The organism is Pseudoclavibacter sp. Marseille-Q434 (assembly GCF_050315415.1).
GTDB lineage: Bacteria > Actinomycetota > Actinomycetes > Actinomycetales > Microbacteriaceae > Pseudoclavibacter.
Genome location: NZ_JBNPQH010000003.1, coordinates 227,889 through 285,559, shown reverse-complemented (window position 1 = coordinate 285,559; position 57,671 = coordinate 227,889). Strand labels below are relative to the sequence as shown.

Here is a 57,671-nt window from a genome sequence, read left to right as displayed (position 1 = left end):
GGGAACTTCTTCCGCGGAGCTCAGCTCGCCAACGCCGGCATGGACCGCGCACGAGCCGACTACATGGGCATGCTCGGCACCGTCATGAACGCCCTCGCGCTGCAGGACTTCATCGAGCAGGCAGGAACCCCGGCCCGCGTCCAGTCGGCGATCGAGATGCGCCAGGTCGCAGAACCGTACATCCCGCTGCGCTCGAAGCGCCACATGGAGAAGGGTCGCGTCGTCATCTTCGGTGCGGGTGCGGGCCTCCCGTACTTCTCCACCGACACGGTTGCCGCTCAGCGCGCCCTGGAGGTCGGCGCAGACGTGGTGCTGGTTGCGAAGAACGGCGTCGACGGCGTCTACACCGCCGACCCGCGACGCGACGAGACCGCGGAGCTCCTCCACTCGGTCACCTACCAGGATGCGCTCCAGCGCGGCCTCAAGGTCGTCGACTCCACGGCCTTCAGCCTCTGCATGGACAACGGCATGGACATGCGAGTGTTCGGCATGAGCCCCGAGGGCAACATCGCCCGCGCGATCCTGGGCGAAGACATCGGAACGCTCGTCACGTCGAGCCTCGACTAGCCGCCGCCCGCCAGACACCGTCACCCCGCGACAATTTCGTCAGCGCGCCGCGCCCTCGCGCGTAGCGTGCGCATCCCGCCACCTCGGTAGGATGATGCAGAACGCCCTGGAAAGGACACCCCGTGATCAACGACGTGCTCACCGAGACCAAAGACAAGATGGCGAAGGCTGTCGACCACGCGAAGGAAGACTTCTCCACGGTGCGGACGGGGCGTGCGAACCCGCAGCTCTTCACGAAGATCCCCGTCGACTACTACGGAACGGCCACGCCGCTCGAGCAGCTCGCGTCCATCGCGGTGCCCGAGGCCCGTGTGCTGGTCATCACGCCCTACGACAAGTCGGCGCTGAAGGAGATCGAGAAGGCGATCGTCTCCCGCCCGAACCTCGGCGTGACGCCGAGCAACGACGGCAACCTCATCCGCGTCGTCATGCCGGAGCTCACGGCGGACCGTCGCAAGGAGTACGTGAAGCTGGTGCAGACCAAGGCGGAGGAAGCTCGCGTCGCTGTCCGCAACATCCGTCGCAAGGCGAAGACCGACCTCGAAGCTCTCAAGGATGAGGTCGGCGAAGACGACATCACTCGCGGCGAGAAGGAACTCGAGACGTTCACGAAGGCGCACATCGACCGCATCGACGAGGCTTCCAAGCACAAGGAAGCCGAGCTCCTCGAGGTCTAATCACTCGTGTCGACGACTGGGAGTGACGGGGTGGACCCCGGCGAACGTCCGGACCCGGAGGTCCGGGACTCGGCGACGGAGCCCGAAGCGCATGACACGTCAAGCGCCTTCGGTCCGGCGGCCGGTGAGGGCAACGCGGAGCCCGTCGTCGGGGACCCGATGGCATCTCGTGAGCTCCCCACCCTCTCTGACGGCGAGCTGGCCCCGCCGCTGGCGCCGCTCCGCTCCCAGTCTCGGCTCGGTGACACCGGCGCGAACATCCTCCACGACCTGGAGTCGAGGGCCCAGAACGCGCGCACGCAGGTGCGAGAGCAACGCGACAAGCTGCGCGCGCGCAATGACGCGATCAACGCCCGCAGCGGGCGCAACCTGGCCTTCGCCGTGCTGTTCGGGGTGGTGCTCGGCGCGCTGCTGCTGTCGAGCCTGATCTTCATCAAAGAGCTCTTCATCCCGTTCGCGATCGCCATGGTCGTCTTCGCGACGATCGAGCTGGCGAGCGCGATGCGCGGAGCAGGACGTGACGTGCCGCGCATCCCGCTCGTGGCCGCGGCGGTCGCCATCATCCCCGCCGCCTACTTCCTCGAGGTCGTCGGGCAATGGATCGCGCTGCTGGTCGGCGTGTTCGTCGTCACCGTGTGGCGGCTCGTCGAAGCCTCCGTCTCCAAGGACCGCCCGCCCCGGAAAGCGGTCTGGGCTGATTTCCTCGCCGCGGCGCTGATCCTCATCTACGTCTCGTACCTGGGCTCGTTCACGGTGCTCCTGACAGCTCAGGAAGACGGCCAATGGTGGGTGCTCGGCTTCCTCATCATCGTCGTGGCGGTCGACGTCGGCGCGTACGTCTTCGGGCTCAACTTCGGCAAGCACAAGCTCGCGCCGAAGATCAGCCCCGGGAAGACCTGGGAGGGCTTCGCGGGTGCGGCGCTGACGTCCGTGGTCGTCGGCATCCTCGTGAGCCTGTTCCTCCTCGACCAGCAATGGTGGTTCGGCCTCATCATGGGCCCGCTGCTGCTGATCACCGCGACCGCCGGAGATCTCACGGAGTCGATGATCAAGCGCGACCTGAAGATCAAGGACATGAGCTCCTGGCTGCCGGGTCACGGTGGGTTCTTCGACCGCATCGACTCGATCCTGCCGTCGGGTGCCATGGCGTTCGCCCTCTATTTCTGGAGCGCCGACTCGACGCTCTGGTAGTGCCCCGCCGGGGAGCCTGCGCCATGTTCGCTCACGATGCGGCAGAATGGTCGGCGTGAGCAGCACTTCATTCCCTCTGGCACCTCGTGGCACCCTCGGCTACGACGCCGAAGAGGTCGACCGTGCATTCCGCGTCGCTCGGCAGCGCTACGACAACTTCGACAACGGCACGCAGGGCAAACGCCTGTCCACGAGCAGCATCCGCCACACGGCGTTCACGATGCGCAAGGGCGGGTATTCCGCTCCGCACGTGGATGCGGCGCTCGAGCGCCTCGAAGACGCGGTCGCCATTCGCGAGCGTGATGAGCACATCGAGCGTGTCGGCCGCGAGGTCTTCCTCCGCGAGACCAAGACGACGGCCCGCGCGGTGCTGGCGCGACTCCGCCGTGAGGATGGTGAGCGCTTCGATCGCGTCTCCGTTCTGCAGCGTGGGTACGACGTCAAGGAGGTCGACGAGTTCTCTGGTCGGCTCGCCGACTTCCTGCGTGGCGGCACGGCGATGTCGCTGCGCGAGGTCAGGGGAGTGGCGTTCACTCCGAAGCGCCACGGCTACAAGGAGACGCAGGTCGACCTCCTCATCGACGCCGTCATCGACGTCATGCTGGCGATTCGTTAGGACCCCCTCGCACCTCCAGTTGGCCTGAGCGTTGTCAAATCGTGACCTTCCCGTTACGATTGCCGGGTCCCCTTGACCCGTCGGATGGAGCTCCATGCCGGAAGCCACTGCAACGCGCGGAGAGCGTGCGCGCCAGCGCCGTCAGCAACGCGCGAAGCGCCGCGCCGCGATCTTCGGGTCCGCGGCCCTCGGCGTCGTCGCAGTAGGGGCCATCGCGGTGACGACGCTCACGGGCGCCGGTGCCACCGCCTCGGCGGATGCCTCCATCGGCCCGAACCTGCAGGAGCTCTCGCAGGAGCAGGCCCAGGCGTACGCGGTCCTGGCTGTCTCAGGCGAGACGTCCCAGGGGGCCACCATCGACGACCGGGGCTCGGGAGTCAGCATCGACGTCGTGCCGACGGATCCCGCGTCGCTCAAGAAGATCACCGAGGAGATGGTCAAGTCCCAGTACGGCTGGGGCCCCGACCAGATGTCCTGCCTCGACAAGCTCTGGATGAAGGAATCCGGCTGGAACTACCTGGCCGAGAACGCCGAATCCGGTGCCTACGGCATCCCACAGTCCTGGCCCGCTGAGAAGCTCGCCACCATGGGTGCCGACTGGAAGACGAACCCGATCACGCAGATCAAGTGGGGGATCGACTACATCGACCGAGCGTGGGGCACCCCCTGCGCAGCCTGGAACCAGCACAACGGCTCCTACTGAGTCCTGGGGCGCCGCTCGGCTTGGCCGGAGGACCGCCGCAGTTGAAGACCGCGCACACGCGAACCACCTGGGAGTACCCGCATGACCACGACAGATATCCGCACCGGCTCAACCCGGGCCTCTCGACCCGCCGGTCTCCGCCGTCGCATCGGCGCTCGTGTTGTCGTGCCGACCCTGGCTGGGCTCGCGATCGCGGCCCTCGCCGTGACCGCGACGGTGCAGCTTGGCGCTCAGAACGATGGCGAGAGCGGGGTGCTCTCCGTTGCATCCGTCGACGAGCTCACCGTGGCGGGCGCACAGGGGTACGCCGTGAGTCTTGTCTCCGCAGTCGATGAGGCGAAGGCCTCCGAGGCCCGCACAAGCGACATCGCGAGCATCGTCGTGACCACGCCGACACCGACCCCCACGCCGGAGCCAGAACCGGAGCCAGCTCCTGCACCCAAGGCGCCGTCGCCGAACACCAGCTCGTCTGGCGGCAGCTCGTACGAAGAGGCGAACGTCTCTTCCGACCCGAGCGTGGATGCGACGCTTGCCCGCATCGCCCAGTGCGAGTCCGGCGGCAACCCGGCCGCGGTGAACCCAGCCGGCTACTACGGTCTCTACCAGTTCTCGATCCCGACCTGGCAGTCCGTTGGCGGGACAGGCCTCCCATCTGAGGCCTCCGTCGAAGAGCAGACGATGCGCGCGAAGATGCTGCAGGCCAAGGCCGGCTGGGGTCAGTGGAGCTGCTACTAGGCCGTTCTCAGGCATCCCAAGGCTGCTGCCTTGGTGCATCTCGGGCGAGAGCGACCGGGCGGTTGCCGTCGCTTTCGTTGCCATTCCGTAACCATTCCGTTATCCTCGGTGAGTCCCTAGTTCCAACCCCGGGAGATCAATGACCACGTTGCAGCGAACCGGCTCGACGCGAGCAGCGCGTCCGACAGCCGCACGACGCTCACGGGCGAAGATCATCGTCCCCATCGCAGCCAGCACCGCAGTTGGCGCGCTGGCGCTCACCGCCGTCCTGCAGGCTGGCGTCGCCGGAGGCGCGTCACCGGCGCTGGCGATCGCGCCGAGCGTCGCGGATCTCACCGCGGCGGGTGCCCAGGGGTATCAGGTCAGCCTCGTCTCCGCAGTCGAGGCTCAGGACGAAGAAGCAGTTGCTGACGAGGGCGCCGCAGCCTCGAGCGCTGAACCGCGCAGGAACGACCTGGCCGGCATCGTCGTGACCACGCCGACGCCGACTCCGACTCCCACCCCGACGCCAACGGAAGAGGAGTCCAGCTCCTCGTCGTCGTCATCCTCCTCCTCCTCGTCTTCGTACAGCAGCCCCGACTACGTGGCACCGGATCCCGGCACTTCGAAGGCCGTCGCCGCCGACATCGTCGCGTCGATGGGCTGGGGCACCGGCGAGTTCGCGTGCCTCGAGAAGCTGTGGCAGCGCGAGTCCGGCTGGAACGCCGCCGCCGAGAACCCGTCATCCGGCGCCTACGGCATCCCGCAGTCACTGCCTGGCAGCAAGATGGCCACCCACGGATCCGACTGGCGCACCAACCCCGCGACGCAGATCCGCTGGGGCATCGACTACATCAAGGGCCGCTACGGCACCCCGTGCGGCGCCTGGGCGCATTCGGAAGCCAACAACTGGTACTGAGACGCCCGGCGCCCCGAGCGCACGACAGACGACGCCGCGTGACCTCCGGGTCACGCGGCGTTGTCTGTCGGTCCAGTGCGGGCAGACTTCCTAGAATGGTCGGCATGCCCCGCTCGAACCGCTCCCGCCGCCAAGGCGGGGAATCCTCGTCCCGAGCGAGGGGCGGCCGGGCGGCGAAGCGCCAGCAGGCTGCCGCGGATCGAGCCACAGGAGCAGCCGACGAGCTCGAGCACCTGCGCGACGGGTGGCGGCGAACCGAGGTGCGTCGGGGTGTCCCGTACACCGTGCAGCCGATCTCCGCGGTGCGAGCCGTCAAGGACTACGTCTGCCCCGGATGCCCGAATCCTGTCGAGGCCGGCGTCGCGCACGTCGTCGTCTGGCGCGCCGAGGGCATCCTGGGCGACGAGCATGCGCTGGCGGCCCGGCGGCACTGGCACAACCACTGTTGGAGGATGGCGTGACTGAAGCACCGAAGACCCCTATGGAAGCCACGACGGTCGAGATCAAGAGCGGCACGGAGCTTCCCGCACGCCGCGAGGAGATCGAGCTGCGCACGAGCGACGGCCTCACGCTGGTCGGCGAGCTGGCACTGCCGCTCGACCGGGAGCCCGTCGCCACGCTGGTCACCTTGCATCCGCTGCCCACCGCCGGCGGGTTCATGGACTCGCACGTGCTCCGCAAGGCGTCCCTTCGACTCCCCGCCCAGGCCGACCTCGCCGTGCTCCGCTTCAACACGCGCGGCACCACGTCGCCTCGCGGCACGAGCGACGGGAAGTTCGGCGATGGCGAGACGGAGCGTGCTGACGTGGAGGCGGCGATGGCGTTCGTCCGCGAGCGTGGGCTGCCGAACCCGTGGCTCGTCGGCTGGTCCTTCGGCACCGAGCTGGCGCTCAAGCACGGGCACGAGCACCCCGATGTCCAAGGACTCATCCTGCTCTCCCCGCCCCTGCGCCGCACGAGCCAGGACGAGCTGGACCGCTGGGCGGATGCGACCATCCCAGTCGTGCTCGTCGTCCCAGAACATGACGACTTCCTCAAACCAGATGAGGCGGCGGAGCGCATTGCGCACCTTCCCAACTTGGAGCTGGTGCCCGTCGACGAGGGTCGGCACCTCTGGGTGGGGGAGAAGCAGACGAAGCGCGTGCTGACGGAGATCGTGCGGCGCACGAACCCTGCTGCCCTTCCGCTCAGCTCGTCGTGGACGCCCGGCGAGTGATGCGCGTCACGATGCGGTGCATGAAGCCGAGCTTGACCTCGGTTGGAGCGTTCAGCACGAACGGGTACAGGTCGTTCTGACCCATCGCCCGGCTGAAGCGGTTGAGCAGGAGCGACACCTCGTGCCAGTCGGCGAGCACCCGCTCGATGGGCTCCTCCGTGTAGTCGATGAGGGGCGTCGTCGACGGCTGCAGGTGCACGTTCGACGCGGCCGCCGTCCACAGCGAGCCGAGGATGTGCAGGTAGTGCGCGAAGGTCTCCGCGAAGTCCTCCCAGGGGTGCATCGTCGCGTACTCGGAGATGTACGAGGCCGACCAGCCCTCTGGGGCTCCCAACCGGTAGTGGCGGTCGAGCGCCTCACGGTAGCTCGCTCGCTCGTCGCCGAACAGCTCGCGGCACTCGGACAGCAGCACCTCGTCGTCGAGCAGGATCGACTGGTAGTAGTGCCCGATCTCATGCCGGAAGTGGCCCAGCAGCGTCCGGTATGGCTCACCGAGACGCACGCGGAGTGCCTCACGGTGCGCATCCAGCGTCTCGGCCAGGTCGATCGTGATGATGCCGTTCGCGTGCCCGATCGTGACGCGCTGACCTGAGCTCCGGCTCGAGAGCAGGTCGAAGCCGAGGCCGCCGTCGTGGTCCGCGTAGCTCTCGATGGGCAGCCGGAGGTGCAGGCACTGCGCGAGCAGTCGCCGCCGGTCCGCATCCGCTTCGGCAAGCTTCTCGAGCGCAAGCGTGTCGTCGAATGCGGGGCGCTTGCGCACGAGGCGGCACGACAGGCACGACGACGTGGCGATGCCGTCTTCCACGAGCCAGTTGCACTTCCAGTCCCGGTTGCCGCAGGACCGCCAGAGCCTGCCGTCGACGAGCACGGCACCGCCACTCACGTCGACGAAGGCCTGGGTCTCGTCGTGGAACGCGAGCGGCGTCGCGCAGGCGGCGCACGCGAGCGACTCGAGCATCACGAGCGACGCGCAACGGGGGCACTTGATGCTCAGCACGCCTCGAATCATAGGGCCACGAGGAGCCGTTGCCGCGACGAGCTCTCGAACTCGCCGACGGAGCTATCGCTCGTTCTGCGCGGGGATCCAGACCTGTTTGACGATGAGGAGGATCGCGGCGGCGATGGGGATGGCCACGAGGGCGCCGAGGAGGCCGAGGAGTGTGCCGCCCGTGAGCGCGGCGATGACCACGATCGCGCCGGGGACCTGCACGGCTGAGCTCATGATGCGCGGGCTGATGAGGTAGGCCTCGACCTGCATGTAGACGACGTAGTAGATGGCCGCCATCCACCAGACGCTGCTGTCGACCGGCAGGAGCGCCAACTGGAGCAGCACGATGATGATCGACGCCGAGAGCGTGCCGACGAGCGGGATGAGGGAGCCGAGGAACGCGATGACCGCGAACACGGCGGGCATCGAAGCGCCGATGATCGACAGGAACGTGAAGGAGAGGATGCCGTTCGCGAGGCCCAGCGCCAGCTGACCGAGCACGAACTTTCCGACGGACGCGGTGATCTGCTCGGTCAGCTCGGCCGTGCGTGCTCGGCGGGAGGCGGGAAGCAGCTGGTAGAAGCCGCGCTTGATGCTGTTCATGCTCGAGACGAAGTAGAGCATGAGGATGAAGACGATGAGCACGCCGAAGAAGGCGTTCACGATCCCGAAGCCGACCTCGAGCACGCCGCCGCCGATGGTGGCGAGGTTGTTGCGCAGCCATTCGAGCGCGTCGGTGACGAACTCCTGCGCCTGCAGGTCAGGGAAGCGCTCGTCGACCCACTCGATGACGTTGGAGCCGGCGAGGTCGTTCACGATGGACGAGTAGCGGACCGAGAGCTGCTCGACCTGCGTCGAGATGCTCGGTATGAGTGCCCAGACGACCAGCCCCAGTGCGATCGCGGCGCCGCCGAGGGATGAGATGATCGCGGCCCATCTCGGCCACCGGTGGCGCTCGAGGAAGGCGATGATCGGCTCGAAGCCGAGCGCGAGGAACAGCGCGGCACCGATGTACGTGAGGATCGTGCTCAGTGAGGCGATCATCCCGCCGAGTACCAGCGCTACGAGGACGCCGATCGTGGCGATGAAGCCGAGCCTGAACGGATTCTCGATGCGCATGCGGTGTTCCCCCTGATCGGATCCCGGCCGGAGACCGGGATCCGATTCTAGACGCGCGGTGCCGCCTCAGTTCGCGCCGCGCGGGTCAGCGCTGGCGGGGTGCGCCACGCTTCTGGCCGGCGTTCTGTCCACGGTTCTGGCCGCCGGACTGGGCGGCAACCGGGGCCTCTTGCTTGGTGGGCTCGTCCGTCGACGCATCGGCTTCGTTCGGCTCCGACTCCGACTGCGCTCCGCCGCTGGACAGGGCGAACGCGTGAGCCTCCGCACCGGCTGCGTCTTCACTCGAGGCCGGGGCTTCATCCGCCGACTCTGACGGGCGCTTCGTGATCTGCTCGTCCGCCTCCGGCAGGCTGAAATCGGTGCGAGAGAACGCCCGCTTGAGCTGATCCAGGTAGCTCTGCACCTGGTCGCGCTCCTCGCGGAGCTCGGAGAGGCGCTGCTCGGCATTGTCGAGCAGGCTCTTCGTGTGCTGCTCCACCTCGGTGTTGCGCTCGCGAGCCTGCTTGTTGCTGGTCTCGAGGAGATCGGCTGCCTTGCGTTCTGCCTGGTCCTGCGTCTCCTGCGCTCGGCGGCGTGCATCGGCCATGATCTTGCCCGCCTCGCGTCGGACCTGCTCGCTGCGCTGATTCAGATCGGCGAGCTGCTCGGTGGCATCGTCGATGAGCTTCTTCGCGGCCGCCTCCGCCTTCCGGCCAGCTGCGACGAGCTGCTGCTCGAACGCGTTGCGGCGCTTGGAGAGCTCGACATCGAGCTCCGTGCGCTTCGCGTTGAGCTCCCGCACCGAGCCCTCGCGGAGTGCATCGATCTCACCCTTCGCGAGTTGCCGCGCGGCTTCCTGCTCGTGCTCCATCTGTGTGCGCCGAGCGGCGGCCTCGCGCTCGAAGTCGGCTCGCACCTTGTCCATCTCGCGCTGGCGCTCGGAGAGTCGAGCCGCGGACTCGGCGATCTCGTTCTCGACAGCCTGGCGCTTGGTCGCGAGCTCCTCCTCGACGGACGCGCGCAGCGCGCTGATCTCGAGGTCGGTGGAGTGCCGCAGCTCACGGAGCTCGGTCGTGACCTGGTCCTTGACGGTCTCGATCTCACGCTCCTGGTTGGTGCGGGTGAGGTCGGCCTCCTGCTTGGCGTTCTCGAGAAGGCTGTCAGCTTCCGAGCGAGAGTCGCTCAAGACGCGAGACGCCCGCACATCGGCCTCCCGTGTGACGCGCTCTGCGTAGTCGTTCGCCTCCTGGTGGATGCGCGCAGCGTTTCGGTGGGCCTCGCTCAGGATCTTGTCCGCTTCGCGCTGGGCTTCGGCGGTGAGCTTCTGGGCCTGCTGCTCGGCCGTCGCGAGCGTGCCGGCGAGCTTCGTGCCGAGCCCGGAGTAGGTGGGGTTGCCGACCTCGTTGAGCTCCGTCTCGAGCTGCTTGATCCGGGTGCGCATGGCCGCGATCTCGCGACTCGCGCCGGAATCCTGGTTCCCGGCCTGGGCGAGCTGGGTGCGCAGCGACCTGATGACCTCGTCGACCTCTTCGCGGTTGTAACCGCGCATCGCTGTATTGAAGTTGATGTCGTCGAATGCCAAGAACGCCTCCGCGTGAGTCAGGTTGCGAGTGCGCGACCACCGCGTGCGCACATCGTGAAGTCTAGACGGCGGGTGGGAGACGCAGCCTGATGAGGCACAGAATGGCGGTGGGAACCCGCATGAAAAGTTCGGGGTTCGCTCTCCGCGAGACCCGACTTTGGCCCTTTTCCCGGCCGACACCGGCGTATTCCAGGGGAAGCGCGGGCATGGTGCGTTAGATTGAGGGGTCGAGAGTCGCCATGAACCTCATGGACGACGACGGCACCCTCGCGAGAGGAGCACGTCGAGCGCACAAACGATGCACGGCGCAATCACTCGAGAAGGAGTCACTCAGTGAGATTCATCCTAGCCGCGATCGCATTCCTCGGAAGTGCGGCGCTGCTCGTCGTCGGCTGGCTGCAGGTCACGGAAGCGAGGGCTGCCGACTCGGTCGTGGCGACCGGAACGGTGTCCCAGGAGTCGCCGTTGCTCGTCATCCCGAGCGACACGCTCATCGAGCACGCCGGGACGCAGTCCATCACGATCAGCGGAGACGGACCCATCCGCGTCGCGATCGGTCGTCAGGCTGACATCGCTGGCTGGGTCGGCACGACCCAGCACGAGATCGTCACGCTCGACGACACGAGCGGCGCGCTGGTCTTCACCCCGGGCGAGGCATCGGCTGACGAGACGACGGCACCGAACATCCTCGGCAATGACCTGTGGTTCCAGGAGTACGAGGGTGATGGTGAACTCAAGCTGGAGCAGACCCTGCCGGTCGGCTTCGCGCTCCTCGTCCAGTCCGACGGCGAGTCGCCCGCGCCGAGCCAGGTGTCCATCTCCTGGCCGCTCGACGGCCGCGCGCCCATGGCCGGTCCGCTCCTGCTCGGCGGTGGGATGCTCCTGCTGATCTCCCTCGGTCTCCTGCTCTGGGCGTTGTTGAGCATGCGCCGCCGCTCCAAGCCCCAGCGCCAGACTCACGACGTGCTCGAACCGGAGGCCTCGACGGATGCTCCCGCGGTTGGGGAGGCCGCCACGACACCGGCGTTCGCGTTCGGGCGTTCGGCTCCCAGCGCCGACGACGGACTCGATGCCGTGGATGTGGACCCGGTCGAGCAATCGCAGGGCGTGGTCGCGGCCTCGGTCAGGCTCTCCGAGGGCACCCAGCCGGAGCCCGCGGACGTGAACTCCCGTGCAGGCGCACCAGACGAGCAGCCTGTCCACGCATGGGCCCCTCCCGCGGCTGCGGATGAGCACTCGCGGCAGACAGACGCACCGGCCTTCCCCTCGTTCCGGGCTCCGAGCGCAGAAGCGCCCGTTCCTGCCTCCGCACCTGCGGCCGAGGGAACGCCAGCGGCCGTCGACGACCCGTTCAGCTGGAGCGCCCCATCCACGTCCTCCGAACCTGAAGCTGAAACTGTCGACGCAGCTCCGCTCGCCCAGCCCGACGCTCACGCCGAACCGGCACCCGCGGCTGCGCCGACGGACGAGGACCGACCCGAGCCCTCCACGAAGGATGACGGGGACGAGCGCGACGACGACTCCTCGGATGCCGGAGAGCCGCCATCGGGTGACGCGTCCGGGCCGAGCCCTGAGGCCCCTGCAGCTGGCACGCCGGCCGCAGAGCCCCAGCAGTGGCGCCGGCCCCGCGGGCGGGACCGCAGCCAGGCCCCGAAGCGCCTCTTCAGGCTCATCCCGGTGCTGCTCGTCGGGTCGATCGCACTCACCGGATGCTCGGCCGACTTCTGGCCGGAGCAGTTCGGCGGATCCACGAGCGCACCGACGACTCCGACCCCGACCTCATCCATCGACCAGGCGCTGCTCACCGAGGGCGAAGCCCTCCCGGCCGTCAACTCGCAGCAGCTCGCCGAGATTCTCGACGATGCTGCGCGCCTCGCCCAGGAGGGCGACGCTGCGAACAACCCGGACGGGCTGAAGCCGCGCTTCACGCAGGCCGCCTACCAGGAGCGAGCAGCCGAGTACCAGGCGAAGGCGGCCGACAACGCCCTCCCTGGGCCCGTCGCGTTCCCCACGGGCGAGGTCGTCTACGCCGTCCCGCAGGCGTCAGACTCGTGGCCGAAGTCGATCTTCGTGGTTCGCGAAGCCGGGGGAGAGACCCCGACGGCACCGTTCGGGATCATGCTGACGCAGTCGAGCGCCCGCGACACCTACAAGGTCGCCTCCATCGTGCAGCTCACCCCCGATGTCACGCTCCCGGAAGCCGCTCCGGCCGAGATCGGCGCCCCAGGCATCGACGGACTCGAGCAGCCGCTCGTCATCGCACCGGAAGAGCTCGCCGGTGCCTACGCGGACGTCATCAGCAACGGCGACGGCTCGCAGTTCGCCGCGTTGTTCTCTCCCGACGGCGACTCGCTGCGCACGCAGATCTCCGAGGCTCGGGCGGCGGTCTCCGGCGAGATCGACGCGAACGCCGCACGCATCGAGTTCCAGACGCGGCAGACCGACGACCCGCCCTTCGGCGTGCAGACGCTCGACGGCGGAGCGATCGTCGCCGTCTCGATCGAGGAGGTCGAGAAGCTGAGCGCGCGTACCCAGCTCGCGACCCTCAGCGTGCAGGGGCGCACCGCGGCCCTCGCAGGCGCCAGCTCGTCGTCGCTGGGATTCGAGACCCTCTACACGAACCAGCTCATGTTCTACGTGCCGTCTGAAGCGACAGGCGGCGCAATCCAATTGCTCGGCTTCGCCAACACCATGACCGGCGCACGCCAGCTCAACGCGAACGAGGTTACCTATGGCTGAAACCCCACCGCTCAACCCAGCAAGTCTCTACGGAGCAGTCGATCTCTCCTCGCTCGTGCAGCGCGCGAGCACCCCGGCCGGCCAGGCCCCGCAAACCCCGGCAGGCGGGGCACCAGGCCAGGCCGCCGCACCCGCCGCCGGAGAGCCCGTTGCGACCCTGCCGGATGTCGTGGTCGACGCCGACGAGCAGACGCTCGAGCAGTTCATGCAGCTCTCGCAGTTCCTGCCCGTCATCGTCGAGATGCACGCGGCCTGGTCCAGCGATGCGCAGGCGCTCTCGCCGGTGCTCGCCAACATCGTCCGCGGGGCAGAAGGTCGGGTCGTGCTCGTGCGCGTCGACCTGGATGCTCACCCGCAGCTCGGTCAGCAGCCGCAGGTCATCGCCATCATCGGCGGTCGCCCGCTGCAGCTGTTCTCCGGCAACCCGCCTGAGGAGCAGATCACCCAGATCGTCGGCGAGATCCTGCAGGTCGCAGCCCAGCAGGGCCTGACCGGCCATGTCGCCGTGGATGGGACGCCCCAGGACGACGCGGAGGCGCAGGAGCCTGCCGCCCCGCCGCTGCCGCCGCTGCACGCGGAGGCCTTCGAAGCGCTCGAGCGCGGAGACTACGCGGCCGCGGTTGACGCCTACGAGCGCGCACTCGCTGAGCGCCCCGCCGACGACGAGGCTCGAGCGGGTCTCGCGCAGGTCCAGCTCCTCGTGCGCCTCCAGGGCAAGACCCTCGAGGAGATCCGGCAGCGCGCGGCAGCCGCGCCGGACGAGCTCGACGCGCAGCTGGACGTCGCCGACCTCGACCTGTCCGGTGGCCACATCGACGACGCGTTCGATCGCCTCCTCACGCTGTTCCCGAAGCTCGGCGCCGAGGGCAAGACGGCCGTTCGCGAGCGCCTCCTCGACCTGTTCCTGGTCGTCGGTGTCGCCGACCCGCGCGTCGGCGCGGCACGTGCAAGGCTCACGAACCTGCTGTTCTGACGTCGCGGTGCGACGACGACGAGGCCCGGATGCGATCAGATCGCATCCGGGCCTCGTCGTTGCTGCGTGCGGGCCGATCAGCCCTCGTACTTGAACCAGACCGCGGCGAGCGGCGGCACGGTGACGGCCGCCGACTGCGCGAACCCGTGCGACGGGGTCTCCTCGGTCGTGACGGAGCCGTAGTTGCCTGCACCCGATCCCGCGTAGGTCTCGGCGTCGGTGTTGAGCACCTCGGACCAGCGGCCGGCGTGCGGCAGGCCGAGACGGTAGCCGCTGATGACCTGGTTGGAGAAGTTGAAGACCATCGCGACGTCGGGGGTGCCATCGTGGCCACGGCGAGCGAATGCGAGCACGCTGTTGGCCGCGTCGTCACCGCTCAACCACACCATCCCGGAAGGGTCGTCGTCGCGCTGCCACAGCGCGCCTTCGTTCTTCGCGAGCCGGTTGAGGTCGCCCACGAGCCGCTGCACGCCTGCGTGGCCCGGGTTGTCGAGCTGCCACCAGTCGAGGCCGCGGGACTCGCTCCACTCCGTCTGCTGCGCGAACTCCTGGCCCATGAAGAGGAGCTGCTTGCCCGGATGTCCCCACTGGTAGGCGAGGAAGAGCCGCGTGCCCGCGAGCTTCTGCCATTCGTCACCCGGCATCTTGGAGTACAGGGAGCCCTTGCCGTGGACGACCTCGTCGTGGCTGATGGGGAGCAGGAACCGCTCGCTCCAGGCGTACACGAACGAGAAGGTCAGGTCGCCCTGATGGTGCGAGCGGTAGATCGGGTCGCGCTCCACGTAGCGGAGGCTGTCGTTCATCCAGCCCATGTTCCACTTGAGCCCGAAGCCCAGGCCGCCCCACTCGGTCGGCTTGGTCACCCCGGCCCAGCTCGTCGACTCCTCCGCGATCATCGCGATGCCCGGGTACAGCTTGTAGGCGGTGGCGTTGACCTCCTGGAGGAAGGCGATGGCCTCGAGGTTCTCGCGTCCGCCGTGGATGTTCGGCACCCACTCCTCGCGCGAGTAGTCGAGGTACAGGATCGAGGCCACGGCGTCGACCCGGAGACCGTCGATGTGGAACTCCTCGAGCCAGTAGAGCGCGTTGGCGACGAGGAAGTTGCGCACCTGGGAGTCGCCGAAGTTGAACACCTTGGTGCCCCAGTCCAGCTGCTCGCCCAGGCGCGGGTCGGCGTGCTCGTAGAGCGCCTGCCCGTCGAACTCCGCGAGGCCGAAGCTGTCCTTGGGGAAGTGCCCGGGCACCCAGTCCATGATGACGCCGTAGCCGGCCTGGTGCAGCCGGTCGATGAGGTACCGCAGGTCGTCTGGCGAGCCGAGGCGCGACGTGGGCGCGTAGTAGCCGGTGACCTGGTAGCCCCACGAGCCGCCGAAGGGGTGCTCGGCGAGCGGCATGAACTCGACGTGCGTGAACTCGAGGCCATCGAGGTACTCGACGAGCTGGTCGGCGAGCTCCCGGTACCCGAGGCCCGGCCGCCAGGACATCGCGTGGAGCTCATACGTGGTCATGGGACCCGTGTGCGGGTCCTTCTGCGCCCGCGCGCTCATCCAGTCGTCGTCGCCCCACTCGTACGTGCTGGGGGTCGCGATGACGGATGCGGTCTGCGGTGGCTGCTCGGCGTGCAGCGCGAGCGGGTCTGCTTTCTCCACCCATTCGCCCGACGCGGTGCGGATCTGGAACTTGTAGGTCTCGTGCGGCGAGACGCCCGGCACGAAGAGCTCCCAGATGCCGAGGGCATCGAGGCGTCGCATCGCGTGCGCTCGGCCGTCCCAGCCGTTGAAGGAGCCGATGACCCGGACTGCCTGGGCGTGCGGTGCCCACACGACGAACGAGGTGCCAGACACCGGTGCGTGGGTGCCCCAGTGCTCGCGGTGGTGGGCACCGAACACGTGCCAGAGCCGCTCGTGGCGGCCCTCGCCGAAGAGGAACTGGTCGACCTCACCGACGACGGGGAGGAACCGGTACGGGTCGTCGACCGTGTGGGGGACGCCGTCCGTGTAGACCGTCTCGAGCTGATAGTCGTCGAGGCCGTGCTCGTGTGCGCCCTGCCAGATGCCGTGGGCGAGGTGGCGCAGCTCGACCCGTTCGCCGCTCGAGGTGAGGATCGCTGTCACACGATCGGCGAGGGGGCGTCGCGCGCGGATGACCGTGCGCCCGTCTCCCTGCAGATGCTGCCCGAGGATCGCGTGTGGTCCCGAGTGCGTGCCGTCGGCGACTGCGCGCAGCTCACCATCGGGAATGCTGGTCGTCACTGGGGCCGCTGGCTGGAGTTCGTCGGTCATGGTGTTTCCGTTCTCGAGATCGTTCGGCCGCGCCTCGCGGCGCGGCCGAACGACGGGTCAGAGTGCCGAGTGCCTGACGCGCAGGATGTGCGCGGGGAGGGTGGAGGGGTCGAGGCGCACGTAGTTCGCGCCGCCCCAGATCCACTCGTGCCCGCTGAGGAGGTCTTCCACGCCGAATTCCGTGTCGGCGGCGAAGCCGAACTTGGTCTGGTCGATGTAGACCGTCGCCTCCTCGATGCCGGAGTGATTGAGGTTCACCGCGACGATGACCGTGTTGGAGACGCCGTCTGGGGAGTACTCGGCCGGCAGGTGCTTGGAGAAGACGAGCACGTTCTCGTTGTCGCTGAACTGCACTTCGAAGTTTCGCAGCTGCTGCAGTGCCGGGTTGGCGCGCCGCAGCTCGTTGAGCTTCGTCAGGAGCGGGGCGAGCGAGTAGCCGCTCGCCTCCTGGGCGGCCCAGTCGCGCTGCTTGTACTCGTACTTCTCGTTGTCGATGTTCTCTTCCGAGCCCGGACGTGCCACGTTCTCGGCGAGCTCGAACCCGGCGTAGACGCCCCACAGCGGCGAGGAGGTGGCGGCGACGATGGCGCGGATCTTGGCTGCGTTCCGCCCACCCTGCTGCAGGTACTCGGTGAGGATGTCCGGAGTGTTGACGAAGAAGTTCGGGCGAAGGAAGTCGCTCGACTCCTTCGAGACCTCGGTGAGGTACTCCTCGAGTTCCTGCTTCGTGTTGCGCCAGGTGAAGTAGGTGTAAGACTGCTGGAATCCGGCCTTCGCGAGCGCGTGCATGATGGCGGGGCGGGTGAATGCCTCGGCCAGGAAGATGACCTCCGGGTGCTTGGCGTTCACCTCGTGGATGAGCCACTCCCAGAACTGCAGCGGCTTCGTGTGCGGGTTGTCGACGCGGAAGATCTTGACCCCGAGCTCGATCCAGTACTCGACCGTCTCGAGGACCTCGGCGTAGAGTCCGTTGCGGTCTCCGTCGAAGTTGATCGGGTAGATGTCCTGGTACTTCTTGGGTGGGTTCTCTGCGTAGGCGATGCTGCCGTCCGGCAGCTGCGTGAACCAGTCCGGGTGCTCGGCGACCCAGGGGTGGTCAGGCGTGGCCTGCAGCGCGAGGTCGAGGGCGAGCTCCATGCCGTTCTTCTCGATCTCGCTGACGAAGTAGCGGAAGTCCTCGACCGTGCCGAGGTCGGGGTGGATGTCGCGGTGCCCGCCCTCTGCGGCACCGATGGCCCACGGCGAGCCGGGGTCGCCGGGTTCTGTCGTGAGCGAGTTGTTGGGGCCCTTGCGATTGGTGCGGCCGATCGGGTGGATCGGGGGCACGTAGAGCACATCGAAGTTCATGGCCGCGACTGCGGGGACCCGCTCGGCTGCGGTTCGGAAGGTGCCGGAGGTCCAGCTGCCGTCCGCCGCCTGCGTCGCCCCTTCCGAGCGCGGGAAGAACTCGTACCAGGCCGCGTTCCCGGCGAGGGCGCGGTCGACCTGGATGCTGCGCTTGGCGGAGCTCGTCACGAGGGAGCGCACGGGGTGCGCCTCGATGACCTCGAGCACGTCGTCGGCGAGGAGGGACGCGAGACGGAAGGACGCGGAACGCGACGTGAAGCGCGACGCGGTCGCCGCATCCCGCAGCACGGCGCTCTGATGGCTGGTGAGCTCGGGGTTGGTGGCAGCGCGGTCGACGACCTGCGCACCGAGCTCGAGCATCACATCGACGTCGATGCCGGCTGGGATCTTGATCTCCGCGTTGTGCTGCCAGGTCGCGAAGTCGTCGTTCCAGGCCTCGATCCACCACTCGTGGGTGCCCGCCACCGTGACCTGGGCCTCGGCAAGCCAGGAGTCGGTGCCCTTGGGGCCAGGCTGCATGCGGATGCGCTCCGGCTGTGCGCCAGGTGCGGTCAGCACGAGCTCGACGCCGATGATGTCGTGCCCCTCGCGGAAGGAGACGCAGGAGAACGGGACGACGTCTCCGACGTATCCCTTCGTGGGGAAGAGGTTGTCGACGAGCTGCGGCTGCAGGTCAAGGATCGGGATGCGCCCGATCGCTGGCACGTACCCGGAGCCGGGGAACTGGTCGCCCGTCGACGGGAGCGCCGTCGCGACGGCGGCTGCGGCCGCGGGCTTCGCCGCCGACGCCTTCGGCTTGCGCGCGCGCGTCACCTTGGCTGGAGCCTGCACGACCGGCGCTTGCTGGCTGGTCGCCGGGGCTGACTCGCTCGTCGCCGGTGTCGCCTCTGGAGCCGGAGCTGCCTTCGGCGAGGCGCTCACTCGCTTGGCGGTCGCCCGACGCGGGCGGCTCGGTGGAATCTGGTCTTCTGACGCTGGTGTCGTTGCCACAACCGAACGCTACCAACACCCACCCTCAACGGGGCTGTCCGCGTGTCACGGAATGTGAACGACGTCCCGCACGGTGTCCGATCAGATGTGGTGGTGCGCGTGCTCCACATCCACCGCGTACACCTGCACCGAGGGCCCCGCGAGGCCGGTGAGCTGTCCTGGTACGAGCACGCGGCTCGAGCTGAGCGCCTCATCTGGGTGCTCGTGCGTCGAATCCCAGAGCAGATGGTAGCCCGTGACCTGGTCGACGGCGGGTGCCCGCAGCGCCGCGTCGTCCTCGCTGCCGTGGATGACGAGGAGAAGCCGGTCGACGAGCATCCGCTCGCCGTCGACGAGCACCGCGTCACCCGTGAAGTCGGCGTCTGCCTCGGGGATGTAGGCGTCGAGCAGCACTTGCAGGGTGCGGCCGCCGGGTCCCTGCCAGGAGCCGTCGCCCATGGGGTTGCCGAGCGCGTCGAACCACCGTCGCCTCGTCCCGTGCTCGCTCAGCGCGTGCCCGTGGTTGAAGCTGCTCGGGCGCAGCACCTGGTGCTTCCCCCGCAGCTCGATGAGTCGTCTCGTGTGCGCGAGCTGAGCGAGCTGGATCTCGCTGAGGTCCCAGGAGAACCAGGTGAGCGGCGAGTCCTGGTTGTAGGGATTGTTGTTCCCCTTCTGCGACCTCGCGACCTCGTCGCCGGCCGTGAGCATGGGGACACCCGCGCTCAAGAGGACCGTGCTCAGGAGGTTGCGCATCGAGCGGCGGCGCAGCGTCTCGATGCTGCTGCTGTCGCTCGGCCCCTCCACTCCGAAGTTCCACGAGCGGTTGTCGCCGGTGCCGTCGCGACCGAGTTCCGCGTTCTGCAGGTTGTGCTTGACGTTGTAGGAGACGAGATCACGCAGGGTGAAGCCGTCGTGCGCGGTGACGAAGTTCACCGAGGCCAGCGGCCCCCGCTCGTCGCTGAACATGTTGGACGAGCCGGCGAGCGACGTGCTGAAGGCGCCCGCACCCTCGGGATGGACGCCGGAGCTGCGCGCCTCGGCGATGTCGCGCACCCAGAATGAGCGGGCGTGGTCGCGGAAGCTGTCGTTCCACTCCGACCAGTCCTCCGGGAAGTTGCCCGTCTGCCAGCCGCCCATGCCGACGTCCCACGGCTCGGCGATGAGCTTGGTGTCCGAGAGGCGCTCGTCGCTGACGATGGCTTCGAGCAGCGGGTGGTGGCGTTCGAAGGCGTGGTGCGCGTTGCGTCCGAGCGTCGCCGCGAGGTCGAAGCGGAAGCCGTCGATGCGGAACTCCTCGACCCAGTAGCGGAGCGAGTCGATGATGAGCTCGCGCACGATGGCCTCGGACGTGTCGAGGGAGTTGCCGCATCCGGTCTGGTCGACGGGGTTGCCGTGCATGTCGTGACGGTAGTAGGTGGCGTTGTCGAGGCCCCGGAACATGGATGTCTCGTCGCCGCGGCCGCCTTCGGACGTGTGGTTGTAGACGACGTCGAGGTAGACCTCGATGCCGGCGGCGTGCAAGTGCTTGACCATGCCCTTGAACTCGCGGGCGATGGCGTGCGGGCCGGCGGCGCGGGCGCCTGGGGAGGCGTAGTCGGCGTGCGGGGCGAAGAAGCCGAGCGTGTTGTAGCCCCAGTAGTTCGCCATCCCCTGGCGTCGCAGGAACGACTCGGAGGCGAACGCGTGGACGGGCAGCAGCTCGACGGCCGTGATGCCGACGGACTGCAGGTAGGCGATCGTGTCCTCGTGCGCGAGGCCAGCGTAGCTGCCGCGGAGGTGCTCCGGCATGTGCGGGGCGAGCTGCGTGAACCCCTTGACGTGCGCCTCGTAGACGACGACGTCGCGCAGCGGCAGCAGGGGCGCGCGCACGGTTCCCCAGTCGAACGGCTCCGACTCGACGACCTGCGCCGTCCAGATGGGCACGGCGACGGTGCCGACATTCGAGACCTGCCTGGCGTACGGCTCGACGAGCAGCCGGTGCTTGTCGAAGGCGCTGGTGCCGGTCGTCGGCCCGTCTGCGCGCACCGCGTAGCGCTGGCCGTTCACGAGCTCGGCGCACTCGGCCTGCCAGATGCCTCCCGGCATGCTGGCCATGTCGACGGTTCGTGTGACGGTGCCGTCGGCATCGATGAGGCAGAGGGTCATCGCGGATGCGTGCGCCGAGAACACGCGGAGGCGCGCGATCCCCTGATGGTGGGTGACGCCGAGGTCGGAGCGGGTCTGTGAGTCGAGCATGAGGCCTAAACTGTTCGAATTGAATGGTCGGCGCCGCATGGCGGCTGCACGGACCGTGTGCGTGCGCGCTCTGGTGCGCACGGATCGCGCAAGTCTATGTCGAGAGTGCCCGTATCCAGGGCAGGGCGGGGAGTGTAATGGCCGTTTACCTCGACCATGCCGCGACGACCCCGATGGTGCGCGAGGCGCGGGAAGCGCTCCTTGCCGGCTTGGACCTGACGGGGAATCCGTCGTCGATTCATGGCCACGGGCAGGCCGCCAAGCGGCTGCTCGAAGGGGCGCGGGAGCGCGTTGCCGCGGCGCTCGGAGCCGACCCGATCGAGGTGGTCCTGACGTCTGGTGGCACCGAGGCCATCAACCTCGGCGTCAAGGGCCTGTACTGGGCGAGGCGGCAGCAGGACGCGGCTCGTGTCCGAGTCCTGGCACCTCGAGGCGAGCACCACGCGACCGTCGACGCCGTCGAATGGCTCGCCGCCCATGAGGGGGCGGTGGTCGACTGGCTGCCGGTCGACGAGGCCGGCGTCGTCGACCTCGAGGTCGCCGAGCAGCGGATGCGGGAGCACGCGAACGAGGTGGCGCTCATCACGGTCATCCTCGCCAACAACGAGGTCGGCTCCGTGCAGCCGGTCCGCTCGCTCGCCGCGCTGGCGGCCGAGCACGGGATCCCAGTGCACGTCGACGCCGTCGCCGCCTTCGGGCACATCCCGGTCTCGCTGCGGGATCTCGACGTCGCCGCGCTCAGCGTCTCGGCGCACAAGATCGGCGGGCCGGTGGCCATGGGCGCGCTTGCGCTCGCGCGCGCCCACACCGTCGAGGCGCTCATCCACGGGGGCGGGCAGCAGCGGGGCGTGCGCTCTGGCACCCAGGACGTGCCCGCCGCGCTCGCGTTCGCAGCTGCGACGGATGCGGCGATGTCGCGAATGGACACGGAGGGCGCCCGCCTGGACGCCCTCGCGCGCCGTCTGGCGGACGGCCTCGCCAGGATCCCGGGAGCCGAGCTGCGCGGCGCCGCGCTCGACGGCGTGCTCCACGACGCGGGCGACGAGGTGCGGGCACGGGTGCCTGGCAACGTGCACGTCACGTTCGACGGCTGCCAGGGTGACTCCCTCCTCTTCCTCCTCGACATGGCCGGGTTCTCCGTCTCCACCGGCTCTGCCTGCCAGGCGGGCATCGCCGAGCCATCCCATGTCCTGCTCGGCATGGGTCTGGACGAGCGAACGGCGCTGAGCGCACTGCGCTTCACCCTGGGCGCGTCGACCGGCGACGATGACATCGCCTCGCTCCTCGACGTCCTCCCGAGGATCGTGGAGCAGGCGCGCACGGCTGGGTTCTCCGACCGGAGCGTGTAGCGTCCTGGCGCGGTGTGCGCCTGCAGCGCATCCGCCCCGACACGTGTCGAAGTGTCGGCGGATGCGCCTACGCTGACGCCATGACGATGCGAGGTGCAGGAGGCGGACCGCCCGCCGGGGGCCGTGTTCGGGACGAGTCGGTGATCCGTGCCGCGAACGAGCAGGCCCCGCAGATCGACGACCTCTGGCAGCGCGTGCTTCGCCTGTTCGCGCCCTACCGAGGGAAGATCGCGATCGCGCTCGTGCTGGTGCTCATCACCGCGGCTATCTCGGTGCTGCCCCCGCTGCTGACCGAGCAGGCGTTCGACGTCGGCCTCTTCCCGCCGGGCGGCACCGGGCCGAACATCGGCGAGCTGTGGAAGATCGTCGGTCTCATGGCGGTGCTCTGGGTCGCCTCGAGCGCGCTCGGGGTCGTGCAGACCTACTTCACCGCCAGTGTCGGCAACTCCGTCATGGGCGACCTGCGAGTGCGCCTCTTCGATCACCTGCAGCGCATGGAGCTCGCGTTCTTCACGCGCACGAAGACCGGGGTCATCCAGTCCCGCCTCCAGAACGACGTCGGCGGAGTGGCGTCGACGCTGCAGTCGATGATCACGAGTGTCGTCGGCAACATCGTGACCGTCCTCGCGGCGGTCGTCGCCATGGCGCTGCTCTCCTGGCAGCTGACCATCATCGCGTTCGTCCTCATGCCAGCCCTCGTCTGGGCGCAGCGAAGGGTCGGCCAGGTGCGCGCCCGCATCGCGACGAAGACGCAGGAGTCGCTCTCCGAGATGACCGCGATCACGCAGGAATCGCTGAGCGTCTCCGGCATCCTGCTCGCGAAGTCGTTCGGACGCGAGGAGGCGGAAGGACAGCGGTACCGCGCGGAGAACGTCCGGCAGATCGGGCTGCAGGTGAAGCAGACGATGAGCGGGCAGACGTTCTTCGCCTTCGTGTCCATCGTGTTCTCCCTCGTGCCCGCGGCTGTCTACATCGTCGGCGCGTATCTCATCACCGGCGGCGTCGATCTCACGGCGGGCGCGATCGTTGCGTTCACGACGGTGCAGACCAGGCTCACGATGCCGCTCATCGGGCTCATGCGCATCGGCCTCGAGGTGCAGACGTCGAAGGCCCTGTTCGCGCGCATCTTCGAGTATCTCGACATGAGACCTGCCATCACGCCGTCGCCGTCGCCCGTCGCGCTCGACGAGTCGAAGCTCGGCGAGGTCGAGTTCGAGCACGTCTCGTTCCGGTACCCGGACGCGGAGGTCGACTCGGCCCCCACGCTCGACGACGTGACCTTCACGGTTCGCCAGGGGGAGTTCGTCGCGTTCGTCGGGCCGAGCGGCGCAGGGAAGACGACCATCGGCTACCTCGTGCCCCGGCTCTACGAGGTCTCGTCCGGCGCCGTGCGCTTCGCGGGCACCGACGTGCGCGACCTCGACCACGACGCGCTCATCGCGAACACGGGCATCGTGAGCCAGGAGAGCTACCTGTTCCACGCATCCATCGCCGAGAACCTGCGCTTCGCGAAGCCGGACGCCACCCAGGCCGAGATTGAGGAAGCCTGCAGGCAGGCCAACATCCACGAGACGATCTCGAAGTTCCCCGACGGCTACGAGACCCTCGTGGGGGAGCGAGGCTACCGACTCTCCGGTGGTGAGAAGCAGCGCGTGGCCATCGCCAGGGTCCTGCTCAAGGACCCTGCGGTGCTGGTCCTCGACGAGGCGACGAGCGCGCTCGACACACGGTCTGAGCGGTTCGTGCAGCGTGCCCTGGACGAGGCCTCACGGGGCCGCACGGTCCTGGCCATCGCGCACCGCCTCTCGACGGTCAAGGACGCCGACCTCATCTGCGTCATCGACGAAGGCCGCATCGTCGAGCGCGGGAACCACGCCGAGCTCATGGCGAGGGGAGGCCTCTACGCGGCGCTCCACGAGGAACAGCGAACCGATGTCCAGCCTGAGCTCGAGACCTGAGTCGCGCTGACGCGGCGGCGCTCGTCTAGCGAGCCAGCTGGATCTCGTCCTCGATCTTCCATGTGCCGGCGAGCGCCGGGGCGAGCGGGATGACGCCGAGCGTGAGCACGGCCAGGAGCCCCAGCGAGATCGACCAGTTGCCGGTTGCCGTCGCGAGCACTCCGACCGTGAGCGGGGCGAGCGCCGCGAGGGCGTACCCGACGAGCTGGACGAACCCGCTGAGGATCGCCGAGCCCCGTTGGCCAGCCGCACGGAGGCCGATGAGCGTGAGGCAGATCGGGAAGATGAGCTGCCCGAACCCGATGAGCACGACCCAGAGGACGGGGGCCGCGGTCGGGGCGAAGATGAGGCCTGAGTAGCCGAACGCGAAGCCGGCAGCCGAGGTGATGAGCGGCCACGTCGTCCCGAGGTGCTTGATGACGAGCGGTGTGGCGAGGGAGAGCGGGATGCCCATGGCGGCGAACAGCGAGAGGTAGCCGGCCGCCGCGACAGTGTCGGCGCCTGCCCGCTCCTGCAGGATCGTGGGCAGCCACCCGAAGCAGCAGTAGGCGTTCATCGATGAGATGGCGAAGGTCGTCGCGAGCGCCCAGGCTCGCTTCGAGCGCCAGATGGACCTGGCGGGCTTGGCGCGCGTGCCGTCGGGCAGCGTCACGGCCCCGGTCGTGGGGGCGACGTGGCCGCGGGCCGCGCGAACCTGTGCGCGCACGAGGAGCACGACCCACGGCACGGCGGCGGAAGCCGCGACGATGGCCCACATGGACAGCGAGGTCCGCCATCCGCTGGCCAGGGCGACGGGGGCCGCGACGAGGGGCGGCAGCATCGTGCCGAGCGCCACGACGATCGCGTAGGTCGAGGTCATGACTGGGATGCGGGACCGGAAGTAGGTGACGACCACCGGTGGCAGGAGGATGTTGCCGATTCCCATGCCGAGCAGGGCGATGCCGCTGCCGCCGAGCAGCGTCGGCAGGTTCGGAGCGGCTCCGCGGAGGAGGTGCCCGGCGATGATCGCGGCGAGCGCGATGACGATGAGCAGCTCGAGGCGGACCCGTCTCAGGAGCCACGGAGTGATGAGGCCCGCGATCGCGAAGGCGACCGGGGGCAGCATCGTCAGCACGCCGGTGGTCGCCCCCTCGAGTGGGAGGTCGACCGAGATGAGGTCGAAGATCGATGAGGCGTTGGTGACGGCCGTCCGCAGGTTCAGAGCGAGGAGGACAAGTGCGAGGACGGCGATGGCCGTCCAGATCCACGGTGACCGGGCGCTTTCCGAAGGGTGCTGGGAGGGGAGAGATGACACGAGGTGCAACTGTACTCAGCAGGCCCCCAGGAATCTTGCACTTGTGAAAGTTTGCACTCATGCATATTGTTGAGGGGTGTCGAACCCTGCTCTCTCCCTCCGCGAACGCAACCGCATCGACTGCTGGCATGCCATCCACGACGCCGCCGCCGACCTGACGATCGAGCGCGGCCTCGACGAGACGACGATCGACGCCATCAGCGAGCGCGCAGGCGTCTCGCGCAGGACCTTCTTCAACTACTTCCCGAGCAAAGAGGACGCGGTGCTCGGCATGCAGGCGCCCACACTCCCAGAAGGCGCACTCGACGACTTCCGGGAAGGCGAGAGCGATTCCTTCGGCCGCACCATGCGACTCATGCTCGCCGTCCTCGACTCCGCGATTCCCGACCACGACGACTTCCCCCGCCGACGCACGCTCGCCGACCAGCACCCCGTGCTCGAGGAGCGGCTCAGGCGCCACATCAGCGCGGCAGAGGACATCGTCCTCTCGATCCTGACCGAGCAGGGCGGCGACAGTTCCACGGAGTCCCTCCCGGACGGCATCGAGTCCGCGAAGGCACTCCTCTCGCTCGCCGCGACCATCCTGCGCTTCACGAGCAGGAACGACCCCCAAGGCGTCCTGGCCGACCGGGAAGCCGCCATCAACCACTCCATCGACATCTTCCGGAAAGCGATCTCAGAAGCCCTATGACGACTCCCCCCAGCATCGATTCGCAGGTTCGCGTCGACGCCGCCCCCGGCGCAGAAGCCCGAACCAGCGCCGAGGCGCGGCCTGCCACGACGGGGGCGGGCGCAGCCGGTGCGCACCGACGCAGCATCGTGCCGCTCTTCCTGGGGCTCATGGTCACGATGCTCATGGCGTCGCTCAACAACACGGTGCTCTCGAGCGCCATGCCGACCATCGTCGGCGAGCTGCACGGTGTCGAGCACATGAGCTGGGTCGTGACCTCCTTCATCCTGGCCTCGACGGTCATGATGCCGGTCTACGGGAACCTCTCCGACCTCTTCGGCCGCAAGCCGCTGCTGCTCATCGCGATCGGCCTCTTCATCGCGGGTTCCGTGCTGGGCGGCCTTGCCCCCTCCATCGAGCTGCTCATCGGCGCGCGCATCGTGCAGGGACTCGGTGGCGGCGGCCTCATGATCCTCTCTCAGGCGGCCATCGCGGACGTCGTCCCGGCTCGTGAACGCGGCAAGTACATGGGCGTCATGGGCGCGGTCTTCGCATTCTCGTCCGTCGCAGGCCCGCTGCTCGGCGGCTGGTTCACCGAGGGCCCTGGATGGCGCTGGGTGTTCTGGATCAACCTGCCCCTCGGCGCGCTCGCGCTCCTCGCGACCATCTTCCTGCTCAGGCTGCCGAAGCGCCCCGCCCAGGAGCGCACGCGCATCGACGTCGGCGGCATGGCGCTCATCTCACTCGCGACGACCGCGCTTGTCCTCGTCGGCACGTGGGGTGGGTCGCAGTACGAGTGGACCTCGCCGACGATCCTGCTGCTCGCCGCGCTCGCGGTGGTCTCCGCTGCCGGCTTCGTCTTCGTCGAGCGCAGCGCCGCGAACCCGATCATGCCGCTCGGCATGTTCAAGGACCGCAACTTCATCCTGACCACGATCGCCAGCCTCGCAACCGGCGTCATCATGTTCGGCACGCTCGGCTACATGCCCACGTACCTGCAGATGGTGACGGGCTCCGGTCCGACCGTGTCCGGTCTGCTCATGACTCCCATGATGGGCGCGTTGCTCATCACCTCCATCCTGAGCGGGCAGTACGTGTCGCGCACAGGTCGGTACAAGTGGGTGCCGATCGCGGGCGCCGCCGTGCTCGGCGTGGGCCTCGTCGTGCTGTCGTTCGTCACCGTCGACAGCCCCGTGTGGATGATCTGCGTCGCTCTCGGCATCATGGGCGTCGGTCTGGGCGGCAGCATGCAGCTGCTCACCCTCATCGTGCAGAACTCGTTCCCGGCGAGGATCGTGGGAACAGCGACCGCCGCCAACAACTACTTCCGGCAGGTCGGCGCGACCCTGGGCTCCGCGGTCGTCGGCTCCGTCTTCGCCGCTCGCCTGACGCAGATGGTGGCGGACCGGCTGCCAGCCGGTGCCGCGCCCGAAGACGGCGCGAGCTCGTTCACGCCCGCTGCGATCGCCCAGCTGCCCGACCAGCTGCGCGCCATCATCGTGGGCTCGTACAACGAGGCGCTCATCCCGATCTTCCTCGCGCTCGTGCCGCTGACGGTCATCTCCATCGTCGCCCTGTCGTTCCTCAAGGAGAAGCCACTGGCGACTGGCAAGGAGCCGGCGGCGACCACCTCGGCGACGCACGTCGGCTGAATCGGCTCCGGGGCCGGGCTCTCGGTGCCTTATTAGATGCAGAGCTCCGGCCCGAGGTCGATCGTCTGCCCGTCCGCCGTCATCGTCGCGAGCCCGCACCAGCGCTCGCTGGTCTGCGGGCTGATGCCGAGCGTCGTGTACACGGACTGCACGTCGTAGGCCGAGACCGACTGGCCGCGCTCAGAGTCGCGGTCGACGGCGGGGTACACCGACATCGTGAGCTCGTTTCCCGCCGCCGCTCCGTCGTACCTCGTGACCCGGCCCCAGACGGCCTTGCAGCTCGTCGAGTACATCAGCTGCACCTGCGTCTCGCGCTCCCGCATCTCGCTGGCTGCGACCACCGCGTCGTCACGGCAGACCGTCTGCATGGGGTCCAGTCCGTCGGAGATCCCGGCGTACGGGTCATCCGCAGTCTGCAGCTGGCCGACGCCGAACCAGATCCCGCTTGTCACGGCTGCGGACATGAGAGCGGCGGCTGCTGCCGTGGTCAGCAGTCTGCGCTTCGTGATGGGAGGCGGCAGGGGCACCGGCGCCTCAGGACCAGGCGACGGTGCGTCCGCGCTCCCCTCCGTGGTGTCTGGCCTCACGAGCGTGGGTCCGCCCGCCGTCTGCTCGGGGGCCACGGGCACGACCTGGACGCTCGGCGGGGAGACGAGCTCGCTGCGACGCTCGAGCCAGGGGGCCGGATCGGCGCCCAGTGCCGTGACCAGACGCTCCACGGTCTTCGCCGTCGGCAGTCGCTGACCGCCAAGGGCGTCTCCGACCACGCTCTTCGAGATCCCGGCCGTCTCCGCGAGCCGCATGATGGTGGGCCTGCCGGCCTCTTCGCGAAGCGATTGGAGATCGGACGCGAACCGGGCGGGGGAATCTCGGATGTCGCTCACGCGCTGCCTCCCTCGTGAGCATCTTCGCTCGTCGGCGATGGACATGGTCAAATTACCAGAGCCACGCATCTCCCCAGAGGGGTTGTCGGAGGCCCGACGTACACTTATCCGGTGAAAGTTCTAGCCGCCATGAGCGGCGGGGTCGATTCCGCCGTCGCAGCAGCCCGAGCCGTCGAGGCAGGGCACGAAGTGATCGGCGTGCACCTCGCGCTCTCCCGAATGCCCGGCACCCTCCGCACAGGTTCGCGCGGGTGCTGCACCATCGAGGACTCGATGGATGCGCGCCGCGCCGCCGACCTCCTCGGCATCCCGTTCTACGTCTGGGACTTCTCCGAGCGGTTCAAGCTCGACGTGGTCGACGACTTCATCGCCGAGTACAGCGCGGGTCGCACGCCGAACCCCTGCATGCGCTGCAACGAGAAGATCAAGTTCGCGGCCCTGCTCGAGAAGGCCATCGACCTCGGGTTCGACGCCGTCTGCACGGGCCACTACGCGACGCTGGAGACGGGGCCGGACGGGCTGGTCGAGCTGCACCGGGCGAGCGCCTGGGCCAAGGACCAGTCGTACGTGCTCGGCGTGCTCACGCAGCAGCAGCTGGAGCACTGCTACTTCCCGCTCGGAGACACCCCGTCGAAGGACCTGATCCGAGCCGAAGCGGCCGAGCGCGGCATCAGCGTCGCGCAGAAGCCCGACTCGCACGACATCTGCTTCATCCCGGATGGCGACACCAGGGGATGGCTCGGCGATCGCATCGGCACCGCGACTGGCCAGGTGGTCGACAGTGCAGGCACGACGCTCGGCGAGCACGACGGTGCGACGGCCTACACGGTCGGTCAGCGCAAGGGGCTCCGCCTCGGCGTGCCAGCTCCCGACGGCAAGCCTCGGTTCGTGCTCGAGATCCGTCCGAAGACCAACGAGGTCGTTGTCGGGCCGAAGGAAGCGCTGAGGATCGCCGAGATCGCGGGCCAGCGTATGAGCTGGACGGGGGCCGCGAAGTCGGAGACCGACGGCGAGTTCCGCTGCGACGTGCAGATCCGTGCACACGCCGACCCGGTGCCCGCAACCGCGCGGATTCACGCCAGCGCTGAGAGTACCCGCGACGACGCGACCATCCCTGGCGTCGAGTGGAGTGTCAGCGTGGATGAGCCCCTCGTCGGCGTCGCGCCGGGCCAGACGGCAGTCGTCTACGTCGGCACGCGCGTGCTCGGCCAGTTCACGATCGACCGCACAGTGAGCGCCGTGCAGACCGGTGAGACAGCGGCGGGTTCTGCCGAGACACGCAGCGCAGATGAGCAGGAGGCGGCATGAGCAAGAAGACCGAGGGTGGCCCGCTCAAGGACGGCGAGGCGATGGATCTGCTCACCGACCGCGCCGAGCGCTGGGCGGCGCAGTACAGGAACCTGTCCGACCCCGATCGGTGGCGCGCTGACTACGACGCGCACTTCGCAGCTCCCGCGCTGCAGCTCGCCAGACGCTGCACCCTCGAGGCTCGGAAGTTCGGCGCGAAGGACTGGATCCTCGCCCTGGTGCTCTGGTTCCTCATCGGCGGTACCGTGTTCCTCGCCTCGAACTTCCTCATGCAGCTCGAGCCGACCTGGCAGATCGTCTTCGCTGTGTTCGCCGGGCTGATCGCGGTGGTGGGCATCGTGCAGAGCTACCTCGAGACGACGAGCGAGAAGCGCGCGACGAAACGTCTGGCCGCCAAGAACGAATGGCTGCTGAATGTGAGCCGCAAAGCGGCGATGGCGACGCTCAACTCGCGTTCCGGGGCGTCGGCATGACGACGTTCGACGACGCGCGAGTCCGCGTCGAGGAGCTGCGGGAACTCGTCTCCGGCTACCAGGCGGCCTACTACGAGCGCGACGCGCAGCTCGTCTCCGACGCCGAGTACGACGGCCTTGTCCGTGAGCTGGACCAGCTCGAGCGTGAGCATCCCGAGCTGCAGTCGCAGGATTCGCCGACGCAGACCGTCGGCGGCGGCGTCGCGGACGGCCTGCGGCCCATCGAGCACGCTGAGCGCATGCTCTCGCTCGACAACGTCTTCTCGGTCGACGAGCTGCGCGAGTGGTGCGCCAAGACGGAGGCGTCCGCGGGCCGACACATCGAATGGCTCACCGAGCTGAAGATCGACGGGCTCGCCATCGCGCTGCGCTACGAGCACGGCAAGCTCGTGACCGCGGCGACCCGTGGCGACGGCCGCACGGGCGAGGAGGTGACCCAGAACGCACTGCAGATCGACGGCATCCCGGCTGCGCTCGCGGGCGAGGGGCATCCGCCGATCGTCGAGGTGCGCGGCGAGGTGTTCATCCCCGTCGCCGCGTTCAGGGAGCTCAACGAGTTCCAGGCCTCACTGCGGCCCCGCGCCGTCGAGGAGTACCGGGCCAGGTGGGAAGCGCGCTCGGAGGCGACGCGAGGCGAGTTCGACGAGGACGCCGAGCTGGCACGAGCGACCAAGCGATTCCCGGACTTCGCCAACCCGCGCAACGCGGCGAGCGGCGGGCTGCGGCAGCAGCTCGAGAAGAAGAGCGGGCTCGAGCGAGAGGCCGGCGAGCTGCGGCTCCACTCGTTGCAGATGTACGTGCACGGCATCGGTGCCTGGCCGTCGCCGCCCGTCGAGTCGCAGAGCCAGGTCTACGAGCTGCTGGCGAGCTGGGGCCTGCCCGTCACCCCGTACGCGAAGGTCGCCGCATCCGTCGACGACGTCGTGGAGTTCGTCGAGCACTACGGCGCGGAACGCCACTCCGTCGAGCACGAGCTCGACGGCATCGTCGTGAAGGTGGACGAGCTCGACCTGCACGACGAGCTCGGCATGACGAGCCGCGCCCCACGCTGGGCCATCGCCTTCAAGTACCCTCCCGAAGAAGTGCACACGAAGCTCCTCGACATCGCGGCCAGCGTCGGCCGCACCGGGCGAGTGACGCCGTTCGCGATCATGGCGCCCGTCAAGGTCGCGGGCAGCGTGGTGCGCATGGCCACTCTCCACAACCAGGATGTGGTTCGCGTCAAGGGCGTGAAGATCGGCGACACCGTCGTGCTGCGCAAGGCGGGAGATGTGATCCCCGAGGTTCTCGGCCCGGTGCTCGAGCTGCGCGGCGACGACGTGCGCGACTTCGTGATGCCGACCGACTGCCCGGAATGCGGCACGCCGCTTCGGCCCATGAAGGAGGGCGACGTCGATCTGCGCTGCCCGAACGCCCGGTCGTGCCCCGCCCAGGTTCGTGGTCGCGTCGAGCACATCGGCTCGCGCGGAGGACTCGATGTGGATGCGCTCGGCGAGGTCACCGCTGCCGCGCTGACCCAGCCGACCGTGCCAGAGCAGCCACCACTCGAGACCGAGGCGCGGCTCTTCGCGCTCACGCTCGAGGAGATCGTGCCCATCGAGGTCGTCGTCCGCGACTCCGAGACCGGTGAGCCCAAGACCGACGAGGAGACGGGCGAGCTCGTACGACGCGCCCCGTTCCAGAAGGTCTCTCTGGTGTACCCGCCAGGCTCTGAGGACATGACGCCGGCGGAGCGACGCAAGGCCGGCATCAAGAAGGACTTCCGGCTCGTGGAGCCGTCGAAGCAGGCGACGACGCTCCTCGAGCAGCTCGAAGTCGCCAAGACCAAAGACCTGTGGCGTCAGCTCGTGTCGCTGAACATCCGCCACGTCGGTCCTGTCGCTGCGCGCGCGCTGGCTGACTGGTTCGGTTCGCTCGACGCCATCGAGGCGGCGCCCGCCGAGGAGCTGGCACAGGTTGAAGGCGTGGGGCCGACGATCGCCGACGCGATCGTCGAGTGGCTCGCGGAAGACTGGCACCGGGAGATCATCGACGCCTGGCGGGCGGCGGGCGTTCGCTTCGCGACTCCGAACCACCCCGGACCCGGCGCGATGACGAGCGCGGATGGTCCGCTCTCCGGCCTGAGCGTCGTCGCGACCGGAACCCTCGAGGGGTTCACGCGCGACGGCGCGAAGGAGGCGATCATCGCGGCGGGCGGGAAGGCCGCGGGGAGCGTTTCCAAGAAGACGGACTTCGTGGCGGCGGGCCCCGGTGCCGGCTCGAAGCTGACGAAGGCGGAGGAGCTCGGCATCCCGATCCTCGATGCCGACGGCTTCCGCCTGCTGCTCGAGGGCGGGCCGAGCGCAGTGGAGCACCTGCGAGCAGAAGCAGAATGAGGGACCCGCAGGGTCCGACGACCAGGAGCGGACTCCGAGGCTGCGGCCCGGTCGCTCGGCTACAGTGTGCAGGCCGTGGCATCGGCTCGCCGCGGAGGAACGGGGAACCATGCTCAGCGTGAGCTTGCAAGATCTGGCGGACGACGCCGCCATCCTCCACTTCGACGCGCACGCGCAGCTCACGGAGCGGCTCGGCGACGCCGGATGGGATGTCGATTTGACTGCTCCGTCGATCACGTACCAGACCCAGCCGAGCCCGACGGTGCTCCCGGTCCAGCTCATCGGCAGCGTCGCCCAGAGTGCGGGCACGTGGATGTGGGGTTGGAACAACGTCAACAACTTCCCGGAACAGGCCATCGCGCTCGCCGGACGGGTGCGTTCGTTTGTGGTCGATGGCGGGCCGGAGCAGCTGTCGTCCTCCGTGGTGAAGACCGACGAGGCCGCGCCGCTCCTGCTGGTCCTCGCAGCGAAGGCCCTCACACGATCGCGCGACAGCGTCGTCCTCGAGGCCGCGCCCGGCGTGCAGGTGCACCTCATGGTGCAAGCGGGGCCAGACACGGCGACGACCGCCGAGCGAGCGACGCGCGCCATCCTGGATGCACTGGATGCCGGGGTCCTGGGCGACCACGTGCGTGCCCTCCACGCGTATGCGGCACGCAGCGAGTCGCAGCTCAGCCGCACGGGCGCGTCCAGTTACGAGCTCTCCACGAGTGCCGGCAGCGTCGAGATCACCCTCGACGACGCGCAGCGGATCCTGGTCGCTCGCGTGACCCCGGAGGCGACCGCCGACAGCAGCGAGCCCGAGGTCGTGCCGGACAGCGTGCCGGACAGCACATCGGGCAGCCTGTCCGAGAGCACGTCGGGCAGCCTGTCCGAGGTGGCGCCCGAGCGCACGTCTGACGTCGCTCCGTCGGCCGAACCAGCTCAGGTGTCGCCCGAAGAGCAACCGGCCACCGAGGTTGTTCCGGACCAGCAGCCGACGGCTGATCACACGCCGCAGTTCGAGCACACGCCGACTCCGGAACCGGGGGTGAAACTCGATCACGCACCGAGCGATGCACCTCCGGCTCCGTTGCACGAGCTGCAGACCACGGAGGCGCAGCCTGCGCCTGTTCCTGTCGTACCGCCCGCTGGGCTCCCGACACCACCTCCGCCTGTCGTACCCGCATCGGCCCCGTACGTCGAATCGCCGCAGCGCGCAGAGCGGCGAGCAGAGACCGCTGCGCCCCCGTCCGCGGGGCTTCCACCGGCATCAGGAACGGCTCAGTCTCAGGCCGCGGCTCCCGGCGCCCCCTGGCAGCCGTTCGACGCTTCGCCCCGCTGGGAACGGACCCCGCCATCGGCCGTCGCCCCACCTGTCGGCGGCCCTCCCGTTCCAGCACCTGCGCCAGGTGAGGGCGCAGCACAGGGCTTCCTCCCGCCGCACCTCGCGAACCCGCCCCAGGGTGCCCAGGCCGGAAACCCTGCCTCGCCCCCGCAAGCAGGCCCGTCAGCTCCCTTCGGGCGTCCTCCGCAGCAGGGGCAGCACGGCCAGCCCACGCAGCCAGGCCAGCCGAATCACCAACCCAGCCAGCAGCCCATGCAGCCTGGCCAGCCGAGCGCCTATGGCCAGCCGAGCGCCTATGGCCAGCCGAGCGCGTACGGCCAGCCGAGCGCCTATGGCCAGCCGAGCGCGTACGGCCAGCCGAGCGCCGTGGGACATCCGGGCCAGCAGTATCCCCAGCAGGGGCAGGGCGGAAATCACGGCCAGCCGCCGCAAGCCGGGTGGCAGCAGCCTCCCCGGCAGCAGTTCCCGCACACGGGGCAGCCCGGCCAGCCCGGGAACCCGGGCCCCCAGGGTCAGCCGTGGCAGGGCCAATCCCAGCCGGGTACCTCCTGGCAGCGCCCGCAGGTACAGCCGCCGGCGTACGGCAACGAACAGGGGCGCGCTCAGCAGAACCAGGGCCAGCCGCCGCAGTGGCAACCTGGTCAGCAGCAGGCTCCCGGTAGCCAGCACCCCGGCAACCAGTACCCAGCGCAGCCCGGAGGCTTCGACCCGAGGCACCAGGGGCAGCCGCAGCAGTTCCCGCCGTCGCGCGCGGCGCAGCAACGTCCGCAGGACGGCGCCTGGAACCGCCAGCCACCGTACGGTCAGGCGCCACAGGGCCAGCCGCCGTATGGACAGAACCCACAGGGGCAGGGTCCGTATGCCGGCCAGGCTCCGCAGCAGGGGCCGAACCAGGGGCAGCACCCTCAGCCGGGCCAGCCCGGGTACGACCCACGCTGGCCTGGAAACGGCCAGCCGCCCTGGCCACCCCAGCAGCAGCCACCACGCCAGTAGTCAGCAGCGAGCACGGCCGCGCCCTGGGCGCGGCCTAGACTTGTCCAGCCCTGGCCGACGCACTATCGGAGACGAATGACCGACATCACTGCCGCCGACGTTGAGCACCTCGCTCAGCTCGCACGCATCGACCTCGTAGACGGCGAGATCGAGCGCGTCACCGGCGAACTCATCGAAATCCAGCACCTGATCCAGAAAGTGCAGGAGGTGGCGACCCCCGACGTGGACGTGACGACGCATCCGATCGCCATGCACAACGTGACACGTGCAGACGAGGTCGGCGAACCGCTCGACCGCGATGCTGCGCTCGCAGGAGCGCCGGACAGCGACGGGACACGATTCCGTGTCACCGCGATCCTGGGAGAAGAGCAGTGACCGCCGACATCACGCGCCTGAGCGCGACCGACCTGGCGGCGGCGATCGCGGCCGGCACCATCAGCTCCATCGAAGCGACCACCGCACACCTCGAGCGCATCGAGGCTGTCGACGGTGACGTCCACGCGTTCCTCCACGTCGACGCCGACGCCTCGCTTGCCGCCGCGGGACGTGTCGACGCGAAGCGGCAGGCCGGCGAGAAGCTCGCTCCGCTGGCTGGCGTCCCCGTCGCCGTCAAGGACAACATCGCCACGAAGGGCACGCCGACGACCGCCGGCTCCCGCATCCTCGAGGGCTGGGTGCCGCCGTACGACGCGACCGTCGTCGAGCGCCTCCGCGCCAACGACCTCGTCATCATCGGCAAGACCAACCTCGACGAGTTCGCGATGGGCTCCTCCACCGAGCACTCCGCCTACGGTGCCACGCACAACCCGTGGGACCTCGAGCGCATTCCCGGCGGTTCAGGTGGAGGCTCCGCCGCTGCCGTCGCCGCCTACGAGGCGCCGCTCGCTCTCGGCACCGACACCGGTGGATCCATCCGTCAGCCTGCATCCGTCACGGGCACCGTGGGCATGAAGCCCACCTACGGCGGCGTCAGCCGCTATGGGGCGCTCGCGCTCGGATCCTCGCTCGACCAGATCGGGCCGGCAGCACGCAACGTGCTCGACACGGCCGCCCTCCACGACGTGCTCGCGGGCCACGACCGCCGCGACTCCACCTCGCTCACGGGGGAGTGGCCGTCCTTCACCGACGCAGCTCTTGCGGGCCGCAATGAGGACTCCGTTCGCGGACTCCGTATCGGTGTGCCCAAGCAGATCGCCGACGGGGCGGGCTTCGAACCCGGGGTCACCCAGCGCTTCCAGGAGGCGCTTGCCGCGCTCGAGGAACGCGGTGCGGTCGTCTCGTGGATCGAGACGCCGCACTTCGAGTACGCCGTCGCCGCGTACTACCTGATCATGCCCGCGGAAGCATCGAGCAATCTCGCTCGCTACGACTCCGTGCGCTTCGGGCTGCGGGTCACGGACGCCTCCGCCACAACCGTCGAGAAGGTCATGTCGGCGACGCGAAGCAAGGGCTTCGGTGACGAGGCCAAGCGCCGCATCCTCCTCGGGACCTACGCGCTCTCGGCCGGCTACTACGACGCCTTCTACGGGTCGGCCCAGAAGGTGCGCACGCTCGTGCAGCAGGACTTCGCCGCCGCCTTCGCCGGTGTCGACGTGCTCGCCGCGCCCACGTCGCCGACCACGGCCTACAAGCTCGGCGAGAAGGCAGAGGACCCGACGGCCATGTACCTCGCCGACCTCACGACCATCCCCGCCAACCTCGCTGGCGTCCCCGGCATCTCCGTGCCCGGCGGACTCGCGCCCGAGAACGGGCTGCCGGTCGGCATCCAGTTCATGGCGGCCGCCCGCGACGACGCACGCCTCTACACCGTGGCTGCGGCGCTCGAACAGACTCTCGAAGACCGATGGGGCGGACCCCTGCTCGCGCAGGCCCCCCAGCTGAAGGCAGGTGCACGCTGATGGCCAAGCCAGAGCTGATGGACTACGACCGCGCGCTCGAACTCTACGAGCCCGTCATCGGTCTCGAGGTGCACGTCGAACTCGGCACCAAGACCAAGATGTTCTCCGACACCCCGAACCACTCGGGGAACGAGGTCGGCGGCGAGCCGAACACCAACATCGGGCCGGTCGACCTCGGCCTTCCCGGGACGCTGCCCGTCGTCAACGAGCAGGCTGTGCGCTACTCGATCGCGCTCGGGCTCGCCCTCAACTGCGAGATCGCCGAGGTCTCGGGCTTCGCGCGGAAGAACTACTTCTACCCCGACAACCCGAAGAACTATCAGATCTCGCAGTATGACGACCCCATCGCCTTCGACGGCGAGGTCGAGGTCGAGCTGGAGGACGGCACCGTCTTCCACGTTCCGATCGAGCGCGCGCACATGGAAGAGGATGCGGGCAAGCTCACGCACGTCGGTGGCTCGACGGGCCGCATCCAGGGCGCCGAGTACTCGCTCGTCGACTACAACCGCGCCGGTGTGCCACTCGTCGAGATCGTGACCCGGCCCATCTTCGGCGGGGAGGCGCAGACGCCGCAGCTCGCGGCGGCGTACGTCTCGACGATCCGCGACATCGTCCGCGCGCTCGGCGTCTCCGAGGCTCGCATGGAGCGTGGCAACCTCCGCTGCGACGCCAACGTCTCGCTCCGCCCGCGGGGCGAGGAGAAGCTCGGCACGCGCACGGAGACGAAGAACGTCAACTCGTTCAGGTCGATCGAGCGCGCAGTCCGGTACGAGATCCAGCGCCAGGCTGCGCTCCTCGCAGCTGGCGGGAGCATCACGCAGGAGACCCGGCACTGGCACGAGGACACGGGACGCACCTCATCCGGTCGTCCGAAGTCCGACGCCGACGACTACCGATACTTCCCTGAGCCCGACCTCATGCCGCTGCGCCCCAGCCGTGAGCTCGTCGAGGAGCTTCGCGCGACGCTTCCCGAGGCGCCCGTCGCCCGCCGCCGCCGCCTCAAGGCGGAGTGGGGCTTCGCCGACCAGGAGTTCCAGGACATCGCCAACGCGGGGCTGCTCGAGGTCGTCGATGCGACCGTCGCGGCTGGCGCGACTGCCGCTGGCGCCAAGAAGTGGTGGATGGGCGAGCTCTCACGCATCGCCAACGACCGCGGAGTGCAGGCCACGGACCTCGCGACCCCACAGCAGATCGCCGAGCTCGACGGTCTGATCACGGCAGGCACGGTCAACGACCGACTCGCGCGCGACGTGCTCGAGGGAGTGCTCGCGGGTGAGGGATCGCCCGCAGAGGTCGTCGAATCGCGCGGACTCGCCGTCGTCAGCGATGACGGGCCTCTCATCGAGGCCATCGACGCGGCACTTGCGCAGCAGCCCGACGTCCTCGCGAAGATCCGCGACGGCAAGGTGCAGGCGGCAGGTGCGGTCATCGGCGCCGTGATGAAGGCGATGCGGGGCAAGGCAGACGCCGCGCGCGTGCGAGAGCTCGTTCTCGAGCGCGCCCAGAGCTCCTAGAGCTCGAACTCGTACACCGGGGAATTGTCGGGCAGGACCTAGGCGCCCCTGTGGCTCTGGCGATAGCGTCAGAGCCACAGGGCCTCGGTGAACGGAGCAGTGAATCTCATGGGCAAGAAGACTGGCAAGAAGGCTCGGGTCGAACGACCAGATGCGACGCAGGGCGGCCCTCGGGCGAAGGTCAAGAAAGAGCGTGTGCAGCCGCCGAAGTCGGTGCAGCGACCGGCCTCAGCTGGCACGTCATCGCTCGTGACGACGCTCGAACCGATCGTCGTCGCGGATCCGGCGACGCTGAAGGACCCGACGGACAAGACGAAGTCCGAGGACAAGAAGAAGTCCAAGGACAGCAAGAAGCTCAAGGACAGCAAGAAGTCCAAGGACAGCAAGAAGCTCAGCGACGAGAAGACATCTCAGGACAAGACGAAGTCCACGGACGAGAAGAAGTCCACGGACGAGAAGAAGTCCACGGGCAAGAAGAAGTCCAAGGGCGAGAAGAAGTCCAAGGAGAAGAAGAAGCCGAAGGGCGACAAGAAGTCCAAGGCTGAGACGGTCCAGGCCGAGGACTCCGGGCTGGTCGAGGCTGCTCCGAAGTCCGGTGCGACGAAGGGCCGCAAGTCGGGCGCGGGCGAACGGACGCATATCCTGCGCGATGCGGCGCTCCTCACCGATGAGGGCGACGACGCCCACGGGTTCGCTCGACTCATCAGGGCCATGCCCGGGATCGTCGCGCTCGTCGAACAGCACGAGACGGCGGTGCATCGTGCGGTCTTCGACAGCTACGTGACCGCGGTCGTCGAGCACGGCGTCGACGCCGCCGACCTCGGCCCCATCGACATCCGCACGGCAGCGCCGAGAACTGCGGAGGGCGGGGCGCCCGTCGCCGCGGAACCGCGTGACGACGAGGCTGCGGTCAGAGGCGTGGAGTCCGCCCGCTCGATGCGTGCGGGCCGTGGGCGCCGCCCTTCCGGGATCAACAGCGCCGAGACGGTCGACGGGCCTTCGCCCGCCTCGACGCCGCCCAACAAGAGAGCGTCGTCCTCTGGCTCGGGCTCTGGCTCGAATGGAGACCAGGTCCGCAGCCCCCGCAGCACCGTCCGCGCCTCAACGCGAGCCCGCGCAGGCCAGGGGCGTGCTTCGACTTCCCAGATGTCGTCGGAGACGGCCACGGACGAACGCACGGGCACCGCCCCGATCGCATCCCGCACGAGGGCCGGTTCGCGAGGCAGCGCGGCGGCCAGGTCTCGCGCCGCAAGATCACGAGCCCGGAGTCTCGAAGAGCTCGCAGGAGAGCTGAAGCCGACGAACAACGGGCAGCGCATCGCACTCGCCATCGCCTCGATCATCGGCGATGAGGCCGAGGTCACCGCGGCGAGGATCACGGCCGAGTTCGAGCGCATGACGTGGCGAGTGCCGGTGAACGTCGCCGCCTCGGTGCGTCAGGCGGCCAGGGCCGGCCTCGTCGACCTCGAGGGACCGACGGGCACCCGCCTCACTCCGGCTGGCGAGGAGTACGTCGCCGGCAGCTGAATGAGTCGCTGACCGATACGCCGCGAGCCCGCCCCTGCGTTGCAGGGGCGGGCTCGCTCGCGCTTCGGCCTATTCGGCGCCGGGGCGCGCCCCGCCAGTTTCTTCGTCGTCTCCCGCTGCGGCTGCCGCTGTCGCGTTGCGGTTCTGCTGCAGCGTGTCCCGAACCTTCTTGCGCAGCACCTTCCCGATGAGCGATTTCGGGAGCTCCTCCCAGACGACGTACGACCGCGGCACCTTGTGCTCGGAGAGTCGCTCGCGGACGAAGGCGCGCGTTGCAGCCTCGTCGAAGCGTGCCCCCTCATCGAGCACGACGACGGCGGTGACGACCTCGGCACCACCACCTCGCCTGATGCCGACGACGGCGACCTCGGCGACGCCTGGCACCTCGGTGACAACGCGCTCGACCTCGGAGGGCGACACGTTGAAGCCGCCCGTGATGATGAGCTCCTTCTTGCGGTCCACTACCGTCACGAAACCGTCCGCATCCTGCACGACGAGGTCGCCCGAACGCACCCAGCCGCCGTCGATGAGCACCTCCGCCGTCTCCTCGGGGCGGTTCCAATAGCCTTGGAAGGTCTGCGGGCCCTTGATGAGCAGCTCGCCGACTTCGCCGAGCTCGACCTCCCTGCTCGGGTCGCTCGGGTCGGTGACCTTGATGAAGGTCGACGGGAACGGGATGCCGATCGTTCCCGTCTTCCGCTTGTCGGTGAACGGATTGCCGAGCGCGACGGGCGACGTCTCGGTGAGTCCGTACCCTTCGACGAGCTGGCCACCCGCGACGGCCTCCCAGCGGTGCACGATGGCGTCGTTCAGCGTCATGGCGCCCGATATGGCGTAGATGACGCCGGAGAGGTCGAGCTTGCCCTCCTTCGCGACGCGCGCGAGTCGGTCGTACATGGGCGGCACGGCGGGGATGAAGGTCGCCGGCGACTTCTTCGATGCTGCGATGACCAGCTCGGGGTCGAACGTCGGGAAGAGCACCGCCTTCGCGCCGACGCTCACGGAGTAGATGACGGAGAGCAGCACGCCGAACGCGTGGAACATGGGCAGCACGCCGTAGATCGTCTCGTTGCCCGCCGTGAACTCCGGCATCCAGGCGGCGCCCTGGCGGGCGTTCGACCACAGGTTGCGGTGGGTGAGCATGGCTCCCTTGGGGTTGCCCGTCGTGCCGCTCGTGTACTGCAGGCTCGCGAGGTCTTCCGGGCCCGGGGTCGGGATGCCCGCGTCGAGCGGCTGCTGCTTCGCGAGCTTCTCGAAGGGAACGGTGCCCGGCGCCTTCGCGCTGAGCTTGGCGCGGGACTCGCGGGCTTTCGCGATGGGCAGGCGGAGCAGCAGCTGCGTCTTGAGCGGCATGCCCTTCGTCACATCGACCGCGATGACGTGCCGGATGCCGAGGCTGTGGGGGAGCGACTGCACCGTCGGCGCGGCCTTGTCCCAGGCGATGACGATCTCGGCACCGTGGTCTTCGAACTGCGTCCGCAGCTCGTCACGCGTGTAGAGCGGGTTGTGCTCGACGACAACCGCTCCGAGGCGGAGCACCGCGTAGAACGCGACCACGTGCTGCGGCGCGTTCGGCATGATCAGCGCCACCCGGTCGCCCCGCTTGACGCCGATACGCCGCAGCCCCTGCGCGAACCGCAGCACCTGGTCCTGCAGCTCCGCGAAGGTGGTCTGCGCGCCGAAGAACTCGATCGCGGGCTTGTCGGGGAACCGCTCGGCGATCTCCGACAGCATGTCGGGGAGCGACCCGTTCGGGACTTCGATGTCCTTCGGGGTCCCGGGGGCGTAGAAGGCGGTCCAGGCGCGAGACTCGTTGAGCTGCATGCGCAGAGTCTATTCGCGCAGAGCGTCGGGGAGATGTCCGGTGCGTCCTGCGGATGTCGGTGGGACATCGCACAATGGATGCATGACCAGGAAAGACATGGGTGTGCGGCAGACGGGTGCGGCGTCCGACCGCGACGCGTCCGCGAGCATCCTCCATGTCGACATGGACGCCTTCTTCGTTGCGGTCGAGCTCCTCGAGCGGCCCGACCTCATCGGCAAGCCGGTGATCGTCGGTGGCACGCGCGAGCGGGGTGTCGTCTCGAGCGCGAGCTACGAGGCCAGGGCGCGGGGAGTGCGAAGCGCCATGCCGATGCACCAGGCCATCGCGCGGTGCCCCGAGGCCGTCGTGCTGCCGGGCAGCATGCATAAGTACCGGGAGGCGTCGCAGCAGGTCATGGAGATCTTCCGCGAGTTCACGCCCCTCGTCGAGCCTCTGTCGATCGACGAGGCGTTCCTCGACGTGTCTGGCGCGAGCCTGCTGTTCGGCACGCCCGGCGAGATCGCAGCGCGACTGCGGGAACGGGTCAAGGCGCAGACAGGGCTCACGTGCTCCGTCGGCGCCGCCTCCACGAAGTTCGTCGCGAAGCTCGCCTCCGGCAAGTGCAAGCCGAACGGCATGCTCGTGATCCCGCATGAGGAGACCATTCCGTTCCTGCACCACCTGCCCGTCGGGGCCCTCTGGGGTGTCGGGGAGAAGAGTGAGGCGAAGCTGCGTGGCATCGGCATCCACACGGTCTTCGACCTGGCTCACACGCCGGTGCCGGTGCTCGAGCGGGCAGTCGGCAAGGCTGGGGCGGCGAAGCTCAGCGCCCTTGCGTGGGGCAGGGACGAGCGCGGCGTGGAGGAGGCCCACCGGGAGAAGTCGATCAGTCACGAGCAGACGTTCTTCGAGGACGTGGCCGACTTCGTCTTCCTCGAGCGTGAGGTACGAGCGCAGGCGGATGCGGTGGCCACTCGGCTGCGCCGTGCGGGCCTGCAGGCTCGTCAGGTCGGCATCAAGCTTCGCTGGTCCGACTTCTCCACCATCACGCGTTCGCACACGCTCGCGGAGCCGAGTGACGTCGGGCATTCGCTGTATCTCGAGGCGCGCGAGATGCTGCGCGCAGCCCTCGTGCCGCCGCGGCCCGTGCGCCTCATCGGAGTGCGGGCCGAGCGCCTCGTGGAGGCGGGGACCTCAGGCCAGCTGTCGCTCTTCGGAGCCGAGGAGGACGACGATTGGGAGGCGGCGGAACGAGCCGTCGACCAGGCTGTTGCCCGCTTCGGGAAGTTCGCGCTGCGCCCGGCCTCGCTGCTCGGTAGGGGAGAGCGAAGCGACGGCACCGTCGGACTCAGCGAGCGCGCGAACCGCACGCGGGACGAGGCCCAGGACCAGCACTGAGGATGTGCGTCTAGGAGGCGGCCTTCGCGGCTTCGCGGGCGGCGATTCGCGCCTGCACTTCTGGGCGCCGCAACGGTGGGACGGTCTTCGGCGGCTGGCGTCGCTCGGGCAGGTCCTCGAGGAGATGCTCGGTGATGTGCGCGATCTCGCGCACCGCACGCTCGAAGGCGTCACGGGTGCGGTCTGTGGGATGCGTGATTCCGGAGACCTTGCGCACGTACTGGCGTGCGGCGGCCTCGATCTCGGTGTCGTTCGCGGCCGGTTCGAGCCCGCGGAGCTCGGTGATGTTTCTGCACATGCGGGTCAGGGTACGCCGACGCTCTGGAAGCGACAAGCGAACCCGGCTTCGCGTGCTCGCCGCAGACCAGACCTAGCTCGCTGGGCGGCGCACGCGGTAGCGGAGGTGCAGCACCCTGGTGCCCGGCAGCACGACGTCGGGGTCCTCAAGCAGGTGCTGGGCGTCGGTCTCCCCGAAGAAGCGCTTGCCTGCGCCGAAGACCACGGGGACCACATCCATCCGCACCTCGTCGACAAGGCCGGCGGCGAGCGCCTGCCCGCCCACGTCGCCGGCGGCCACCTCGACGGTCCGGTCACCCGCGAGCTCGTTGGCTCTGGCGACGGCGGCCTCGACACCCTCGACGAAATGAAACGGCAGTTCCGTGTTCCACCCCTCTGGCGGGGGCCGGTGGGACACGACGACCACGTGGTCGATGCCGCTCGGCGGGGTCCCGTCCCAGCCGTCCGTCACGTCGAAGACGTGTCGGCCGGCGATCGTCACGCCGATCTCGTCCCAGTACGGGCGGGTGTAGTCGTAGGACGCCTGCGAGACCTTGAGGACGCCGCTGTCGTCGAGCGCGACGTCTCCGCTGGTCAGCCAGTCGAAGAGGTGACCGGGGTCGTCGTTGTCGTCGGCGATGAAGCCGTCGACCGAGACCGAGCTGTACATGACGACCTTGCCCATGGGACCGCTCCTTCGCGTCGGGAGCACCATGCTAGCCAGCGAAGCGTGAGAAACCCACGCCCGCGTGTCGAACTTCAGTGCGATATGCGTCTATACGAGCCGTTCTGGGCCCGAAACGCCGAGATCTGCACTGAAGTTGGACAGGCGAGGTCAGGCGCGGGTGACGCGGAGCACCGCGGCGCTCTCCGCGGGCAGGCGCAACGGCACGGCGGATGCGCCGACCGGCGCGCCGGTGACCGTTCCGGTGGTCTCACCGAGCGCCGCCCGCGCATCCGTCGCGAACAGCACTTCAGCGGCGCGCTCGACACGCAGCTCGCGCTCCTGCGAGGAGAAGTTCACCGCGATGGCGAGGCTGCCGCGCGTGATGGACAGCGTGCCGTGCTCCTCGGAGACATCGACGCTGCTCGCGTCGAGCCACGGCAGGGTGATGTCGGCCTCGCGCCGGCGCAGGGCGATGAGCTCACGGTAGATCTCGAGAAGGCGCGCGTGCTCGGGCTTGTCGAGCTCGCTCCAGTCGAGCTTCGACCGGGTGAACGTCTCCACGTCCTGCGGGTTCGGGACGACGGCCGCATCCCATCCCATGCGCGCGAACTCGCCGATGCGGCCTTCGGTCGTCGCCTTGGCCAGCTCGGGCTCCGGGTGGGAGGAGAAGAACTGGAACGGCGTCGTGGCGCCCCACTCCTCGCCCATGAAGAGCATGGGCGTGAAGGGCGAGGTGAGCTCGAGCGTCGCCGCGATGGCGAGCTGGCCGGGGGAGAGGGTCGCGGTGAGGCGGTCGCCGATGGCCCGGTTGCCGATCTGATCGTGGTTCTGCGACGAGACGACGAGCCGCCAGGCGCGGGTCTGCGCCGGGAGGGCACGGCCATGGTGGCGGCCGCGGAAGGTCGAGAGCGTGCCGTCGTGGAAGAAGCCCTTCGTGAGCACCTTCACCAGGGAATCGAGGCCCTCGAAGTCGGCGTAGTAGCCGCTCGTCTCGCCCGTGAGGTTGACGTGCACGGCGTGGTGGAAGTCGTCTGACCACTGCGCGTCGAGTCCGTAGCCGCCCGCCTCATCTGACGTGATGAGGCGCGGGTTGTTGAGGTCGGACTCGGCGATCAGCGTGAGGGGGCGGCCCACGTGCGCCTCGAGCTCGTCGACGTCGCGCGCCAGCTCCTCGAGGATGTGCACGGCCCGGTCGTCGATGAGCGCGTGCACGGCGTCCAGTCGCAGGCCGTCGACGTGGAAGTCTCGCAGCCACATGGCGACGTTGTCGCGGATGTAGGCGCGCACCTCGTCGGAGTTCTCCCCGTCGAGGTTGACGGTGTCGCCCCACGCCGTGGCGTGGTGGTCGGAGAGGTACGGGCCGAACTTGCCGAGGTAGTTGCCGGACGGGCCGAGGTGGTTGTAGACGACGTCCTGGATGACGCCGATGCCGCGCTCGTGGCAGGCCTCGACGAAGCGCTGGTAGGCGGCGGGCCCGCCGTAGCCTTCGTGCACCGCGAACCAGTCGACGCCGTCGTAGCCCCAGCCGTGGGTGCCGCTGAACGCGTTGACGGGCATGACCTCGACGAAGTCGACGCCGAGCGCCTGGAGGTGGTCGAGGCGCTCGATGGCCGAGTCCAGGGTGCCCTCTGGTGTGAAGGTGCCGATGTGCAGCTCGATGATGACCGAGCCAGCGAGGGTACGGCCGGTCCAGTCGCCGTCCGTCCACGGCTGCCTGGCCGGGTCGAACGTGCGGGAGAGGCCGTGCACGCCGTCCGGCTGCCAGCGCGAGCGGGGGTCGGGAATCGGAGTCGTGGCGCCGTCGACGTGGTACCCGTAGTCGTGCGTCTCCTCGTCGAGCTCGAGCGCAGCATCCGGCACCCACCAGTCACCGTCTGTGCGGCGCATGGGCAGCTCGGACCCGTCGAGGTGCAGGGTCAGCGTCTCGGCGTGTGGTGCCCAGACGTCGAAGCGGGAATCGCGCACGGGGAACTCCTTGGTGGCAGGCGAGGGTGGATGCGGGTGCTGGTCAGGACTTGGCGAGGAGCGCCACGGGGTACTGCTGCAGGATCGCCGCGAGGGGAACGTCCTTGCCGCCCGTGTAGACGGCGGCGGTGAGCTGATCGATCCACTCACCCTCGGGGAGCGGGATGGTGGTGCCGATCCAGCCACCGCCCTGCTCGAGCCCGATGGGCAGGCGCGTGCCGATCGTGATCGCGCCGCCTCGCGAGAAGGCGAGGGCGTGCTCGGCGGCGGGGCCGTTGGCCGTGATGCCCTCGTATCCGGTGAAGAGCTCGGGGCGGCTGCGACGCAGGCGAAGGCAGGCTGCCGTGACGAGCAGCTTGGCGGCGCCGGAGTCGTCGATCTCGGGGACGGCCCCGTGGAGGATCGCGTCGAGCGCCGCGGTGCGCGACGAGTAGTCGACGCTCTGCCGGTTGTCGGGGTCGACGAGTGTGCGGGTCCACAGCTCGGTGCCCTGGTAGACGTCGGGGACGCCCGGCATCGTGAGCTGCACGATCTTGGCGGTGAGCGAGTTCGACCAGCCGGCCGCCTGCGTCTCGGCGACGACGTTCTGCACGATGTTCGACGCGACGGGGTTGTCGAAGACCGCGTCGACAGCCGAGCTCAGCTGCTCCTCGAATGCCTCGTCGGGGTTGGTCCAGCTCGTGTGCAGGTCGGCTTCGCGGGCGGCCTTCTCGAGGTAGGCGTTGAGGCGCTCGCGGGAGGCCGGCCAGGCTCCGATGATCGCCTGCCAGGTCAGCTGGGCGAAGGCGTTGTCGTCGATGGGGGCGACGTTCTGCAGTTCGGCGACGCTCTCGGCCCAGAACTCCGGGACCTCGCTGAGGGCCGTGATACGGGCTCTCGTGTCCTCGCCACGCTTCGTGTCGTGGGTCGACAGCGTGGTCATGGCGTCCGGCCAGTCGCGGGCGCGCGTGGTCTGCAGCTCGTGGAACCGCTCGGGCGTGATCGAGAAGACGTTCGGGTCGCCGCCGACCTCGTTGAGCGAGGTGAGGCGGGCGTACCGGTAGAACGAGCGGTCCTCGACGGCCTTCGCCATGATCATGCCGGTCGTCTGCTGCAGCCGCAGCGCGGCTTCAGCTTCGGGGGCTTCGAGGAACGGCAGGATGCGCGCGATCGATGCGGCCAGGTCAGGCCGTTGCTCCTTCGCCGCCTCTGCCGCGTCGGCGAGGTGGTTGGAGCCGGTGGGCAGGTAGCTCCGGTACACGCTGAAGTGGGCGGCGATCTCGGCGACCGAGTCCTCGATGAGGTCGTCCTCGATGCCCGTCGACCGCAGTTCGCGCGCGATCCGTCGGATCTCGGCGTTCAGCGAGACGTCCGCGACGGCGCGCTTCGCCTCGTGGATCAGCTGTTCCCAGTCGACGGGGGTGCCGTCGGCGCCGGCGAGCTCGTCGAGGAACTCCTCGGAGTCCGCATCCACGAGCACCCGGTCGATCTGGCCGAGCGCGTCGTAGCCGGTGGTGCCCGCCGTGCGCCAGTCTGCGGGCAGCGACTCGTCGCCTTCCAGGATCTTCTCGACGAGCACGTACGCGCCGCGCGTCCGATCGGCGAGGTGCCGCAGGTAGCCGCCGGGGTCGCGCAGCCCGTCCGGGTGGTCGATGCGGAGGCCGTCGACGAGGCGGTGGCGCATCCAGTCGAGGATCTCGGCGTGCGCCTCCTCGAAGACCTCGTCGTCCTCGACGCGGATGCCCGCGAGCGAGGTGATGGTGAAGAAGCGGCGGTAGTTCAGGCGGCTGTCACCCTGGCGCCAGTGGATGAGCTGGTAGTGCTGGTTGTCGAGCACCTCGCGAACCGACGCGCCTTCGGGCGCAGAGCCCTCGGCGAGCGGGTACTCGGTCGAGTGGTATCGCAGCACGCCTGCCTCGCGGTCGACGGTCACGTTGGCGATCGCGTCGCCGCGCTCGCGAGGCATGTCGTCATCGCCGACGGTTGGGATGAGCAGCTTGCCGTCACCGGCCTCCCAGTCGATGTCGAACGACTCGGCGTGGGCCGCATCCCGGCCGTGGGCGAGCACGTCCCACCACCACGGGTTGTCTCGCGGCGTGTCGACCCCCATGTGGTTCGGGACGATGTCGACGAGCACACCGAGGCCCAGCTCGCGCGCCTTCGCGGAGAAGCGCTCGAGCGCCTCCCGCCCGCCCCGCTCGTCGTCCACCTTCGAGGGGTCGACGACGTCGTAGCCGTGGGTGCTTCCTGGCGCGGCCTGCAGGATGGGGGAGAGGTACACCCACCCGACGCCGAGCCGCTCCAGGTAGGGGAGCTGCTCGGCGGCCGCGTCGAGGTCGAACTCCGACGTCAGCTGGAAGCGGTAGGTGCTGGATGGGATGCGCATCATGGTCTCCGTCACGGCGGGTGCTACTGAGATGGGGCGGGCGGCGTCAGCTGCCGAGCGGTGGCCGCGTGATGATCGGGATGGGCGTTGTCATCGCGGCGACGGAGGCGGCGACGGAATGGTCCGGCTTCTCCTTGAGCTCAGCCTCTCGCAGCACGACCAGCGAGCGCGGTTCGAGGGGGATCGTCGCGCCCGGCTCGATGCCCTCGAGGTCGGTGTGCATGCCGGACGTGTCGATGACGATGTCCCAGTGCGAGGTGATCTCGACGCTCGGGATTGTCGCCTCGACGACGGTCTCGCTGGCGTTGAAGTAGACCATGAAGCTCACATCGGTGATCTCCTCGCCGCGCTCGTCGCGGCCGGCGATGGCGTTGCCGTTCAGGAACATGCCCATCGACTTCACGAACTCCGCGTTCCAGTCCTCGGACGCCATCTGCGTGCCGTCGGTGGAGAGCCACACGATGTCGGGAAGTGCCGAGCCCTCGGCGCGCTTCTCGACGCGGCCGTTGAAGAATCGGCGGCGTCGGAACGTGGGGTGGTCGGCGCGCAGCTGCGCGACGGCCCTCGTGAACTCGACGAGGGGCTCGTCGGCGTTCTCCCAGTGCACCCAGCTGAGCTCGCTGTCCTGCGCGTAGGTGTTGTTGTTGCCGAGCTGGGTGCGGCCCAGCTCGTCGCCGTGGAGCAGCATGGGGACACCCTGGCTGAGCAGCATCGTCGCGATGATGTTGCGCTGCTGGCGGGCGCGCATGGCGTTGATCTCGGGGTCATCCGTCGGGCCTTCGACACCCAGGTTGTAGGAACGGTTGTGGCTTTCGCCGTCGTTGCCGTCCTCCCCGTTGGCGTCGTTGTGCTTCTCGTTGTACGAGACGAGGTCGCGCAGCGTGAAGCCGTCGTGGGCCGTGACGAAGTTGATGGATGCGAACGGGCGCCGTCCGGAGTGCTCGTAGAGGTCGGCGGACCCGGTGATGCGGCTCGCGAACTCACCGAGCGTGGAGGGCTCGCCGCGCCAGAAGTCGCGCACGGTGTCGCGGTACTTGCCGTTCCACTCCGTCCACTGCGGCGGGAAGTTGCCGACCTGGTAGCCACCGGGGCCGACGTCCCACGGCTCGGCGATGAGCTTCACCTGCGAGACCACCGGGTCCTGCTGCACGAGGTCGAAGAAGGTGGAGAGCTTGTCCACGTCGTGGAGTTCGCGGGCGAGGGTGGAGGCGAGGTCGAAGCGGAAGCCGTCGACGTGCATCTCGGTGACCCAGTAGCGCAGCGAGTCCATGATGAGCTGCAGCGAGTGCGGGTGGCGCATGTTGAGCGAGTTGCCGGTGCCCGTGTAGTCCGTGTAGTACCGCTTGTCGTCTTCTTCGAGGCGGTAGTAGGCGGCGTTGTCGATGCCGCGGAAGCTGAGCGTGGGGCCGAGGTGGTTGCCCTCTGCCGTGTGGTTGTAGACCACGTCGAGGATGACCTCGATGCCGTTGGCGTGCAGGGTGCGCACCATGGACTTGAATTCCTGCACCTGCTGCCCGGCCGTCCCCTGGGAGGCGTAGTCGGCGTGCGGGGCGAGGAACGAGATGGTGTTGTAGCCCCAGTAGTTGCGGAGGCCCTTCTCGATGAGGGTGCTGTCCTGCACGAACTGGTGCACGGGCATGAGCTCGATGGCGGTGACGCCGAGCCGCTTGAGGTGCTCGACGATCGCGGGGTGCGCGATGCCGGCGTACGTGCCCCGGATCTCCTCGGGCACATCCGGGTGCAGCTGGGTGAGGCCCTTCACGTGGGCTTCGTAGATGAGGGACTCGTTGTAGGGGATGCCCGGCTTCCGGTCGCCAGCCCAGTCGAAGTAGGGGTTGATGACAACGCCCTTCATCATGTGGGGCGCGGAGTCGAGGTCGTTGAACGAGTCTGGGTCGCCGAAGTTGTAGCTGAAGAGGGACTGGTCCCAGTCGATGTCTCCGGTCGTGGCCTTCGCGTAGGGGTCGAGGAGGAGCTTCGCGGGGTTGCAGCGGCTGCCGGTCGCCGGGTCGTAGTCGCCGTGCATGCGGTAGCCGTACTGCTGGCCCGGCTGCACGTGCGGCAGGTAGGCGTGCCAGACGTGCGCATCCCGCTCATGGAGCCTCACCCGCTCCTCGTTGCCGTCGTCGTCGAAGAGGCAGAGCTCGACCTTGTGGGCGGCTTCGCTGAAGATCGCGAAGTTCGTGCCACTTCCGTCGAACGTCGCTCCGAGGGGGTAGGCATTTCCGGGCCACGTTTTCATGCACGCTCCTATTGCTTCATCTTGCTTCGCCGAAGAACATCGCGTGTGGATGCAGGCACTAAAGCTACCAAAGGGTGGGAGCGCTCTCGCCCGCCAGCACACAGGAGTTCTCCTGGTTGGCAGGCATGTCGACGACCTACGCTGGCCGCATGACGAACCTCACGCAGAACCTCACCGATTCCGTCAAGAAGCTCGGCGTCACGCTCGCCTACGGCGAGAAGGTGGAGCTTGGCAAGGCCACCATCCTTCCCGTTGCCCTCGTCTCGTACGGCTACGGCGGCGGCGAGAGCAACGAGGAGGGGCAGGAGAACTCGTCCGGCGGTGGCGGCGGCGGCATGGCGGTCCCCGTCGGCGCGTACGTCGATGACGAGTTCGGCACGAGCTTCCGCCCGAACATCATCACGCTGCTTGTCGTCTCGATTCCGCTGGTGTGGACGGTCGGGCACGCGCTTCCGCGTCTCATCAAGGCCCTCAAGAAGTAGCTCGGGGCTCGCTTCGGCCTATACTCGAGGTGTTCACGGGAGTCCGGTAGTCCGGGCTGAGAGGAAGGCACAAGCCTTCGACCGTCAAACCTGATCTGGGTAATGCCAGCGCAGGGAGGCACATCTCCGAGCAGAGCCACCCCAGGCTCTGCGCCCGTGCACTTTCACTCGAAAGGGCACACCGCATGACAACTTCCTCAACTCCATCTCACAACTCCCCAGCGCAGGGGCCGGCTCAGGCGAGGTCGCCGAAGAGCCGCTTCCGCTGGCGGGTCATCGACATCGTCACGGCCGCCGTTCTCGGCGTCGCGACGGGGCTCATCTTCATCGTCTGGAACAGCGTGGGCTACGCGTGGTTCACGGTCATGGATGCGTTCACGCCGGGTGTCGGCGGTATCGCCGTCGGTATCTGGCTGCTGGGCGGGGTTCTGGGCGGGCTGATCATCCGCAAGCCCGGCGCGGCGCTCTTCGTCGAGGTGCTCGCGGCGAGCGTCTCGATGCTCCTCGGCAGCCAGTGGTCGATCGAGACCGTGTACTCGGGCATCGCGCAGGGCCTCGGCGCTGAGCTCATCTTCCTGCTGTTCTTCTACAAGCGCTTCGGCCTCGGCGTCGCGATGCTGGCTGGGGCTGGGGCTGCGGTCGCGGCGTGGACGCTCGAGCTTTTTCTCAGCGCGAACATCGAGAAGGGTCCGGAGTTCCTCACCATCTACCTCGTCTCGGTCGTCCTCTCGGGTGCCGTGCTCGCTGGTGTCGTCGGCTGGCTCCTGACGCGCGCGCTCGCGGCGACCGGTGCACTGAACCGCTTCGCTGCGGGTAGAAGCTCGAAGCGAATCGGCTAGCGCTCGTGGGCGCGAGAGTCGAGGCGAGGGGGTGGGGCTGGCGCCACGCCGACCGGGCGAAGCTGGCCGTCGCCGAGCTCGACCTGACGATCGAGCCTGGCGAGGCTGTGCTGCTGCTTGGGCCGTCGGGGGCTGGCAAGTCCACGCTCCTGGCCGCCCTGGCGGGGGTGCTCGGCGATCATGAGGATGACGGGCAGGAGCTTGGCTCACTGCTTGTCGATGGCAAGCACCCGAGCGATGCACGCGGCACGGTCGGTCTCGTCCTGCAGGACCCGCAGGCGAACACGGTGCTCGCCCGTATCGGCGACGACGTGGCGTTCGGCTGCGAGAACCTCGGTGTCCCACGGGCGGAGACGTGGGCGCTGGTGCGCGAGGCGCTCGACGCCGTCGGACTGCGGATGCCCCTCGATCGGTCGACGGCACAGCTGTCCGGCGGGGAGCGTCAGCGGCTCGCGATCGCGGGTGTCCTCGCCATGCGCCCCGACCTCATCCTGCTGGACGAGCCGACCGCGAACCTCGACCCGGCCGGAGTGGACGAGGTGCGCGAGGCGGTGGTCCGCGCAGCGGAGGCGTCCGGCGCGACGCTCATCGTCATCGAGCACCGGGTGGACGTGTGGCGCTCGAGCGTCGACCGGGTCGTCGTGCTCGGGGGCGAGCAGCATCTCCTCGCCGACGGCACCCCTGACCTGGTCCTCGAGCAGCACCGCGAGTCGCTGCTCGCCGCCGGCGTGTGGATCGGCGGCCACGAACCGCACGTGCCGCGTGCCCTTCTCTCGCCTGGGGAGGAGCTGCTGATCGCCGACGGGCTCGGCTTCGGTCGGGCCGACCATGCCCTGCACACGCAGTTGTCGGCGACCCTGCGCGCGGGGGAGTCGACGGTTGTGCTGGGCCCCAATGGGGCGGGGAAGACGACGCTGGCGCTCACGCTCGCCGGACTGCTCACGCCCGTGGAGGGCGAGGTGCGGGCGACGCAGGCGCTCCGGGATGCGGGCGATGACGCGGGTGCGCGCCGCGGCGGCTGGGGGCTCGGTCGCTTCCGTACGGCTCCTCCGGCGGGCCCGCATCCGTCCGCCTGGCGTTCACGGCAGCTCCTGACGCGCATCGGCACCGTCTTCCAGCAGCCCGAGCACCAGTTCGTCGCGGGGACCGTGCGCCGCGAGCTGGAAATCGGCCCGGATGCGGCGGGCCGCGGCAAGCGCGAGACGAGCCAGCGCGTCGACGAGCTCCTCGCCGCGCTGCGCCTCACCCACCTCGCGGACGCGCACCCCTTCACGCTCTCCGGCGGCGAGCAGCGCCGCCTCTCGGTCGCGACGGTGCTGGCGACGGCGCCTCGGGTCCTCATCTTCGACGAGCCGACCTTCGGGCAGGACCGCAGGACCTGGACGGAACTCGTCGTCATCATGGCTCGCCTCGTCGCCGAAGGACACGCGCTGGTCTCCGTGACCCACGACGAACAGCTCGTGCGCGTGCTCGGCGACCAGTGCATCCGCATCGGCGCGCACGACCGCAAGGACGAGAAGGTGCCTGCATGAGCGGCGGCATCGCCCCGGCGGGTGCTCAGCCGGCGAGGTCGGTGGAGGTCGACAGCGACGGCGTGCCGCTCGAGGTGCTGCCCGTCGGCGGCAGGTTCCTCGACCGCGTCAACCCGGTCACGCCCTTCCTCGCCGCCGTGCTGTACTCGATTCCGCTGCTCACGACGCTGGACATCGTCTCGGCGCTGGCCGCCCTCGTGCTCGCGATGGTCGCCTTCGGGGTCGCCGGCGTGCGCCCAGTGGAGATCCTGCGCTCGAGCTGGATCCTGCTCATCGCGGCGCCCGTCTCAGCCACGAGCATGCTGCTGTACGCGAAGCCGGGAGGCGAGAGCTACGGGCAGTTCCTGTACGCCAACATCACTGACAACTCCATCCAGCTCGCCATCGCCGTCGGCGCGCGCGTGCTCGCGATCGGTGTGCCGACCCTCGTCGCGCTGAGCCGCATCGACCCGACCAGACTCGCGGACGGGCTCGCCCAGGTTGCGCATCTGCCAGCGAGGTTCGTCGTGTCGGCGCTCGCCGGTATTCGCCTCTTTGCCGTGTTCCGCGACGACTGGACGGCGATGAGCCAGGCCAGGCGCGCTCGCGGCCTGGGCGACTCCGGGGCCGTCCGCCGACTGATGACGATGGCGTTCGCCCTCCTCGCACTCGCGATCAGGAGGGCGGGGACGCTCGCCACCGTCATGGAGGCGCGCGGTTTCGGAGCAGAAGACGTGGCACGCACCTGGGCGCGGCCATCGAGGCTCGGCTGGCGAGACCTCGTGCTCGTCTTCGCCGCCGTGGGGATCGCCGCGGTCGCCGTCGCGGTGGCCGTCGCGCTCGGCTCGTACCGGCTGGTGGGGAGCGCATGAGGGCGGCAGCGCTGCTCGACCGGGTGCTCGCCGACTCGGGTGGCAGGCGGCCGGTGGTCCTCATCGACGGCGGCTCAGGGTCGGGGAAGACGACGCTCGCGGGTGAACTGCTCCACGAGTTCCGAGCGCGCGGATTCGGTGGCGCGCAGCTGGTGTCGCTCGACGACGCCTACCCGGGCTGGGGAGGCCTCGCCGCCGCTTCGCGGGCCGTGCACCGCGACATGCTGAGCCGTGCGCATCCCGGCTACGAGAGCTGGGACTGGGCGGCGGATGCACCCGGCCCGTGGCGGGACATCGACGCGACGTCACCACTCATCATCGAGGGATGCGGAGCGCTGTCGCGCGAGAGCGCGCCGCTCGCGAGCACCGCGGTCTGGATCGAGCTCGATGAGGCGCACCGGAAGCCTCGCGCGCTGTCGCGGCCCGGCGACATCGGTGTCTTCGAGGAGTTCTGGGAGATGTGGGCTGCGCAGGAGCGGGAGCACTGGCGGCGCAACGCGCCGTTCCTGCTCGCCGACGTCGTCATCGAGGACACGCCCGACGCCTGAAGCCTCGTCCGCACGGGCGCCGCTTCAGCGTGTGCTGCGGCCACTTGCGTTGTTCTTGCTCTGCCGCCGCGCGCGCACGTAGCGCACCGTGAGGATCACGGCCAGGGCGAGCCCGACGACCGCCACGAGGAGCCACGCACCGCCGGTGATGAGGCCGTGGACGGCGTCGTCATAGTTGATGCCGGTGCCCGGACCAGCATCGAGCGAGAGGTCGGTCCCGATGCTGTCGGCGGTCGACCGGAACAGCATCCCGACCAGCGCCCCGATGCCCGTTGCGAACGGGATCGCGAGCCCCCAGCCCCACAGCACGGAGCTGAAGCTCGGGCCGGAGGCGGCGAGCGGGCGGCGGGCGGCCTGAATGCTCTGCACCCCGAGCAGGATCAGCACGACGAGGCCGGCCCCAACTGAGACGAACATCGCCCAGAAGGCGAACGCGGAGAGCAGGGTCTGACCGGCCGAGATGAGGGGCGGGACGGCAGCGCTCGCCTCTCCGGTGATGCTGGCGGCGGCGAGCGCCGAGAGCAGACCGGTCACGGCCATCCAGATCGCGAAGACCGGGGCAGCCAGCAGCAGGGCGATGCCCCAGAGGAGGCGGCCGACCCTCAGGGGCTCGCGTGCTGGTGCCGTTGGGTGCATCCTGGAAGCGTACCGGGGGAAGCGAATGGAAGTCGGGCAGCAGATGCGCCTGGCTTGCTCCGCTGGTGACTGCTAGAAAGAACGCATGAGAGCCACCTCAGCGGGTCTGGCGGGGGCGGCGCTGCTCCTGGCGCTGACCGGCTGTTCGAGCGCGGCCCCGACGCCGACGCATCCCGATCTGTGGGTGGCAGCTGAATCGAGCGGCTTCAGCGGACTCGCCATCGTTGCCGGTGACCTGACGCGCAACGCGGACGGATGCTTCGGGTTGTCGATCTCCTTCGGACAGCCCGAGGCGCCGGAGTTCATCACGACCCAGTTCCCGAAGGGCACCGAAGTGCTTGAGGACGAAGCTGGCGTGAGGCTGCCGAACGGGGCGGTCGTGCTGCTGGGCGAGTTCATCGACGGCGGCGGCAGCTACAGCTCGGGAGACTCTCCGGAGGACTACGAGAACTTCCCCGCCAGCTGCCCAGCGGAGGACGTCGCCGTTCTCAGCCTCTACGAGTAGGTAGCGGTCCCTCGGTGCCTGGTCCTACGCCCAGCCGAGCTCGTGGAGCTGCGCGTCGTCGATGCCGTAGAAGTGCGCGATCTCGTGCACGAGCGTCGTGTGCACCTCATCGCGCAGCGTCGCCTCGTCATCGCAGATCGACAGCAGCGGTTCGCGGAACAGCACGATTCGGTCCGGCAGCTCGCCGAAGCCGTACTGGCCGCGGTCCGTGAGAGCGAATCCCTCATAGACGCCGAGGAGGTCGAGGGAGCCGTCCTCTGGCCGGTCCTCGACGACGAAGATCACGTTGTCGAGGCCGTCCACCATCTCATCGGGCAGCTCATCGAGCTCGTCGACGACCAGGGCCTCGAAGTCCTCGCGCGACATCTCCATCCGCCCATTGTGGCTCAGGGGTGCTGGATGGGCACCGACTGACGGCTAGACCTGCTGCGCGGCGTGGTCGTAGGCGAGTGGCAGGAGCTCGCGCGCGGTGACACTGATCAACCCGCCCGGTGAGGGCAGGATGACGCGGATGTCGGGGTAGTGGTCGGCGAGAACCTGCCGATCGCGTCGACAGGGGCTCATGACGCCTCGCCCGTGATTGCCGACGGCGACGATGTGCGTGAGCTCGCGGGTACCTGACGCTCGGGCCGCGCCGAGAGCAACGAGCTCAGCGCACGGACCGCCCGTGAAGTGGTGCAGGTTGACGCCGACGTGGATCGTTCCGTCCGCCGAGCGGACCGCTGCCCCCACGGTGTGGATGCCGTCCTCGTCCGGACCAGCATCGGTGGCCGCGTCGATCGTCGAACGCGCGGCTTCGACGACGGCCAGCTCGACCTCGGAGACGGGCAGGGCTGACGCCGGAACGAAGGTGCTCATGACCGAAGCCTACGAGGGCAGCCGCGGGACTGGCACGCGTTCTCGGTAGCCTGGCCTCGTGAACGGCTCTCCGGATGCACAGGTGAAGGCCTGGCGCGATGCGCACGCCAGCGCGCAGATGGTCGGCTGGGATTTCGCCGCGTTGGACGGGCGCCTGACGGCCGACGATCCGCCGTGGGACTTCGACGCCGAGTGCCGGGCCGCTATGACGACGGCGACGAGCATGGCTGATCTCGGCACGGGCGGCGGCGAGCGGCTCATCGAGCTCATCCGCTCCATGCCCATCCACGCATCCCCGCTGCAGGTCGCAGCGACGGAGGGGTGGGAGCCGAACGTCGCCGTCGCGTGAGAGAACCTCGCGCCGTTCGGTGTCGACGTGCATGCGCACGACATCGAGTCTGGAGAGCCGCTGCCGTTCGCCGACGCCTCCCTCGACCTGATCGTGGCCCGTCATGAGGAGTTCGATGCGAGCGAGGTCGCCAGGGTGCTGGTTCCCGGCGGGCGGTTCCTGACGCAGCAGGTCGATGGCCGGGACGCGCACGAGCTCCGAGCATGGTTCGGTGGCGAACCCCAGTACGAGCACGTGACGCTCGCCAACGCGGTCTCGGCCCTGCGGGCGGAGGGGTTTCGCATCGGTGTCGCCGAGGAGTGGGCTGGGCAGATGA

Annotated in this window: 49 protein-coding genes and 1 riboswitch (2 of these 50 cut by a window edge); of the genes, 32 read left to right on the top strand and 17 right to left on the bottom strand. The window is 68.9% G+C overall.

Annotated features, from left to right (window positions below):
- The 9 genes from pyrH to ACQFZP_RS13500 form a co-directional block, all read left to right on the top strand.
- Positions 1-567: the 3' portion of a UMP kinase gene (gene pyrH / locus ACQFZP_RS13540; RefSeq protein WP_104253188.1), read on the top strand. It extends 159 nt beyond the left edge of the window; only the last 567 of its 726 coding nucleotides appear in the window; the start codon falls outside the window, past its left edge; it ends in the stop codon at positions 565-567.
- Positions 568-689: 122 nt separating this feature from the next.
- Entirely contained in the window at positions 690-1,244 is a 555-nt protein-coding gene (gene frr, locus ACQFZP_RS13535; protein ID WP_104253187.1) for a ribosome recycling factor, read from the top strand.
- A gap of 30 nt (positions 1,245-1,274) precedes the next feature.
- Positions 1,275-2,435, top strand: coding sequence for a phosphatidate cytidylyltransferase (locus ACQFZP_RS13530; protein ID WP_258068052.1), 1,161 nt, complete (start codon positions 1,275-1,277; stop codon positions 2,433-2,435).
- 55 nt (positions 2,436-2,490) lie between these two features.
- Positions 2,491-3,051 (top strand): DivIVA domain-containing protein, encoded by a 561-nt coding sequence (locus ACQFZP_RS13525; protein ID WP_244296327.1) that lies wholly within the window; start codon positions 2,491-2,493, stop codon positions 3,049-3,051.
- A gap of 94 nt (positions 3,052-3,145) precedes the next feature.
- Positions 3,146-3,754 carry a hypothetical protein gene (locus tag ACQFZP_RS13520; protein WP_211891674.1) on the top strand — a complete coding sequence of 203 codons (609 nt, stop codon included), beginning with the start codon at positions 3,146-3,148 and terminating at the stop codon, positions 3,752-3,754.
- A gap of 81 nt (positions 3,755-3,835) precedes the next feature.
- Positions 3,836-4,489, top strand: coding sequence for a transglycosylase family protein (locus ACQFZP_RS13515; RefSeq protein ID WP_179557431.1), 654 nt, complete (start codon positions 3,836-3,838; stop codon positions 4,487-4,489).
- 139 nt (positions 4,490-4,628) lie between these two features.
- A complete protein-coding gene (locus ACQFZP_RS13510) occupies positions 4,629-5,387 on the top strand; it encodes a lytic transglycosylase domain-containing protein (protein WP_211891673.1) in 759 nt (252 codons plus the stop codon).
- Between the two features lie 104 nt (positions 5,388-5,491).
- The gene (locus ACQFZP_RS13505; RefSeq protein WP_249312497.1) at positions 5,492-5,848 is read left to right on the top strand and encodes a hypothetical protein; all 357 of its coding nucleotides are present in this window, start codon (positions 5,492-5,494) and stop codon (positions 5,846-5,848) included.
- A gap of 20 nt (positions 5,849-5,868) precedes the next feature.
- Positions 5,869-6,603, top strand: coding sequence for an alpha/beta hydrolase (locus ACQFZP_RS13500; protein ID WP_211891806.1), 735 nt, complete (start codon positions 5,869-5,871; stop codon positions 6,601-6,603).
- On the opposite strand, the gene ACQFZP_RS13495 is transcribed toward ACQFZP_RS13500, so the two are convergent.
- From ACQFZP_RS13495 to ACQFZP_RS13485, 3 genes are all read right to left on the bottom strand, one after another.
- Complete coding sequence (locus ACQFZP_RS13495) at positions 6,575-7,600, bottom strand: zinc-binding metallopeptidase family protein (protein ID WP_307852845.1); 1,026 nt, start codon at positions 7,598-7,600, stop codon at positions 6,575-6,577. The two genes, ACQFZP_RS13500 and ACQFZP_RS13495, sit on opposite strands and share 29 nt — an antisense overlap.
- A gap of 63 nt (positions 7,601-7,663) precedes the next feature.
- Positions 7,664-8,710 carry an AI-2E family transporter gene (locus ACQFZP_RS13490; protein ID WP_104311352.1) on the bottom strand — a complete coding sequence of 349 codons (1,047 nt, stop codon included), beginning with the start codon at positions 8,708-8,710 and terminating at the stop codon, positions 7,664-7,666.
- An 85-nt stretch (positions 8,711-8,795) separates the two neighbouring features.
- Complete coding sequence (locus ACQFZP_RS13485; RefSeq protein WP_211891671.1) at positions 8,796-10,271, bottom strand: DivIVA domain-containing protein; 1,476 nt, start codon at positions 10,269-10,271, stop codon at positions 8,796-8,798.
- 333 nt (positions 10,272-10,604) lie between these two features.
- Between ACQFZP_RS13485 and ACQFZP_RS13480 the strand changes: the two genes are divergently transcribed.
- Positions 10,605-13,010, top strand: coding sequence for a hypothetical protein (locus ACQFZP_RS13480; protein WP_211891670.1), 2,406 nt, complete (start codon positions 10,605-10,607; stop codon positions 13,008-13,010).
- Complete coding sequence (locus ACQFZP_RS13475) at positions 13,003-13,983, top strand: tetratricopeptide repeat protein (RefSeq protein WP_211891669.1); 981 nt, start codon at positions 13,003-13,005, stop codon at positions 13,981-13,983. Before ACQFZP_RS13480 ends, ACQFZP_RS13475 begins: the two co-directional genes overlap by 8 nt.
- 77 nt (positions 13,984-14,060) lie before the next feature.
- Here the strand turns inward: ACQFZP_RS13475 and glgB are convergent, their stop codons facing one another.
- The 3 genes from glgB to glgX (ACQFZP_RS13460) form a co-directional block, all read right to left on the bottom strand.
- Entirely contained in the window at positions 14,061-16,265 is a 2,205-nt protein-coding gene (gene glgB / locus ACQFZP_RS13470; protein ID WP_211891668.1) for a 1,4-alpha-glucan branching protein GlgB, read from the bottom strand.
- Positions 16,266-16,322: 57 nt separating this feature from the next.
- A complete protein-coding gene (locus tag ACQFZP_RS13465) occupies positions 16,323-18,602 on the bottom strand; it encodes an alpha-1,4-glucan--maltose-1-phosphate maltosyltransferase (RefSeq protein WP_307852844.1) in 2,280 nt (759 codons plus the stop codon).
- An 81-nt stretch (positions 18,603-18,683) separates the two neighbouring features.
- A complete protein-coding gene (glgX, locus tag ACQFZP_RS13460) occupies positions 18,684-20,816 on the bottom strand; it encodes a glycogen debranching protein GlgX (RefSeq protein ID WP_249312496.1) in 2,133 nt (710 codons plus the stop codon).
- A gap of 137 nt (positions 20,817-20,953) precedes the next feature.
- Here glgX (ACQFZP_RS13460) and ACQFZP_RS13455 point away from each other — a divergent pair, with 137 nt between their 5' ends.
- Positions 20,954-22,165: a cysteine desulfurase family protein gene (locus tag ACQFZP_RS13455; protein WP_211891667.1), complete on the top strand. Its 1,212-nt coding sequence runs from the start codon at positions 20,954-20,956 to the stop codon at positions 22,163-22,165.
- A gap of 86 nt (positions 22,166-22,251) precedes the next feature.
- Complete coding sequence (locus ACQFZP_RS13450; RefSeq protein ID WP_211891804.1) at positions 22,252-24,123, top strand: ABC transporter ATP-binding protein; 1,872 nt, start codon at positions 22,252-22,254, stop codon at positions 24,121-24,123.
- A gap of 25 nt (positions 24,124-24,148) precedes the next feature.
- Here the strand turns inward: ACQFZP_RS13450 and ACQFZP_RS13445 are convergent, their stop codons facing one another.
- On the bottom strand, positions 24,149-25,417 hold the full coding sequence (locus ACQFZP_RS13445; RefSeq protein ID WP_211891666.1) for a CynX/NimT family MFS transporter: 1,269 nt from the start codon (positions 25,415-25,417) through the stop codon (positions 24,149-24,151).
- 76 nt (positions 25,418-25,493) lie between these two features.
- Here ACQFZP_RS13445 and ACQFZP_RS13440 point away from each other — a divergent pair, with 76 nt between their 5' ends.
- Positions 25,494-26,108 (top strand): TetR family transcriptional regulator, encoded by a 615-nt coding sequence (locus ACQFZP_RS13440; protein ID WP_104311360.1) that lies wholly within the window; start codon positions 25,494-25,496, stop codon positions 26,106-26,108.
- Positions 26,105-27,739 carry an MDR family MFS transporter gene (locus tag ACQFZP_RS13435; RefSeq protein WP_211891665.1) on the top strand — a complete coding sequence of 545 codons (1,635 nt, stop codon included), beginning with the start codon at positions 26,105-26,107 and terminating at the stop codon, positions 27,737-27,739. Before ACQFZP_RS13440 ends, ACQFZP_RS13435 begins: the two co-directional genes overlap by 4 nt.
- 32 nt (positions 27,740-27,771) lie before the next feature.
- Here ACQFZP_RS13435 and ACQFZP_RS13430 read toward each other — a convergent pair whose 3' ends face one another.
- Positions 27,772-28,623: a DUF2690 domain-containing protein gene (locus ACQFZP_RS13430; RefSeq protein WP_211891664.1), complete on the bottom strand. Its 852-nt coding sequence runs from the start codon at positions 28,621-28,623 to the stop codon at positions 27,772-27,774.
- A gap of 111 nt (positions 28,624-28,734) precedes the next feature.
- Here ACQFZP_RS13430 and mnmA point away from each other — a divergent pair, with 111 nt between their 5' ends.
- The 8 genes from mnmA (at position 28,735) to ACQFZP_RS13390 (ending at position 40,038) form a co-directional block, all read left to right on the top strand.
- Positions 28,735-29,931: a tRNA 2-thiouridine(34) synthase MnmA gene (gene mnmA / locus ACQFZP_RS13425; RefSeq protein ID WP_258068056.1), complete on the top strand. Its 1,197-nt coding sequence runs from the start codon at positions 28,735-28,737 to the stop codon at positions 29,929-29,931.
- The gene (locus ACQFZP_RS13420) at positions 29,928-30,404 is read left to right on the top strand and encodes a hypothetical protein (RefSeq protein WP_211891663.1); all 477 of its coding nucleotides are present in this window, start codon (positions 29,928-29,930) and stop codon (positions 30,402-30,404) included. The genes mnmA and ACQFZP_RS13420 overlap by 4 nt, the downstream gene beginning before the upstream one ends.
- Positions 30,401-32,779, top strand: a complete 2,379-nt coding sequence (ligA, locus tag ACQFZP_RS13415) for an NAD-dependent DNA ligase LigA (RefSeq protein ID WP_211891662.1) — start codon at positions 30,401-30,403, stop codon at positions 32,777-32,779. The genes ACQFZP_RS13420 and ligA overlap by 4 nt, the downstream gene beginning before the upstream one ends.
- 118 nt (positions 32,780-32,897) lie before the next feature.
- On the top strand, positions 32,898-35,099 hold the full coding sequence (locus ACQFZP_RS13410) for a DUF6882 domain-containing protein (protein WP_211891661.1): 2,202 nt from the start codon (positions 32,898-32,900) through the stop codon (positions 35,097-35,099).
- 75 nt (positions 35,100-35,174) lie between these two features.
- On the top strand, positions 35,175-35,474 hold the full coding sequence (gatC, locus tag ACQFZP_RS13405) for an Asp-tRNA(Asn)/Glu-tRNA(Gln) amidotransferase subunit GatC (protein WP_211891660.1): 300 nt from the start codon (positions 35,175-35,177) through the stop codon (positions 35,472-35,474).
- Positions 35,471-36,997 (top strand): Asp-tRNA(Asn)/Glu-tRNA(Gln) amidotransferase subunit GatA, encoded by a 1,527-nt coding sequence (gene gatA, locus ACQFZP_RS13400; RefSeq protein WP_211891659.1) that lies wholly within the window; start codon positions 35,471-35,473, stop codon positions 36,995-36,997. Before gatC ends, gatA begins: the two co-directional genes overlap by 4 nt.
- On the top strand, positions 36,997-38,511 hold the full coding sequence (gene gatB, locus ACQFZP_RS13395) for an Asp-tRNA(Asn)/Glu-tRNA(Gln) amidotransferase subunit GatB (RefSeq protein WP_179557445.1): 1,515 nt from the start codon (positions 36,997-36,999) through the stop codon (positions 38,509-38,511). The genes gatA and gatB overlap by 1 nt, the downstream gene beginning before the upstream one ends.
- A 108-nt stretch (positions 38,512-38,619) precedes the next feature.
- The gene (locus ACQFZP_RS13390; RefSeq protein WP_211891658.1) at positions 38,620-40,038 is read left to right on the top strand and encodes a hypothetical protein; all 1,419 of its coding nucleotides are present in this window, start codon (positions 38,620-38,622) and stop codon (positions 40,036-40,038) included.
- A 69-nt stretch (positions 40,039-40,107) separates the two neighbouring features.
- On the opposite strand, the gene ACQFZP_RS13385 is transcribed toward ACQFZP_RS13390, so the two are convergent.
- Positions 40,108-41,862, bottom strand: coding sequence for a long-chain-fatty-acid--CoA ligase (locus tag ACQFZP_RS13385; RefSeq protein ID WP_211891657.1), 1,755 nt, complete (start codon positions 41,860-41,862; stop codon positions 40,108-40,110).
- 82 nt (positions 41,863-41,944) lie between these two features.
- On the opposite strand from ACQFZP_RS13385, the gene dinB reads away from it, so the two are divergent.
- Positions 41,945-43,240, top strand: coding sequence for a DNA polymerase IV (gene dinB / locus ACQFZP_RS13380; RefSeq protein ID WP_211891656.1), 1,296 nt, complete (start codon positions 41,945-41,947; stop codon positions 43,238-43,240).
- Between the two features lie 10 nt (positions 43,241-43,250).
- Here dinB and ACQFZP_RS13375 read toward each other — a convergent pair whose 3' ends face one another.
- From ACQFZP_RS13375 to glgX (ACQFZP_RS13355), 5 genes are all read right to left on the bottom strand, one after another.
- The gene (locus tag ACQFZP_RS13375; protein ID WP_211891655.1) at positions 43,251-43,538 is read right to left on the bottom strand and encodes a DUF2277 domain-containing protein; all 288 of its coding nucleotides are present in this window, start codon (positions 43,536-43,538) and stop codon (positions 43,251-43,253) included.
- A gap of 72 nt (positions 43,539-43,610) precedes the next feature.
- Positions 43,611-44,201: a dihydrofolate reductase family protein gene (locus ACQFZP_RS13370; protein WP_211891654.1), complete on the bottom strand. Its 591-nt coding sequence runs from the start codon at positions 44,199-44,201 to the stop codon at positions 43,611-43,613.
- Between the two features lie 150 nt (positions 44,202-44,351).
- The gene (gene treZ, locus ACQFZP_RS13365; protein ID WP_211891653.1) at positions 44,352-46,148 is read right to left on the bottom strand and encodes a malto-oligosyltrehalose trehalohydrolase; all 1,797 of its coding nucleotides are present in this window, start codon (positions 46,146-46,148) and stop codon (positions 44,352-44,354) included.
- Positions 46,149-46,191: 43 nt separating this feature from the next.
- Positions 46,192-48,528 carry a malto-oligosyltrehalose synthase gene (gene treY, locus ACQFZP_RS13360; RefSeq protein WP_307852843.1) on the bottom strand — a complete coding sequence of 779 codons (2,337 nt, stop codon included), beginning with the start codon at positions 48,526-48,528 and terminating at the stop codon, positions 46,192-46,194.
- 31 nt (positions 48,529-48,559) lie between these two features.
- Positions 48,560-50,755 (bottom strand): glycogen debranching protein GlgX, encoded by a 2,196-nt coding sequence (gene glgX, locus ACQFZP_RS13355; RefSeq protein ID WP_104311376.1) that lies wholly within the window; start codon positions 50,753-50,755, stop codon positions 48,560-48,562.
- A gap of 149 nt (positions 50,756-50,904) precedes the next feature.
- Between glgX (ACQFZP_RS13355) and ACQFZP_RS13350 the strand changes: the two genes are divergently transcribed.
- The 5 genes from ACQFZP_RS13350 (at position 50,905) to ACQFZP_RS13330 (ending at position 55,007) form a co-directional block, all read left to right on the top strand.
- Entirely contained in the window at positions 50,905-51,237 is a 333-nt protein-coding gene (locus ACQFZP_RS13350) for a spore germination protein GerW family protein (RefSeq protein WP_104253225.1), read from the top strand.
- Positions 51,238-51,262: 25 nt separating this feature from the next.
- Positions 51,263-51,372: riboswitch (TPP riboswitch) on the top strand.
- 50 nt (positions 51,373-51,422) lie between these two features.
- Positions 51,423-52,076, top strand: a complete 654-nt coding sequence (locus ACQFZP_RS13345) for an ECF transporter S component (protein ID WP_211891652.1) — start codon at positions 51,423-51,425, stop codon at positions 52,074-52,076.
- A gap of 5 nt (positions 52,077-52,081) precedes the next feature.
- Positions 52,082-53,608: an ABC transporter ATP-binding protein gene (locus tag ACQFZP_RS13340; protein ID WP_211891651.1), complete on the top strand. Its 1,527-nt coding sequence runs from the start codon at positions 52,082-52,084 to the stop codon at positions 53,606-53,608.
- On the top strand, positions 53,605-54,459 hold the full coding sequence (locus tag ACQFZP_RS13335) for an energy-coupling factor transporter transmembrane component T family protein (protein WP_104311379.1): 855 nt from the start codon (positions 53,605-53,607) through the stop codon (positions 54,457-54,459). The genes ACQFZP_RS13340 and ACQFZP_RS13335 overlap by 4 nt, the downstream gene beginning before the upstream one ends.
- The gene (locus ACQFZP_RS13330; RefSeq protein WP_211891650.1) at positions 54,456-55,007 is read left to right on the top strand and encodes an ATP-binding protein; all 552 of its coding nucleotides are present in this window, start codon (positions 54,456-54,458) and stop codon (positions 55,005-55,007) included. Before ACQFZP_RS13335 ends, ACQFZP_RS13330 begins: the two co-directional genes overlap by 4 nt.
- Positions 55,008-55,031: 24 nt before the next feature.
- Here the strand turns inward: ACQFZP_RS13330 and ACQFZP_RS13325 are convergent, their stop codons facing one another.
- Positions 55,032-55,643, bottom strand: coding sequence for a hypothetical protein (locus tag ACQFZP_RS13325; RefSeq protein ID WP_211891649.1), 612 nt, complete (start codon positions 55,641-55,643; stop codon positions 55,032-55,034).
- A gap of 85 nt (positions 55,644-55,728) precedes the next feature.
- Between ACQFZP_RS13325 and ACQFZP_RS13320 the strand changes: the two genes are divergently transcribed.
- The gene (locus ACQFZP_RS13320) at positions 55,729-56,148 is read left to right on the top strand and encodes a hypothetical protein (protein WP_211891648.1); all 420 of its coding nucleotides are present in this window, start codon (positions 55,729-55,731) and stop codon (positions 56,146-56,148) included.
- A gap of 24 nt (positions 56,149-56,172) precedes the next feature.
- Here ACQFZP_RS13320 and ACQFZP_RS13315 read toward each other — a convergent pair whose 3' ends face one another.
- Complete coding sequence (locus ACQFZP_RS13315; RefSeq protein WP_179557457.1) at positions 56,173-56,520, bottom strand: metallopeptidase family protein; 348 nt, start codon at positions 56,518-56,520, stop codon at positions 56,173-56,175.
- A 45-nt stretch (positions 56,521-56,565) separates the two neighbouring features.
- On the bottom strand, positions 56,566-57,006 hold the full coding sequence (locus ACQFZP_RS13310) for a cytidine deaminase family protein (RefSeq protein ID WP_211891647.1): 441 nt from the start codon (positions 57,004-57,006) through the stop codon (positions 56,566-56,568).
- A gap of 58 nt (positions 57,007-57,064) precedes the next feature.
- On the opposite strand from ACQFZP_RS13310, the gene ACQFZP_RS13305 reads away from it, so the two are divergent.
- Together ACQFZP_RS13305 and ACQFZP_RS13300 are read left to right on the top strand one after the other, a co-directional pair.
- A complete protein-coding gene (locus ACQFZP_RS13305) occupies positions 57,065-57,355 on the top strand; it encodes a hypothetical protein (RefSeq protein WP_249312494.1) in 291 nt (96 codons plus the stop codon).
- Between the two features lie 27 nt (positions 57,356-57,382).
- On the top strand, positions 57,383-57,671 hold the 5' portion of the coding sequence (locus tag ACQFZP_RS13300) for a class I SAM-dependent methyltransferase (RefSeq protein WP_249312493.1). The gene runs 164 nt beyond the window's last position; only the first 289 of its 453 coding nucleotides appear in the window; its start codon is at positions 57,383-57,385; the stop codon falls past the right edge of the window.

Bases quoted from the DNA above. Each gene is read 5' to 3' on its own strand.
- glgX (WP_249312496.1), bottom strand. From the start codon at position 20,816: ATGCTCGACTCACAGACCCGCTCCGACCTCGGCGTCACCCACCATCAG.
- ACQFZP_RS13350 (WP_104253225.1), top strand. From the start codon at position 50,905: ATGACGAACCTCACGCAGAACCTCACCGATTCCGTCAAGAAGCTCGGC.
- ACQFZP_RS13505 (WP_249312497.1), top strand. From the start codon at position 5,492: ATGCCCCGCTCGAACCGCTCCCGCCGCCAAGGCGGGGAATCCTCGTCC.
- ACQFZP_RS13455 (WP_211891667.1), top strand. From the start codon at position 20,954: ATGGCCGTTTACCTCGACCATGCCGCGACGACCCCGATGGTGCGCGAG.
- gatB (WP_179557445.1), top strand. From the start codon at position 36,997: ATGGCCAAGCCAGAGCTGATGGACTACGACCGCGCGCTCGAACTCTAC.
- ACQFZP_RS13335 (WP_104311379.1), top strand. From the start codon at position 53,605: ATGAGCGGCGGCATCGCCCCGGCGGGTGCTCAGCCGGCGAGGTCGGTG.
- ACQFZP_RS13320 (WP_211891648.1), top strand. From the start codon at position 55,729: ATGAGAGCCACCTCAGCGGGTCTGGCGGGGGCGGCGCTGCTCCTGGCG.
- ACQFZP_RS13490 (WP_104311352.1), bottom strand. From the start codon at position 8,710: ATGCGCATCGAGAATCCGTTCAGGCTCGGCTTCATCGCCACGATCGGC.
- ACQFZP_RS13450 (WP_211891804.1), top strand. From the start codon at position 22,252: ATGCGAGGTGCAGGAGGCGGACCGCCCGCCGGGGGCCGTGTTCGGGAC.
- glgX (WP_104311376.1), bottom strand. From the start codon at position 50,755: ATGAAAACGTGGCCCGGAAATGCCTACCCCCTCGGAGCGACGTTCGAC.
- ACQFZP_RS13345 (WP_211891652.1), top strand. From the start codon at position 51,423: ATGACAACTTCCTCAACTCCATCTCACAACTCCCCAGCGCAGGGGCCG.
- ACQFZP_RS13500 (WP_211891806.1), top strand. From the start codon at position 5,869: ATGGAAGCCACGACGGTCGAGATCAAGAGCGGCACGGAGCTTCCCGCA.
- ACQFZP_RS13515 (WP_179557431.1), top strand. From the start codon at position 3,836: ATGACCACGACAGATATCCGCACCGGCTCAACCCGGGCCTCTCGACCC.
- ligA (WP_211891662.1), top strand. From the start codon at position 30,401: ATGACGACGTTCGACGACGCGCGAGTCCGCGTCGAGGAGCTGCGGGAA.
- ACQFZP_RS13325 (WP_211891649.1), bottom strand. From the start codon at position 55,643: ATGCACCCAACGGCACCAGCACGCGAGCCCCTGAGGGTCGGCCGCCTC.
- ACQFZP_RS13420 (WP_211891663.1), top strand. From the start codon at position 29,928: ATGAGCAAGAAGACCGAGGGTGGCCCGCTCAAGGACGGCGAGGCGATG.
- ACQFZP_RS13520 (WP_211891674.1), top strand. From the start codon at position 3,146: ATGCCGGAAGCCACTGCAACGCGCGGAGAGCGTGCGCGCCAGCGCCGT.
- ACQFZP_RS13385 (WP_211891657.1), bottom strand. From the start codon at position 41,862: ATGCAGCTCAACGAGTCTCGCGCCTGGACCGCCTTCTACGCCCCCGGG.
- ACQFZP_RS13475 (WP_211891669.1), top strand. From the start codon at position 13,003: ATGGCTGAAACCCCACCGCTCAACCCAGCAAGTCTCTACGGAGCAGTC.
- ACQFZP_RS13510 (WP_211891673.1), top strand. From the start codon at position 4,629: ATGACCACGTTGCAGCGAACCGGCTCGACGCGAGCAGCGCGTCCGACA.
- ACQFZP_RS13390 (WP_211891658.1), top strand. From the start codon at position 38,620: ATGGGCAAGAAGACTGGCAAGAAGGCTCGGGTCGAACGACCAGATGCG.
- glgB (WP_211891668.1), bottom strand. From the start codon at position 16,265: ATGACCGACGAACTCCAGCCAGCGGCCCCAGTGACGACCAGCATTCCC.
- dinB (WP_211891656.1), top strand. From the start codon at position 41,945: ATGACCAGGAAAGACATGGGTGTGCGGCAGACGGGTGCGGCGTCCGAC.
- ACQFZP_RS13435 (WP_211891665.1), top strand. From the start codon at position 26,105: ATGACGACTCCCCCCAGCATCGATTCGCAGGTTCGCGTCGACGCCGCC.
- ACQFZP_RS13310 (WP_211891647.1), bottom strand. From the start codon at position 57,006: ATGAGCACCTTCGTTCCGGCGTCAGCCCTGCCCGTCTCCGAGGTCGAG.
- ACQFZP_RS13315 (WP_179557457.1), bottom strand. From the start codon at position 56,520: ATGGAGATGTCGCGCGAGGACTTCGAGGCCCTGGTCGTCGACGAGCTC.
- gatC (WP_211891660.1), top strand. From the start codon at position 35,175: ATGACCGACATCACTGCCGCCGACGTTGAGCACCTCGCTCAGCTCGCA.
- ACQFZP_RS13375 (WP_211891655.1), bottom strand. From the start codon at position 43,538: ATGTGCAGAAACATCACCGAGCTCCGCGGGCTCGAACCGGCCGCGAAC.
- ACQFZP_RS13330 (WP_211891650.1), top strand. From the start codon at position 54,456: ATGAGGGCGGCAGCGCTGCTCGACCGGGTGCTCGCCGACTCGGGTGGC.
- ACQFZP_RS13370 (WP_211891654.1), bottom strand. From the start codon at position 44,201: ATGGGCAAGGTCGTCATGTACAGCTCGGTCTCGGTCGACGGCTTCATC.